The following is a 56,762-nucleotide window of genomic DNA, read 5'->3' as shown; positions in this document are numbered from 1 at the left end:
TTGCGGATGAGGCGGACGCCTGCACCACGTTCGACTTTGCCTTCGACGACACGGCAGCCTGCGACCTTGCCGACCTTGGTGATGTTGAACACCTCGAGGATCTCGGCGTTGCCGATGAAGGTTTCGCGCCGTTCCGGAGACAAGAGACCCGACATCGCTGCCTTCACGTCATCCACGAGGTCGTAGATGATGTTGTAGTAGCGGATTTCGATGCCTTCGCGCTCGGCGAACTGGCGTGCCTGCGTATTCGCACGAACGTTGAAGCCGATGATGGCCGCGTTCGAGGCTTCGGCGAGCGAGATATCCGACTCGGTGATGCCGCCGGCGCCCGAATGGACGATGCGGGCGCGAACCTCGTCGGTGCCGAGCTTCTCCAGTGCGCCGGCAATCGCTTCGATCGAGCCCTGCACGTCACCCTTGATGACCAGCGGGAACTCCTTGATGCCGACGCTCTGGCGCTGCATCATCATCTGTTCCAGCGAACCGCGCTGTCCCGACTGGCGGGCGGCCGCCTTGTCGCGGGCCAGACGCTGACGATATTCCGAGATTTCGCGGGCGCGGCTTTCGCTTTCGACGACGGCGAACTTGTCGCCGGCCTGCGGCGTGCCGGACAGACCGAGAACCTCGACCGGCGTTGCCGGACCAGCCTCCTTCACATGGTCACCCTTGTCGGTAACGAGAGCGCGCACGCGGCCCCAGACGTCGCCGGCGACGATGATCTGGCCCGGACGCAGTGTGCCCTTCTGGACGAGCACGGTCGCGACCGAACCACGGCCACGATCGAGTTGGGCTTCGATGACAGTGCCTTCCGCGGTCCGGTTCGCATTGGCCTTGAGATCGAGAATTTCCGCCTGCAGGAGGATCGCCTCGAGCAGCTTGTCGAGGTTCTTGCCGGTCTTGGCCGAAACCTCGACGTCAAGCACTTCGCCGCCCATGGATTCCACGAAGACTTCGTGCTGCAGCAGCTGGTTGCGGACCTTCTGCGGATCGGCCTCGTGCTTGTCGACCTTGTTGATCGCCACGATGATCGGAACACCGGCCGCCTTGGCGTGGTTGATCGATTCGATCGTCTGCGGCATCACGCTGTCGTCGGCTGCGACGACCAGGATCGCGATGTCGGTCGCCTGCGCACCGCGGGCACGCATTGCCGTGAAGGCGGCGTGGCCGGGCGTATCGATGAAGGTGATCTTCTGGCCGTTCTGCTCCACCTGGTAGGCACCGATATGCTGGGTGATGCCGCCGGCTTCGCCGGAGACCACGTTGGCATGGCGGATGGCGTCGAGCAGCGAGGTCTTGCCGTGGTCGACATGGCCCATGATGGTAACGACGGGCGGGCGCGAAACCAGTTCGCCATCGTCGTCGGACACGTTGAAGATGCCGAGTTCGACGTCGGATTCCGACACGCGCCTGACCGTATGGCCGAATTCGCCGGCGATGAGTTCGGCAAGGTCGGCGTCGATGACGTCGCCCGGCTTCATCATCTGGCCTTCCTTCATCAGGTACTTGATGACGTCGACGGCGCGTTCGGACATGCGCTGCGACAGTTCCTGAATGGTGATGGTCTCGGGCAGAACCACTTCGCGGGAGATCTTCTCGCGGGTTTCCTGCATCTGACCGCGGCGGAACTTCTCCTGCCGGCGACGCATCGCGGAGAGCGAACGACCGCGGGCATTGTCCTCGCCATCGACGTTGGCGGTGGTGATCGTCAACTTGCCGCGACGGCGCTCTTCATCCGTCTTCGGACGAGTCGTGACCGGCTTTGCCGGTTCCGGGCGCACGACGCGGCCACGGACCGGGCCGCTGCGCGCTGCGCCACGATCGTCTTCTTCCTTTTCGTCGCGACGGCCGCGAACGGCGCCGGGGACGGCAGCGCCGGGTGCCGGACGGGCAACAGGTGCTCCAGCCGCATCGGGCCGGCGTGCGGCCGGTGCCGACGATGCGGGCTGCTGCGGCCGTGGCGCGTCGGAGCGTGCTTCGGCCGGAGCCGGTTCTGCGGCTGCCGGTTCGGCAACAGTGGGTGCTTCAGCCTGCCGGATAGCCTCTTCAGCAGCCCGGCGGGCAGCTTCCTCCGCTTCGGCTGCCTTGCGGACAACCTCTTCGGCGGCACGGCGCTTTTCTTCCTCGGCGCGGCGGATCGCATCCTGGGCGTCACGCGCCTGGGAGTCGGCAAGCGCGCGGCGGCGGGCGTCCATCTCTTCCGGCGACAGATGGTTCAGCACCACCGGGCGCGGACGATCGTTCTGGCGCGGCGGCTGCGGACGCTGGTTCGTCTGGTTGTTGTTGCCCTGCTGAACCCGCGGAGCCGGCCGGCTGCTGCGGACGTGCCTGCACGGGTGCGGGCGCCGGTTCGGCTGCGCGGACGGGGGCCGCCGGAGCGACGGGTGTGATCGGCTTTTCATCTTCCGGGCGCATCGGGCGCCGCTTACGGGTCTCGACGACGACCGCCTTGGTGCGGCCTCGACCCATATCCTGGCGAACGGTACCCTGGCTCATCCCCGATGGTTTCAGGGTGAGTGTCTTTTTGCCCGCTACGCTGATTGTCTTGTCGTCGTTACTATCGGTCATTCGTTCCCGTTCCTTCGGACAGGGAGCGATGACTAGATCAGACCCTGTCGTTCAATACTGTCGATCAATGAGAATGGGACCGGCCGATGCCGGTGACCGTCTCATTGTTTTTGCCGGCCAGCGCCGCCCGCTGCCCGGGACTGACCGCCATTACGGTACTGTTCGAGCATCTTTGCGCGCTTCACTACACCTTCACCCGCCTGCCCTGCAAGCACTGCGGCATGGATAAAAGCATTCTGGCCCATCAGGCCTTCCATTTCGCTCTCCGAGAAGAGACGGAAGGAAGGTATCTCCTCCTCGGTCTCCATTCCGAGGTGCCAGGCCTTGCGGGCCTGGTCGATTTTCCGGACGCCGTCGTCCGCTGCACCAGTCGCGTGGAACACCGCAAGGGCTGCTCCACTTCTGACCGCGGCATCCACTTTCGAGGACCCGCTGACGAACTGGCCGGCTTTCCGCGCCATGTTCATCATCTGCATCAATTGCGCCGCCAGCAGCCGGTCGACATTCGCGCCGAGATCGTCCGCCGCCTTTACATCCGTCTTCAGCGCGCGGGCAAAGAGCTTCTTTGCCACCGCCCTGTCGACCAGCGACCGGTCGATCTTCACCCAGCATCCGCGTCCCGGAAGCTCGCGCTTCAGATCGGCGACAACTGTTCCATCGGGAGCGGCGACGAAGCGGATCAGCTCTTCCGGCGATCCGCTTTCGCGCGTCACGATGCACATGCGTCCGTTCACGTCATAACCTGCAAGATCGTCGTCCTCGAGAGGAGCGTCCGGTTCATGCGCGGTCATCATGCTTCTTGTTCGGCTTCGGTGACCTCTTCTTCGGTCCCCTTCGCCAGGTCCTCTTGCGTGATCCAGCCGGCCGAAAGGCGGGCCTGGACGATCATCTGTTCTGCTTCGACGCGCGAGACGTCAAACTTCGAGAACAGCCCTTCGAACTTCTTCGTTTCACCGTTCTTGCGTTCCGACCAGCCGACGAGATCGTCGGCAGCGCAGCCGGCAAAGTCCTCGATCGTCTTGATGCCATCTTCGCCGAGCGCCACCATCATCTGGGCGGTCATGCCGTTGATCTCACGCAGTTCGTCCTGAACACCGAGCGCCTTGCGCTTCTCGTCCATCTCGGCTTCGAGACGCTCGAGGAATTCGCGGGCACGCTGCTGGATTTCCTGCGCCGTCTCCTCGTCGAAACCGTCGATCGAAGAGATTTCGTCGAGATCGACATAAGCCAGCTCTTCAACCGCGGCAAAACCTTCCGAAGCCAAAACCTGGCCGACCATCTCGTCGACATCGAGCGAATCCATGAACAGGTTGGTGCGCTCGTTGAATTCCTTCTGGCGGCGCTCCGATTCCTCGGCCTCCGTCATGATATCGATATCCCAGCCGGTCAGCTGCGAGGCGAGGCGGACGTTCTGGCCGCGGCGGCCGATCGCAAGCGACAGCTGCTCGTCGGGAACGACGACTTCGATACGCTCGGCATCCTCGTCGAGAACGACCTTGGCGACTTCGGCCGGCTGCAGGGCGTTGACGACGAAGGTCGCCGGATCTTGGCTCCACGGGATGATGTCGATCTTCTCGCCCTGGAGCTCGCCGACCACGGCCTGAACGCGCGAGCCGCGCATACCGACGCAGGCGCCGACCGGATCGATCGAGCTGTCGTTCGAGATCACCGCGATCTTGGCGCGCGAACCCGGGTCGCGGGCGACCGACTTAACCTGGATGATGCCGTCGTAGATCTCCGGCACTTCCATGGTGAACAGCTTCACCATGAATTGCGGATGCGTGCGCGACAGGAAGATCTGCGGGCCGCGTTGCTCGCGACGGACATCATAGACGTATGCACGGACGCGATCGCCATAGCGGACGTTTTCGCGCGGGATCATTTCGTCGCGGCGGATGATGCCTTCGCCACGGCCGAGATCGACGATGACGTTGCCGTATTCGACGCGCTTGACGGTACCGTTGACGATTTCGCCGACGCGATCCTTGAATTCGTCGAACTGGCGGTCACGCTCGGCTTCGCGGACCTTCTGGACGATCACCTGCTTGGCCGACTGTGCGGCGATGCGGCCGAAATCCATCGGCGGCAGCGGGTCGGCGATGAAATCGCCGAGTGCGGCGTCCGGGTTGCGGTCGCGGGCCAGCTCCAGCGGGATCTGCGTCGAATAATCCTCGGCCTTGTCGACGACTTCGAGCAGGCGCTGCAGGCGGATTTCGCCGGTCTTCGGGTTGATGTCGGCCCGGATGTTCGACTCGGTGCCGTAACGGGAGCGTGCCGCCTTCTGGATGGCATCGGCCATTGCGGCCAGCACGATCTCGCGGTCGATGACTTTTTCGCGCGCCACTGCATCTGCGATCTGCAGAAGTTCGAGCCGGTTCGCACTGACTGCCATTGTCTTGTTTCTCCGTCTTTACTCCAGGGTTCCCGTCCCTGGAGCGGTCTGTTGATCGGTTATTCTTCGTCCGCTTCGTTCTGGTTGGCGGCCTGGGCTTTCGCCAGCTTGTCGGCCCGCAACGCATCGCGGATCAGGTCGTCGGTCAGAATGAGCTTCGCATCGCTAAGCGCCGTGAAGGGAATGGTGACCTTCTGCTCTTCCCCATAGGCAACCTGGTCACGCTCGAGCGTGAAACCATCTGCGCCTGCTTCGACGATCTTGCCGCGGAAGCGCTTGCGATTGTCGATCAAGATCGACGTCTCGCATTTCACAAGGTGGCCCTGCCAGCGGACGAAATCGGATTTCCGCACCATCGGACGGTCGATGCCGGGCGAAGACACCTCCAGATGATACTCTTTATCGATCGGATCTTCCACATCGAGAACGGGAGAAATCGCCATCGAGACTTCTTCGCAATCCTGAACCGACATCGTGCCGTCGTTGCGTTCGGCCATAACCTGCATCGTCGCGCCGTTCTGGTTCAGCATCCGGACGCGGATAAGCCTAAAGCCAATGCCGACGAGAACGGGTTCGATGATATCGGCAAGACGCTGGTCGAGCCCGGTTTCAGTAATCAGCCGCGGCTCAAGTTCGTTGTCTGCGTTTGTCATGTCCGACAAGCGGTGCGCTCCTCGCAATTTCATGCTGTTTAAGCGATCGCGGTAATAAAAAAGAGCGGGTCCTTGCGGCCCACTCTTCATCAAGCGATCAAGAATTTGAGAGGCATATAGTCGGGTTTTTCCGAAATTGCAAGGTCTGCGACAGATTCGGCCGATTCGCTTCCGGTGACGTGACCAGGCCTATGGCCAGCGCCGGTCTTGCGCATATATTGCCGTTGGCGCGCAATAACAAAAGCGGGAGAAATCGTGGCCTACACTTCGTCGACATTGGCGCCTTTGCGGCACGATACCTACCGCACCATCTGGTTCGCGAGCCTTTCCTCCAATTTCGGCGGCCTGATCCAGGCGGTCGGCGCCGCCTGGATGATGACGACGATCACCGCGTCGGAGGACATGGTTGCGCTGGTACAGACCTCGACGGCGCTGCCGATCATGTTGTTTTCGCTGATATCGGGTGCGCTGGCCGACAATTATGACCGCCGCCGGGTCATGCTGACGGCGCAGTGCATGATGCTCACCGTCTCGGCGCTGCTGACGGCCTCTGCCCTGCTCGGCTGGATCACGCCCTGGCTGCTGCTCTTCTTCACCTTCCTGATCGGCTGCGGCACCGCGCTCAACAATCCCTCCTGGCAGGCCTCGGTCGGCGACATGGTGCCGCGTGCCGACCTGCCGGGTGCGGTCACGTTGAACAGCATGGGTTTCAACATCACCCGCAGCGTCGGCCCGGCAATCGGCGGCGTCATCGTCGCCGCTGCCGGCGCGGCCGCGGCTTTCGCGGTTAACACGCTGAGTTACCTCGCCTTGATCTATGCCCTGTTGCGCTGGCGGCCAGCCGCGCCCGTCTCGACCCTGCCGCGGGAGGCGCTCGGCAGCGCCATCTTCGCCGGCCTGCGTTACGTCTCGATGTCGCCCAATCTCGAAAAGGTCCTCGTCAGGGGGCTGCTCTTCGGCATCGGCGCCAGCTCGATCCTGGCGCTGCTGCCGGTCGTCGCCCTCGATCTGGTTGCCGGCGGCCCGCTGACCTATGGTTTCATGCTCGGCGCCTTCGGCATCGGCGCGATCGGCGGTGCGGTGCTGAATGCCAGGCTCCGCCAGGTGCTTTCCAGCGAGATGATCGTCCGCCTGTCCTTTGCCGGCTTCGCGCTGAGCGCGGTCATCGCAGCCTTCAGCCCGAGTGCCGTCCTGACCTCCGCCGGGCTGCTCGTCTCCGGCGCCTGCTGGGTCTCCGCACTTTCGCTGTTCAACACCATCGTCCAGCTTTCGACGCCGCGCTGGGTGGTCGGCCGGGCACTGTCTCTTTACCAGACCGTCACCTTCGGCGGCATTGCCGGCGGCAGCTGGCTGTGGGGCGTCGCCGCCGATCGCTACGGCGTCGCCGATGCGCTGCTGATGTCATCCGTCGTCATGCTGCTCGGCATCGCCATCGGCCTGCGTTTTTCGATGCCGGCCTTCGCCTCGCTCAATCTCGACCCGCTGAACCGCTTCACCGAACCGGCCCTCAGTCTCGACATCACACCGCGCAGCGGGCCGATCGTCATCCAGGTCGATTACGAGATCGGAGATGACGACCTGGCCGAGTTCATGGAGCTGATGGGCGAACGCCGCCGTATCCGCATCCGCGACGGCGCCCGCAACTGGGCGCTGATGCGTGATCTCGAAAATCCCAGCCTGTGGACCGAAAGCTACCACACGCCGACCTGGGTCGAATATATCAGACACAACCAGCGGCGCACGCAGGCCGATGCCGAAAACACCGACAGGCTGCGTGCGCTTCACCGCGGCGAGGGTCCGCTGCATGTCCACCGCATGATCGAACGCCAGGCCATTCCACCGGGCGACGACGTCTTCCACAAGGCGCCGATCGACCTGCATCATTGAGACCAGCTATGCAGAGATCAAGCATGTGCAGATTCAGGCTCGCCCGCCAATCCGATCTTGCCGCCATCGTCCGGCTTCTGGCCGATGACGATCTCGGCGGCAGCAGGGAGATCGTTTCGGATCCTGTCGACGCGCGTTATCTCTCGGCCTTTGCGGCGATCGAGGCTGATGCCAATCAGCTTCTGGCCGTCGCAAGCGATGCGGCCGATCGTGTCGTCGGCTGCTTGCAACTGAGCTTTGTTCCCGGCCTTTCGAGGACGGGCATGTGGCGCGGCCAGAGCGAAAGCGTGCGTGTCGCAAGCGATCTTCGCGGCTCTGGCCTCGGCGCGCAATTCATCGAATGGGCGATCGCCCAATGCGCCGAGCGCGGCTGCGGCCTCGTGCAGCTGACATCGGACAAGACGCGGGGGGATGCGATCCGCTTTTACGAGAGGCTCGGTTTCGTCGCCAGCCATGAAGGCTTGAAACGCACTCTCTGAAGCCAGTTACTTCAGCTTGCCCTTCATCGTCGCCTCCGGAAAACATGTCGGCTTCATGCCGTTCTTTGCCTGCCACTGGCCGATCGAGCGCCGGGTCTTGTAGCCCGGCAGACCGTCGGAGCCGCCGACATCATAGCCCTGCCGTTCCAGCGTCTTCTGCATGGCGGCGACGTCCGAGCGCAGCATCTTGCCGACATCGCCCCATCTGCCCTGGAAGGCGCCGCCATTATAGGCGATCCGGTCGGCGAGATTGCCGATATAGAGCGCGTAGAGATCGGAATTATTGTATTCCTTGATGATGTAGAAATTCGGCGTGACGATGAATTCCGGCCCGTCGCGGCCGGCGGGCACCAGCATCATGCCCTCAGCCTTCATCTCGCCTGAGGGAAAGCCCTTGCCGGAGATGCGGTCGATGCCGAGCGAGGCCCAGTGCGACAGCGGCTTTGCCAGATCGGGTCCCTCCTGCGCGCAGGAAACCGCCTCCGGTATCGACACCTCGAAGCCCCAGTCGCGGTTGCGCTGCCAGCCTTTCTTGACCAGAAAATTGGCGATCGAGGCGAGCGTATCGGGCACCGACGTCCAGATATTGCGGTGGCCGTCGCCGTCGAAATCGACGGCATATTTCAGATAACTCGTCGGCATGAACTGCGGTTGCCCCAGCGCGCCGGCCCACGACCCCTTGAAATCGGCCGGTGTCACGTCGCCGCCGTCGAGAATATGGAGTGCGGCCACCAGTTCAGTGCGGAACATCTCCTTACGCGTCGACATGAAGGCCTTGGTCGCCAGCACCTCGATCGCCGAATTCGGGATCTTCGCCGCACCGAATCCGGTCTCCCGGCCCCAGATGGCCAGCACGATTGAGCCCGGCACGCCATAGGTCTTCTCGATCCGTTTCAGCGTCGAGCCGTATTGGGCGGCAAAGCCGCGCCCGGTTGCGGCAAGTCGCTTCAGATGGTCCTCGTTGAAATAGGGAGCGGGCGAGGAAAATTCGGCCTGCGTCTGCTTCTGCTCCTTCGGCGGCGGGAAACCCGGCGGAGCGAGATCGGGCAAGTTCCAGTTCAGCGTGATGCCGGAGAAAGCGGCTTGAAAGACCTTTTCCGAAATGCCGTTCGCCTTCGCTTCTGGCCAGAGGTCGCTCTGCACCCATTTTCCGAACTGCGCCTCGACATCGGCTTTCGAAGGGGCTGCGTGGGCGGAGAGGGGGAGGAGGGCGGTCGCTATCACGAGTGCGAGTATCCGCAGCCGTCGTGGAACACCCCCCTCTGTCCTGCCGGACATCTCCCCCACAAGGGGGGAGATCGGCTGAAAGCAGCCTCTCGTCCTAATGAAACGCTGCAGATCGCCGTCGCCTGGCAAGCGGTCAAAATTTCGCGAAGCCGGTCCAACTTGCTGATCTCCCCCCTTGTGGGGGAGATGTCCGGCAGGGCAGAGGGGGGTGTGGTGCAACATACGCAAGCCTCCCTATATCACCGTCCGCGCCCGAAGTGCCGCTGCGAGCGTGCCCTCGTCGAGATAGTCGAGCTCGCCGCCGACCGGTACGCCATGCGCCAGCCGGGTGATCTTTACGTCCAGCCCCTGCAGCTGGTCGGTGATGTAATGCGCGGTCGTCTGTCCCTCGACGGTGGCATTGACCGCGATAATCAGTTCCCGGATGCCGCCTTCGCCGATCCGGTCGATCAGGCCGCGAATGTTGAGATCGTCGGGCCCGATGCCGTCGAGCGGCGACAGCGTGCCGCCGAGCACGTGATAGGCGGCGTTCATCGCGCCTGCCCGCTCCAGCGCCCAGAGGTCCGATACGTCCTCGACGACGATGATGATCGATTGATCGCGCTGCGTGTCGGTGCAGACGGTGCAGGGATCGACGGTGTCGACATTGCCGCAGCGCGAGCAGATCTTCACCTTGTCATAGGCCTCGCCCATTGCATTCGACAGCGGGCCGAGCAGCTGATCCTTCTTCTTGATCAGATGCAGTGCCGCCCGGCGCGCCGAGCGCGGCCCAAGGCCCGGCACCTTTGCCAGAAGCTGGATGAGTTTTTCGATTTCGGGGCCGGTGACTCGTTTTGCCATGCGCCGTTCTTAACTGATATGGACCGAAAACGGAATCGCGGAAGGATCGCCCATCCGATGAAAATCCTGGCGCTGTGCACCGGCAATCCGGAAAGACTGCCGGGCAAGAGCGACAAGACCGGCATCTTCAAACACGCCGTCAACGGCGCGGTCATGATCGACGCCGAAGGTCTGGTCGGCGATGCGATCTGCAACCGCAAACATCATGGCGGCGTCGACCAGGCTGTCTATATCGAGGGATCGCTGACGCTCGACTGGTGGAGCAGCGAGTTTGGCAGGCCTTATGAACCCGGTACTTTCGGCGAGAACATGGTGATATCGGATCTCGACAATCGCGACGTCGCTGTCGGTGACCGCTTCGTCGCCGGCGATCTCATCCTCGAAGTCACGTCATGCCGCATTCCCTGCGCCACCTTCGCAGCCAGGATGGCCGATCCGAAATTCGTCAAACGCTATACTGCCGCCGCTCGTCCCGGCATCTACTGCCGCGTCATCCGAGGCGGCGTGGCCGAGGCTGGAATGCCTGTGGATCATCGACCCTTTGCGGGAGAGAAAGTCACGATGCCGGAGCTGATAAAAACGTTCGGCCGGCGACTGTCGGAGGCGGACCAATCGCGGTATCTCGCCTCACCGATCCACTACAAGCTGCGAGCTTTGCTGCAAGCCGGGCATTGACTGCCCTGAGTATACGCGGCGATTGCTCAGAATGGCAGCTTGAAGCCCGGTGGGATCGGCAGGCCTGCGGTCAGGGCCTTGGTCTTTTCGGCGGCCAGCGCCTCGGCTTTGTCCTTGGCGTCCTTGTGGGCGGCGACGATCAGGTCCTCGAGGATCTCGACATCGTCTTCCTTGAACAGCGACGGATCGATCTTCAGGCTCTTCAACTCGCCTTTGCCCGTAATGACGACGGCGACGAGGCCGCCGCCCGCCTTGCCTTCGGCCGTGAGCTCGGCGATCTCCGCCTGCATCTGCTCCATCTTGGCCTGCATTTCCTTGACTTTGCCCATCATGCCCATGATGTCGCGCATCGTCTCGCTCCTTGTTGAAACCTCAGAATTCTATGTCGTCGCCCGGCAGGATGTCGCCTTCCTCGGATTCGGCGGCGGCCGGCGGCGTCGCCTCGCCTTCCTCCTCCGGCTCGGGCGCCCGCACACGCACGTCGATGATCTTAGCACCGGGAAAATGTGCCAGGATTGCCGCCACGTCAGGGTCCTGGCGCGCGTCGATCACATTCTGTTCCCGGGTCCTGGCCTCCGCTTCGACAAGCGTCGGCTGGCCCTCGTCGCGGCTGAGACTGACGATCCAATGGATGCCCGTCCATTCCTTCAATTTGACGGCAAGCTCGTTGAGCAGCGTCGTCGGCGCACCGGGGGCCAGGCTGACGTCGAGCCGGCCGGGCTCGATCCGCACAGGGCGCACGAAGGCCCGCACCATCGCCTTCAGCTTCGGATCGCGTTTCTCGGTGGCGAGGTTGACGATATCATTGACCGAATTGACCGGGACGAGCGGCTTCGGTGTTACCGCCGGTTTCGGGTCGATCCGGCCGACAGGCATCGTCTCGGGCTGGCTGCTCGGCACGGCGCGCAGCATCGCCACCGGTGCGGAAGGCTGTGGCTGGCTCGGCGCGGTTTCGGCTGCGCGCGCTGCGACACTGCTCTGATAGGGAACCCGTGTTCCGTTGCCGCCGCCGTTTCCGGACGGCGGAGAGGAAGGCCGCGAGCCGGCATTGTCGCCGGAAAATTCGGCAAGCCGCCGTGCCGCATCTTCGGGCGCGGGCAGATGCGCAGCATGCGCAAGCCGGATCAGCACCATTTCGGCCGCCCCTGCCGTTCGCGACGAGCCTTCCGTTTCCGGAATGCCCTTAAGCAGCATCTGCCAGATGCGCGACAGCGTCGTCACTGCAACGCCCTTGGCAAATTCCGCCGCCTTGGTGCGCTCGACCTCGCTCAGCGAAGGATCGTTTGCCGCATCCGGCACATATTTCAGCCGCGTCACCAGATGGGTGAAATCGGCAAGATCGGTCAGCACCACCACCGGGTTGGCGCCGGCTTCGTACTGGTTCTGGAACTCGCCGAGGGCTGAGGCCACATCGCCCTTGACGATATGCTGGAAGAGATCGACGATCCGGGCGCGATCGGCAAGGCCGAGCATGCCGCGCACGGCTTCCGCCTGCACGGCGCCCGCGCCATGGGCGATCGCCTGGTCGAGCAGCGACAGGCCGTCGCGCGCCGAGCCTTCGGCAGCGCGCGCAATCATCGCCAGCGCGTCCGGCTCCGCTTCGATGCCTTCCTTGGCTGCGATCGTCGTGAACAGCCCGACCAGATCTGAGGCGCTGATGCGGCGCAGGTCGAAGCGCTGGCAGCGCGACAGCACGGTGATCGGCACCTTGCGGATTTCGGTCGTGGCGAAGATGAATTTCACATGCTCCGGCGGCTCTTCCAACGTCTTCAACAGGCCGTTGAAGGCCTGCGTCGACAGCATGTGCACTTCGTCGATGATATAGACTTTGTAGCGCGCCGAAACCGGCCGGTAGCGCACCTGCTCGATGATCTCGCGGATATCGTCGATACCGGTATGTGAGGCGGCATCCATCTCGATCACGTCGACATGCCGGCCTTCCATGATCGCCTGGCAGTGCTCGCCGGGCGTGCGAAGGTCGATCGTCGGCTTGTCGATTTCTGATGTTTTGTAGTTCAACGCCCGCGCCAGGATACGCGCCGTCGTCGTCTTGCCGACGCCGCGCACGCCGGTCAGCATGTAGGCTTGCGCGATGCGGCCGGTCTCGAAGGCGTTGGTGAGGGTGCGGACCATCGGCTCCTGGCCGACCATCAGGTCCGTGAAATCCTTGGGGCGGTATTTGCGAGCCAGCACTCGGTATCCGGTGCCTGTCGAGGCGGCATCTTTTGATTGTCGCTCGGTGTCGCTCATCGCCCTGCTTGTCGCCCGGATCGTCGGGCACTTCGTGGAGAGAAGGTGGGAGGCTGGCACGATGACCCGTGCCGGGCTCGTTAGGGCTGCTTCCTTCCGGACCTGACCCGGTTGGCGAGTGGCTCGTCCACCACCAACCTCCCGGATGCACATATCGGCAATATCGTCATCAAAAGCAAGCCAACATGCAAAAAAACTGCTAGTCGTTGGAAAACATGAGGAGAATGCCTTTTGAAAGGTTTCGCGCTCGACCCTCGGCTGGAAAACGACAGCGTCAGCATCATGGTCACCGGTCTCTGCGATCTGAGATTGTCGAGGGATGCCCGCTGGCCGTGGCTCATACTCGTGCCGCGCCGGGCCGATATCACCGAAATCTTCGAGCTGACGCCGCTCGACCAGGTGCTGCTGGCCTTTGAGACGGAGCTGGTCGCCAAGGCGCTGAAGGAGATCACCGGCGCGACAAAAATCAATGTCGGGGCTCTTGGCAATATCGTCCGCCAGCTTCATGTTCATGTCATTGCCCGCTTCGAAGGCGATGCGAATTGGCCGGGTCCCGTCTGGGGCTTCGGGCGCGCGGAGCCCTACGAGGACGGAAAGAGAGACGAATTTACAGCGAAGCTGCGGGAAGCCCTTTCATCATGAGTCATTCGCTTTTCGATTCGGATGTGCCGCATCCGGAACCCAGCAATCTCACGGCCTTTGCCGCCAACGACCTCAATCGCGATTCCGAGCATCGCGATGAACGATCCGTCGAAAAGGCGCTGGCCAAGGAAGGTACCCATATCTTCGCCTTCGCGGGGGATAAGCTGGTGCTGAAGCACGACGGCCAAGTGCTCGATCCGCTCTTTGCCCGCTATGAACTGCAGGAATTGCAGCCGGATTGGGACGAGACCATACTTCTTGGCTACCGCAAGACCGGCGAGCCGCGCCTTGCCGTTCCCGTCGGCATCGACGCCGACGATCTCACCAGCCATTACAAGCCTGAAGACGGCCGCACCCTGTTTCGCGAAATGCTGATCGACGAGGTGTTGCTCGGTGAATTCGCCCAGGCCGCAAGCCTCATCCGCTGGAACGGCGATAACCGCTTCTGCGGCCGCTGCGGCTCGGCGATGGAGATCCACATCGGCGGCTATAAGCGCGTCTGCACCGCCTGCGAACATGTGATCTTCCCCCGCACCGACCCCGTCGTCATCATGCTGACGGTTGACGAGCAGCGCGACCTCTGCCTGCTCGGCCGCAGTCCGCATTTCGCGCCCGGCATGTATTCCTGTCTGGCCGGCTTCGTCGAGCCCGGCGAGACCATCGAGAACGCCGTGCGCCGCGAAACGCTGGAGGAATCGGGCATCCGCACCGGCCGCATCCGCTATCATGCCTCGCAGCCCTGGCCGATGCCGCATTCCTTGATGATCGGCTGTTACGCCGAGGCGAAATCGACCGAGATCAGCCGCGACGAGACGGAGCTCGAGGATTGCCGCTGGTTCACCCGCGAGGAAACGATCGAGATGCTGGAGCGCCCGAGCGCGACAGGCAAGGCCTCGCCGCCGAAAGGGGCGATCGCCCACCGCCTGATGCGCGACTGGGTGGAGTGGAAGCGGTAGCGTCATGCCGGTCGCCCGCTCCGAACGGCTGCTGACGCTGCTCCAGACGCTCCGGCGTTACCGGCGGCCGGTGACTGGAACCGTACTCGCCCAGGAGACCGGCGTCAGCCTGCGTACGCTCTATCGCGATATTGCCAGCCTGCAGGCCCAGGGCGCGATGATCGAAGGCGAAGCCGGCATCGGCTACGTGCTGAAGCCCGGCTTCATGCTGCCGCCGATGATGTTTTCCGAAGAAGAGCTCGAGGCATTGGTGCTTGGCTCGCGTTGGGTGGCCCGCGCCGCCGAGCCGCGCCTTGCCGGCGCCGGCGCCGACGCACTGGCCAAGATTGCCGCCGTGCTGCCGGCCGATATGCGCGAGATGATCGATTCGGCCGCTCTATTCGTCGGCCCCAAACGCCGGGACGAGGACAGCGCAGATGTCTCGGCCATCCGCAGGGCAATCCGCCTGGAGCGTATCCTCGAGCTGCATTATGGTGACGAGCAGGGTCGTATCTCGCGCCGCCGCGTCTGGCCTTTCGCGCTCGGTTATTTCGAACATGTGCGGGTCGTCATGGCCTGGTGCGAACTGCGCCAGGATTTTCGCCATTTCCGTACCGACCGCATCATCGACATGGCGTTGCATGAGGGGCGTTATCCGCGCCGCCGCACGGTGCTCCTCAAGGAGTGGCGCGAGACGCAGGACGTGCCGATCGAGAGCTGAACACTGCTGCCATAAACTGTCAGCAGCAAGTGTTATTGTCAGTACCAATCCAACAGGAAAGGAGTACTGATCATGGTAACGCCTCCAGCCATTCATTTCGCGAACGACCGTTTTACGGGCGAGTCCTTTGCCGATGTCATTTCGGCCGAGACTTTTGCCGATGTCCGCCAGTCGGCACGCTCCGGCCTGCTGCTCCTGATCATGGGTGTTTTCCGCTTTCCCAGGGGAAACCGCACGAGCCTCGACCTTGAAGCAACCCCGGACTACCTGAAGCGCGATCTCGGCTTCATGGATGGACGCGACCCGCATTGCGAGGACCGTTTCCCGCTTTAGGCCGCCACTATCCTTATCAACATTCCGCCCGACGAGAACGGGGCGCTGCGATCGCTGCGCCCTTTGCACCTTGCTGCCATTAACTGTCAGCAGCTGATCTCGTCCGGACCTATTTTACAACAACGGGAGAACCGAAATGACCAGCCCCAATCTCATCATTCTTTACGTCAAGGACCCGGGTGAAAGCGCCAGTTTCTACCGGAACCTGCTCAATCGCGAGCCGGCCGTGGAGGCGCCGAATTTCGTCGCTTTTCCGCTTGAAGGCGGCTTCACCCTCGGTCTCTGGCGGCGCAGCAAGGTCGAGCCGCAGCCCTCCGCCATCGGCAATCGCGGCGAAATGGCCTTCATGGTCGAAGGAGAAAATGCCGTCGCCAAACATTATGAAGACTGGCGCCAGCGTGGTCTGCCAATCGCCCAGGAACTGACCGACCTGGATTTTGGCCCGACCTTCGTCGTGCTCGACCCGGACGGGCATCGGCTGCGTGTCTGTGAGCCGGATAAATAATTCAGGCGTGCGGGGCTTGCCTTGGAGCATGATGCCGAAAAGTGTCAGCGGTTTTCGGACAACATCATGCTCTAACTATTTAATTTAGAACAGGATGACTTCGTCCTGTTCTAAAGCAGGCCTCGCATCGCATGTCCCTTGTAGACGCCGAGGATGCGGACTTTCTCGGAGAAGAACCGCAGTTCCTCCAACGCCCGGCGCACGTTCGGGTCGTTCGGATGGCCTTCGATATCGGCGTAAAACTGCGTCGCCACGAATTTTCCGCCGAGCTGGTAGCTCTCCAGCTTCGTCATGTTGATGTTGTTGGTGGCAAAGCCACCGAGCGCCTTGTAAAGCGCGGCCGGGATGTTACGGACGTTGAAGACGAAGGTGGTGACGACCTTTTCTTCCGCCGAATTCCGTTGCGCCCATTCCTCGTCGCGGGACAGGACGACGAAACGGGTCACATTGTTTTCCGAATCCTCGACATTTTCGGCGATGATCTCGAGCCCGTAGAGATCGGCGGCAAGGCGCGGCGCCAAGGCGGCCATCGAGCGGTCGCCGGTTTCCTTCACCAGCTTTGCTGCCCCTGCCGTATCGCCGGCGATCACCGGCTTCCAGCCATTGGCGCGAACGATCTTGCGGCATTGGCCGAGCGCGTGGATATGGCTGTGCACCGTACGGATCTCGTCCTTGGTGACACCGGGCAGCACCATCAGCTGGAAGCGGATCGGCATGAAATATTCGCCGATGATATGCAGCCGCGACTCCGGCAGCAGATGGTGGATATCGGCGACGCGCCCGGCAATCGTGTTCTCGATCGGGATCATCGCGATATCGGCGTCGCCGTTGTCGACCGCCGTGAACGCATCCTCGAAGGTCTGGCAGGGCAGCGGCTCCATGGTCGGAAACATGTCGCGGCTCGCCATGTCGGAATTGGCGCCGAATTCGCCCTGGAAGGCGATCCTGTTGGTCTTGATGTTCATGATGGTTCCGTCAGTTCGACTTTGCGGAGAGGATGCGCCGCGCTTTTTCGAGGTCGGCGGGAGTATCGACACCGAGCGGAACCGTGTCAACGATCTCGGCGTCGATGCGCATGCCGGCTTCCAGCGCCCGCAATTGCTCCAGCGATTCGCGCTTTTCGAGCGTCGAGGGGCCGAGCGAGACGAACCGTTCGAGGGCCGCCCGCCGATAGGCATAAAGGCCGATATGGTGGTAGAGCGGTCCCTTGCCGTAAGGGGCGGTTGCGCGCGTGAAGTAGAGCGCATGCAGTCGGGTGTCGGAAATCGGCGAACCGACGATCTTGACGATATGCGGCGCCGTCCTGTCCTCCTCATTGTCGATTTCGGTCGTCAGCGTCCCGATATCGACCGCCTCGTTCTCGAGAGGGCGCAACGCCGCGCGCACCGTTTCCGGATCGATCGTCGGCAGATCGCCCTGGACGTTGACGATGAACTTCGCCTTTCCGTCCGGATCGACTTTCGTCAGCGCCTCAAAGATCCGATCGGAACCCGATTGGTGATCCGTGCGGGTCATGACGACTTCGAAGCCGGCGGCGGCTACCGCATCGAATACTCGGGCGTCGTCGACGGCGACGACGACGCGGCCGATGGCTGCCTCCCTGGCGCGCAGCGCCACCTGGACGATCATCGGCAGGCCGCAAATATCGGCCAGTGGCTTGCCCGGAAGCCGTGTGGAGGCCATGCGCGCCGGGATCAATACGAGCACGCCGTCTAAATTTGAATCACTCATTGTTCGGGCCTTCTATTCCGGGCTGGAAAGTGTCAAAAAGTCTCACGCACAAGACCATTTAGACAGTTGCAACGAACAACCAAAAGACATAGGTTCCGCGCGATTTCAAGATGGTCCGGTTTATGGTCTGCCGGCTGCAAGGGGAGCATTGCAGATGAATTCATACGTCAATACGGCCGTGGGGGCGCTGCTCGGAACGATATTCGTTCTGATGTCTGTCTCCATCGCGTCCGAAGGGATCTTCCATTCCGAAGCACCGGAAAAGGAAGGTTTCGCGATCGTTGCCGAAGAGGCGCCCGCCGCTGGTGGCGAGGCTGCGCCTGCCGTTGCCGTTCCGATCGCGCAATTGCTCGCTTCTGCAGATGCCAAGGCCGGTGAAGCGGTCTTCAAGAAGTGTCAGGCCTGTCATGACGGCACCAAAGGGGGACCGAACAAGGTCGGTCCCAACCTCTTTGGTGTCGTAGATCGCCCGATCGCCTCGCATGAAGGCTTCGCCTATTCCGCTGCCATGAAGGATTTCTCCAAGGGCAGCAGCGAGAAGTGGACCTTCGAAAATCTTAACAAGTTCCTGACGGCACCGAAGAAGGACGTTCCCGGCACCGCAATGGGCTTCGCCGGTCTGCCGAAAGATCAGGACCGCGCCAACGTCATCCTCTACCTCCACACGTTGGCCGATTCACCGGTGCCGCTGCCGGACCCAAAGACGGCGACGCAATAGGGCGGCAACATCTTTCATGACAATCGAGCCCGGCCGCAAGCCGGGCTTTTTCTTGGTGCAAGGACCGGTTCAGGCACCGAGGAAATAGGCCCAGAGCGAGACCGTGATGGCGCCGAGCGCCGTCGTCACCGTGATCGTCGAGGCGGCGAGGCTGTGACCGACGCCGAAGCGATTTGCGATCAGCCAGGCATTGACGCCTGTCGGGACGGAGGAGGTCAGGACGATCGCTGCCCTCCATTCGGGGCTGAGACCGAGGAGGTGGCTCGCCGCCCAGACGCAGCCTGGCAGCATCAGCAGCTTCAGGGTCGAGGTGACGCTGGCGATGCCGAGATTGCCGGAGACGCCGTATTTCTCCAGCGCCACGCCGAGCGATATCAGTGCCGCCGGACCGGCAATGCCGGCGATCTGCCCGACGACCGTTGCCACCGTCGTCGGCATGGTGAGGCCGGAAAGGTGCATGGCCATGCCGGCCGCAAGCCCGATCACCAGCGGGTTGCGCACGAGATTGACCGCGATATGGCGAAGCACGAGTACCATGCTGCGATCGCTTTTGCCGGCGATCTTGCGCTCGGCATGCTCCATCAGGACCGTGCCGGCGACCATCATCACGGGCAGATGCACGGCAAGCAGGATCGACAGCGCCACCAGCCCTTCGTCGCCGACGGTCCGCTCGACGAGCGGCAGACCGATGAAGATATTGTTGGCGAAGGCCGAGGAAACGCCGGCCAGCACGCCGATCTGTTCGTCACGGCCGAAGAGGCGTGTGGCGGCGATATGGCCGGCCGTCCAGGTGATGGCAACGCCGGAAAAATAGACGATCCATAGGCGAAAAGGCGAGGCGCCATGAAAATCCGCCTCGGCGATGGTGCGAAAGAGCAGAAGCGGCACGGCGATCTTGAAGACGAATTCGCTGAGCGCTTCGCCAACATTCGAGGCCATCAATCCGCTGCGGACGATCACCCAGCCGATGAGAATCAGGATGAAGATGGGAAGGACGTCGAGAATGATGGCTGACATAGGGGAGGCTGCTCTGCGCGGGGGAGTATTCGACGTCTACAGCGCCGCGTGTCTTTTGAGACGCACAAAGGACGCTGTAGCACTTTGAATTGCTGAATAATTTTATCCTTAAATCGATTCCGATTTAAGGAATTATGCAGTAGCAGCAAACCGCTTGGGTTGAAAAGGCAGTCGCCGTCCAATCAGGCGCATCTGCAAAACAAAAAAAGCGGGCACAGCCCGCTTTTCCGCTCCGGTCTTGCCGGAAACCCGGATCACGAAGCTGCCAGTTCATCCGTGGTCAGCATCGCGCCGGTAAGATCGAGGGGATCATCCCTCGTGCGCCCGGCTGCAACTGAAAGCTGCTCATGCCGGTCTTCTTGCGAGTATTTCTAGATTTGGAAAATGACAGGGACGTGACGAATAGGCGGCACTTTTGCGAAGAAATAGATGCGCCATCCACCATTTATCCTTCCAAACCGCGGAAATTTCGCTAAGACCAAACCCCGGCTATCACAAACTCCGGGACCCCCCATTTCATGACAAGATCCGATGTTCTGACAGTCGGCAACGCAATCGTGGACATCATTGCCCGTTGCGACGACCAGTTCCTCATTGACAACCAGATCACCAAGGCGGCGATGAACCTCATCGATGCCGAACGCGCCGAACTCTTGTATTCGCGCATGGGACCGGCGCTCGAAGCCTCCGGCGGCAGCGCCGGCAACACGGCGGCAGGCGTGGCTAACCTCGGCGGCAAGGCTGCGTATTTCGGCAATGTTGCCCAAGATCAGCTCGGTGATATCTTCGCGCACGACATCCGCGCCCAAGGCGTTCACTACGAGACCCGGCCCAAGGGCACCTTCCCGCCGACGGCACGTTCGATGATCTTCGTCACCGAGGATGGCGAGCGCTCGATGAACACCTATCTCGGCGCTTGCGTCGAACTCGGCCCGGAAGACGTCGAGGTCGACGTCGTGGCCGACGCCAAGGTCACCTATTTCGAAGGTTATCTCTGGGATCCGCCGCGCGCCAAGGAAGCCATCCTCGATTGTGCCCGCATCGCCCATGAAAACGGCCGCGAAGTGTCGATGACGCTGTCCGACAGCTTCTGCGTCGACCGCTATCGCGGCGAATTCCTCGATCTGATGCGCTCCGGCAAGGTCGATATCGTCTTCGCCAATCGCCAGGAAGCGCTGTCGCTCTACGAGACCGACGATTTCGAGGAGGCGCTGAACAGGATCGCCGCCGATTGCAAGATCGCTGCCGTGACGATGAGCGAGAATGGTGCCGTCATCCTGAAGGGCCGTGAGCGTTTTTACGTCGGCGCGATCCGGATCAAGGAAGTTGTGGATACGACGGGTGCCGGCGATCTCTTCGCCTCCGGCTTCCTCTACGGCTACACGCAGGGACGGTCTCTCGAGGATTGCGGCAAGCTCGGCTGCCTGGCCGCCGGCATCGTCATCCAGCAGATCGGCCCCCGCCCGATGACCTCGCTTTCCGAGGCTGCAAAACGGGCAGGGCTTATTTGAAGGCTTCGCCGGGATAGGCGCCCCAGATCTCCGACTGCGCCACCCAGCCCGAGGCGCCGTCGGTTTCGGCGCGGCACCAGTCGCCGTTGCATTCGCCGATCGTCACCATCACGCCGGGTTCCAGCTTGGCAACGATCGATGCAGAGGGGAGCGCCTCACGGCGCAGATTGACATAGACGCCTTTGCCCTTGGTCTTCATCCAGGGGGCGGCAATCGCCGCGCGCTGGCCTGATAGCAGCGACTGGTTGACCCAGCCTTCGGTGCCGTCGGCATCGCGGATGCGGCGCCAGTTGTCGTATTCCTGGATGATCTCCACCGGCAGGCCGGATTTCAAGTACATCCAAGAAACGGCGTAATCCGTTCCCGGACCGATGCGCAGGTTGACGCGCTTGGATTTCAGCGTGACGAAACGCGGCAATGGCAGTCCGCTTGGCCCCTTGGCCGCTTGCGCATGGGCGAATTCGACGCTTCCCATGGATGCGGCCAGAGCGATGGCAAGGGCGAGGCAGGACTTCAGGACTTTGCTGCGCATGGAAGTTTCCGGTTGCTCGAATTCGCGGGCAGGGCAGGCCTGCTCGCGGTCCGGGCTTTGACATTCCCCGGCTGCACCGCGAGTTTTGTTTGTCTTCGCGTGCGGGTCTGGTAGAAAATGCCCGGAATGGGAAAATTATCACCCCTCTTGGTTAAAGACCTCTGAACAAGGCACCACAGGCAGCCATGACAGCGAAGAAAAAACCGAAGGTCTACATCACCCGCAAGCTGCCGGATGCCGTCGAAACCCGCATGCGCGAACTCTTCGACGCAGAGCTGAACATCGACGACGCGCCGCGTTCGGTTCCCGAGTTGATCGCCGCGGTCAAGACCGCCGACGTGCTGGTGCCGACCGTCACCGATCGTATCGACGCGGCGCTGATCGAACAGGCCGGACCGCAGATGAAGCTGATTGCGAGCTTCTCCAACGGCACCGACCACATCGACGTCGAGGCGGCGGCGCGCAAGGGCATCACCGTCACCAACACGCCGAACGTCCTGACCGAGGACACCGCCGATATGACCATGGCGCTGATTCTCGCGGTTCCGAGAAGGCTCGGCGAAGGTGCGCGCGTGCTGACCGACAAGCCGGGCGAATGGGCAGGCTGGTCTCCCACCTGGATGCTCGGCCGGCGCATTCACGGCAAGCGCATCGGCATCGTCGGCATGGGCCGCATCGGCACGGCGGTGGCCCGCCGCGCCAAGGCTTTCGGCCTATCGATCCACTATCACAACCGCAAGCGCGTCAATCCGGCCGTCGAGGACGAACTGGAGGCGACCTATTGGGAAAGCCTCGACCAGATGCTCGCCCGCGTCGATATCGTTTCGATCAATTGCCCGTCGACGCCGGCGACCTTCCACCTGGTCTCGGCCCGCCGTCTGGCGCTGCTGCAGCCGACAGCCTATCTCGTCAACACAGCGCGCGGCGACGTGGTCGACGAAGCGGCGCTGATCAAGTGCCTGAGGGAGGGCCGGATTGCCGGCGCCGGCCTCGACGTCTTCGAGAACGAGCCTGCCGTCAACCCGAGGCTCATCAAGCTCGCCAATGAGGGCAAGGTCGTGCTGCTGCCGCATATGAGTTCGGCGACGATCGAAGGCCGCATCGACATGGGCGACAAGGTCATCATCAACATCCGCACCTTCATCGACGGTCATAGGCCGCCGAATCGCGTGCTGCCGGGGCGTTGAAGAACGCTGTAAATCAGGCGACGCAGATCGGAGGCGCAAGGACCTTGCGCATCTCGACGAAAGTCGTCCTGGCAAAGCCGGGATGCGCCTTTTCGGCGGTTCTGGAAAATCCCCAGGCGGCAAAGACGGCGTGATTGTCGGTGAGTTCGATGCGCGTTTCCAGCCGCAAAGCAGGAAGACCGAGCGCTGCGGCCGTTTCCTCGGCAATCGCCAGCAGCCGCCTGCCGAGGCCCTTGCCCTGCGCCTCAGGCAGAACGGCGAGCTTGCCGACATAGAGGCAATCGGCCTCCGGCCGCAGGAAGAGGCAGCCGGCCAGCTTTTCGCCGTCGATGGCGACATGGCCGATCTCGGCCCTGGACTTTTCGGCCAGCGACTCCGCCGTCAGCTTGAGCGCTGAAGATGGCGGATCGATCCTGCCGTTCATCGAGGCGAAGGAGGCGACGATGAGCGCCAGCAATTCATCCCAGCGCGTGAAAGTCTGATCAAGCGGAACAACCCTCATCCCGCCTGCCTCTGTGTGGTACGGCGTCGTTTGTAGCGGACGGTGTCGAAGCGGGCCGAGAGCGCGTCGTAAAGCAGCAACCGTCCGACCAGCGGTTCGCCGGTGCCGGTGACGAGCTTGATCGCCTCCATCGCCATCATTGTGCCGATGACGCCTGTGAGTGCACCGATGATGCCGGCTTCGGCGCAGGCGGGAATCAGCCCCGCCGGCGGCGGTTCCGGAAACAGGTCGCGATATCTGGGGTTGGCGGTTCCGTCCTCAGCTGTCTCATAGGGCTTGAGAACCGTCAGCGAACCATCGAAACGCCCGACGGCGCCGCTGACGAGCGGAATGCGCGCTTCATCAGCTGCATCGGCGGCGGCATAACGCGTGTCGAAATTGTCGGAGCCGTCGATCAGCAGATCGAACCCGGAGAGCTGACGGCGGGCGGCCTCCGGCGAAAAGCGTTCCTCGAAGCGGATCAGTCGGACATGCGGATTGAGCCTGGCGATGGCGAAGGCGGCGCTCTCAGTCTTCAATTCGCCGATCGTGCCGGAATCATGGATCACCTGGCGCTGCAGGTTGGAGAGGGAAACCCGGTCGTCGTCAACGATACCGAGCGTGCCGACGCCGGCAGCGGCCAGATATTGCAGGACCGGTGCACCGAGGCCGCCGGCACCGATCACCAGCACACGGGCGGCTTTCAGTTTCTGCTGGCCGGTGCCGCCGATCTCGGGAAGCAGGATGTGGCGGTGATAGCGCGCGATTTCGTCCGGGCTGAGCGGTTCCATGGCGCCGATGTTATCATGACGCCCGACGCCGGGAAAAGCCGCTTCCGTCATTCGAACACCCTTCCGTCGGAAACCGTGAAGAACTGCGCCCTGTCGCCGAGTGCTGAAAACATCGCCCGATCCGTTCCGGTCATGAAGGCCTGGCCGCCGAGCCCGTCGATAAGGTCGAATAGCGCGGCGCGGCGGCCCTCGTCGAGATGCGCTGCGATCTCGTCGAGCAGCAGGATCGGCGCATGACCGGTGAGATTGCCGACGAGCCGCGCATGCGCAAGCACCAGGCCGACAAGCAGCGCTTTCTGCTCGCCGGTGGAGCAACGCTCGGCCTCCATCACCTTTTCGCGGTGATGCACGATGAGATCGGCCCGGTGCGGCCCCTCAAGCGTGCGCCCGGCGCCGGCATCGCGGTAGCGGCTCTCTGCCAGCATCGCCGCATAATCGTCCTCGAGGTCGACCGAGGGGCGCGAGAACTGACCGTCCATGAAGCCCGAGAGCTGCAGCGATGCCGAAGGGAAGGGCGAGTTCTCCCGTGTTTCCCCGATCAGCCGAGTCAGCAAGCCAAGCATCTCCTGCCGGGCGAGTGCCATGGCGATGCCGAGGCTTGCCATCTGCTCCTCGATACCGGCAAGCCAGGAGGGATCGAAGCGGCCTTCGTCTAGCAATTTGTTGCGGCTGCGCATGGCGCGCTCGAAATCGCTGGCGCGGCGGCCATGGGCGGGATCGAGCGACAGCACCAGCCGGTCGAGAAAGCGGCGCCGGTCGGAGGAGGCGCCGGTAAACAGGCCGTCCATCGCCGGTGTCAGCCAGAGAAGGCGCAGATGGTCGGTCAGTTCGTCGACGGTCTTTGCCGTCGTGCCATTGATGCGCAGCCTGCGGGCGGTGGTCTCCTCGCCCGTTTCGATGCCGGTGCCGATCTCGACCTCGCCCTCCATGCCATCGAGCGCGGCGAAGATCGAAAAGCCGCCGGCCGCGCCGACGCGGGTAATGTCGCTATAGGCCGCGCGACGCAAACCGCGGCCAGGCGAAAGCAGCGAGACGGCTTCCATGAGATTGGTCTTGCCGGCGCCGTTGTCTCCCGTCAGCACGACGTGCCGACCGTCAAGGGTAAGGGCCGCTGCCGCATAGTTGCGGAAGTCTGTCAGCTTCAGACGAGAAAGAGAAACCTTGTGCGGCATCGAATGTCCGGAATCGTGAAGCGTGACAGCTAAGCCTTAGCGGCGTTGATGGCAAGGCTGGCAGCTTCTTGGCCGCGGATCGCGAACCTCCGATGCCGCCGCAAATCAGGGACGCGGCGTTGAGCGATAAGGGATAAGCTCGAAGCGGCGACATACCGCGCGGGAGATATTTCAAGACACCTGACCGCGGTGCTGGTATCCGACATTCTGCCGATGCAGGGGGCAGGCGTTAGCTTTCTACAAAAATACAACCGCCGAGACGCTCTGACATCGCCAGGCCGATATCGTCGACGGTCAACCGCCAGTGCCTCCGAGATCCAGATATTCCGGCTTTGCCGCGATCCTTTGAGGCCACTGACGCAACGTGATGCCCAGAAAAAGTCGGTTGAATTTTGCAACTGCTGGGTTGAGTTATTCCGTGAAGGCGATATGGTTAACGAACCGTTTACGTATGAGAGAGTGATGAAGTGCCAGATCCGGTTGATATTATCGTCGGTCGCAACGTCAGACAGTTTCGCGCCATTCGCCGTGTTTCCCAACTTGAGCTTGGCGAAGCACTCGGACTGACTTTCCAGCAGATCCAGAAATACGAAAAGGGGACGAACCGCGTTTCCGCCAGCAAGTTGCATCAGATCGCGGTGTTTCTCGATGTCGATATCTCTGCCCTTTTCGAGGGAGCCGGCATGTCGCCATTCGGCAGCCGTATCGAACTCAGCCCCGACGCCTATGCGCTTGCGCTGAGCTACGACAAGCTGAACTCACCGGCAGGCAAGGAAGCGGTCAAGACCATCCTCAACCTCATGACCGGCGAAGCGGCCGAAACCGCCGCCTGATTTCACTGAGCCATCAGGTTTACCACGAAAAAAGCACGACCCGTTTCGGGTCTGGATAATGTCCAGATGACTACAGCTGTGCAGCGTTTTGGGGACGGCGTGCATCAACACAAGGACCGGGGCAGGTCACCTGAATGAGGTTCGGTGCCGCGCGCTTCAGTGAATCTCGCGTTCGTGCAGCGCCATCAGCAGATCGTCCTGCGTCTGGTGGCCGGCATGGTAAAGGTCGATCGCGATGCTGGCGATCGAAAGACCCTGCTGGCTGCGAAGCTTGATGTTGCGCTCGGCGCACCAAGTATAAATGGCGCCGGCGAGAACGTCGACGTCGTCGGTCTGAGAGGAAAAGGCTGGCGCCATGGTCGATACCCTTGCTTTGGTTGTCCCTCGCTAGAGCGCCGCGTTAAGGACGCTCTATAACTTTGATTTGGTGCATGCCCCCGAAATTGATTTCAATTCTTGGGGTCATGCACTGACGGCAGAGACTGAATTCATTTGGAAAACTTGCAAGCGGCATCATCCGGCTGCGTTAACGCAAGTCGTCTTCCCGCTCGCCGCCGTTTCGATCCGGGACAGATTGGCCGGCGTGGACGGCGGATGTCGCAAATTGAGACATGCAGCGGAAACTGAGCGGCGGTTTTCGTGATAACGACATGCGTAAAAACAAAGACTTAAAGCTCAACGAGCGAACCTGAAAGATCGCGCCGCGCTCTAGAGCGGGATTGTTTTAGTCGGAATCGGAACAGGGATTCCCTTTCTGGTGCAAATCAGATTCACCATTCTGGCCGGTGCAGGAGGCCGGTCTGGATGGCGAAACCTTTTTCGGATGATCTTCGGGAACGCGTTGTTGGCGCAGTAACGCGCGAGGGCCTGTCGTGTCGAGCGGCGGCAAAGCGCTTCGGCATTGGCATCAGCACCGCGATCGACTGGGTCCGGCGCTTGCGTGAGACGGGCAGCGCGGCTCCCGGCCAGATGGGCGGGCACAAGCCACGGGCGATCTCAGGTAAACATCGGGTCTGGTTGATCGATCGCTGCCACATGCAGGCGTTCACCTTGCGCGGGTTGGTGGCGGAACTCGGAGAGCGCGGCCTGAAAGTGGATTACAGCGCCGTCCGGACCTTCGTGCATGAGGAAGGGCTGAGTTATAAAAAAAGACGTTGGTCGCCAGCGAGCGCGAGCGGCCCGATGTTGCCGCCCGGCGGGCGCGCTGGCTGAAGCATCGCCATCGCATCGATCCATCTCGCCTTGTCTTTATCGACGAAACCTGGACGAAGACGAATATGACGCCGCTCAGGGGCTGGGCGCCGCGCGGCGAACGGCTGTTGGGCCATGCGCCCTTCGGCCACTGGAATACCATGACTTTTGTCGCAGCCCTCAGGGCCGACCGCGTCAGCGCACCGTGGATCATCGACGGCCCGATCAATGGCGAACGCTTTCGCATCTATGTCGAGAGGGTGCTGGTACCGGAGCTCAAACCCGGCGACATCGTCGTCATGGATAATCTCGGCTCGCACAAGGCCGGCGCTATCCGTGCCGCCATCCGCAAGGCCGGCGCCAGATTGTTCTTCCTGCCGCAGTATTCCCCCGATCTCAATCCGATCGAAAAACTCTTCGCCAAGATCAAGCACGAGCTGCGCAAGGCGCAGGCTCGAACCCGACAGGCCATCGACGACGCGCTGGCAGCCACCCTTCAAACCGTCTCGCCGAAAGAGTGCCAAAACTACTTCAAGGAAGCCGGATATGAACGGACATAAAACAATCCCGCTCTAGAGCAATTTCAGGAAAAGTGCGAAGCGGTTTTCCGTGCGGAATTGCGTAAAAGCAAAAGGCTATAGGATTCTTGGAACAAAAAAACCGGAGACGTTTCCGTCCCCGGCTTTCGAAATGGGCGTTTCGATCGAGACTCAGCCTTCGAAGAATTCCTTCATGCGGGCAAAGAAGCCCGTCGATTCCGGATTGTTCTCCTTGGACGAAAGCTGCTCGAATTCCTGAAGCAGTTCGCGTTGGCGCTTGGTGAGCTTTTGCGGCGTCTCGATCTGGATCTGTATGTAGAGGTCGCCCGTCTGCACCGAACGCAGCACCGGCATGCCCTTGCCCTTGAGCCGGAACTGTTTGCCGACCTGCGTGCCCTCGGGCACGGTGACGCGCGACTTGGTGCCGTCGAGCGTCGCCACGTCGAAGGTTCCGCCGAGCGCGGCCGTCGTCATCGAGATCGGAACGGCGCAATAGAGATCGGCTCCGTCGCGCTGGTAGAATTCATGCGGTTTGACGGACAGGAAGATATAGAGGTCACCCGCCGGCCCGCCCCGGGCGCCGGCTTCGCCTTCGCCCTGCAGGCGGATGCGCGTACCGTCCTCGATGCCGGCGGGAATATTGACCGACAGCGAACGCTCTTCCGTCACCCGGCCCTGGCCGTGGCACTTAGGGCAGGGATCGGGAATGATCTGGCCGCGGCCGTGGCAGGTCGGGCAGGTCCGCTCGATGGAGAAGAAGCCTTGTGCGGCGCGCACGCGCCCCGTTCCCTGGCAAGTGCCGCAGTTCTTCGGCTGCGTGCCGGGCTTGGCGCCCGAACCCGAACAGACGTCGCAAGTGATCGAGGTGGGAACGCGGATCTGCGCCGTCTTGCCGGAGAAAGATTCTTCCAGCGTTATTTCCATGTTGTAGCGAAGATCGGCGCCACGCTCGCGGCCGCCCGACGAGCGCTGGCGCGCACGCCCGCCACCCATCATTTCGCCGAAGATATCCTCGAAGATATCGGAGAAACCGCCACCGGCAAATCCGCCGCCACCGCCGCCCATGCCGCCATGCTCGAAGGCCGCATGGCCATAACGATCATAGGCCGCCCGCTTCTGCGGGTCCTTGAGCATCTCGTAGGCTTCGTTGATTTCCTTGAACTTCCGTTCGGCGTCCTTGTCATCCGGGTTCTTGTCCGGATGGTATTTCATCGCCAGTTTGCGGAAGGCGCTTTTCAGCTCTTTCTCGTCCGCCGACTTGGCTACACCCAGAGTTTCGTAAAAGTCCGCTTTTGCCATTAAGGATTAAACCCCGGAAATGGATTTCCGGCTGCCATGGTGAGCAGCCGGATCAGGTGTTGAAGCATAACCACGCCGTCGCGGACTACGCGGACTTCTTGCGGTCGTCGTCCTTGATTTCCTCGTAGTCGGCATCGACGACATTGTCGCCACCTTCCGCGGAGGCATCGCCAGCAGCGCCGCTTTCGGCCTGCTGTGCTTCATAGATCGCCTGGCCGAGCTTCATCGACACTTCCATCAGCGTCTGGGTCTTGGCCTTGATGTCGTCGGCATCGGGCTCCGATGCTTCCGACGCCGTCTTCAGCGCGGCGATCGCATCCGAGATCGCGGTGCGGTCGGCCTCGGAAACCTTGTCACCGTAATCCTTCAGCGACTTTTCCGAGGAATGGATCAGGCTTTCAGCCTGGTTCCGGGCTTCCACCGCCTCGCGGCGCTTCTTGTCTTCGGTGGCATGGGCTTCGGCATCCTTTACCATCTTCTCGATGTCGGCGTCGGAAAGACCGCCGGAAGCCTGGATGCGGATCTGCTGTTCCTTGCCGGTGCCCTTGTCCTTGGCCGAAACCTGGACGATGCCGTTGGCGTCGATGTCGAAGGTGACTTCGATCTGCGGCATGCCGCGCGGCGACGGCGGCAGACCGACGAGGTCGAACTGGCCGAGCAGCTTGTTGTCGGCAGCCATTTCACGCTCGCCCTGCGAGACGCGGATGGTCACGGCCTGCTGGTTGTCTTCGGCCGTCGAGAAGGTCTGGCTCTTCTTCGTCGGGATCGTCGTGTTGCGTTCGATCAGGCGGGTGAAGACACCACCGAGCGTCTCAATGCCGAGCGACAGCGGCGTTACGTCGAGGAGCAGGACGTCCTTGACGTCGCCCTGCAGAACGCCGGCCTGGATGGCGGCGCCAAGCGCCACGACTTCATCCGGGTTGACGCCCTTGTGCGGCTCCTTGCCGAACAGCTGCTTGACGACTTCCTGCACCTTCGGCATGCGGCTCATGCCGCCGACGAGAACCACTTCGTCGATTTCGGAAGCGGTAACACCGGCATCCTTGAGCGCTGCCTTGCACGGCGCGATCGTGCGCTGGACGAGATCGTCGACCAGGCTTTCGAGTTTGGCGCGGGTCAGCTTCAGCGTCAGATGTTTCGGGCCGGAGGCGTCGGCCGTAATGAACGGCAGGTTGATTTCGGTCTGCTGCGAAGACGAAAGCTCGATCTTTGCCTTTTCCGCAGCTTCCTTGAGGCGCTGCAGGGCGAGCTTGTCGTTCTTCAGGTCGATGCCGTTGTCCCTCTTGAATTCGCCAACGAGATATTCGACGAGACGCATGTCGAAGTCTTCACCGCCGAGGAAGGTATCGCCGTTGGTGGACTTCACTTCGAAGACGCCGTCGCCGATCTCGAGGATCGAAATATCGAAGGTGCCGCCGCCAAGGTCGTAGACGGCAATCGTCTTGCCTTCTTTCTTGTCGAGGCCGTAGGCAAGCGCGGCTGCGGTCGGCTCGTTGATGATGCGCAGAACTTCAAGACCGGCGATGCGGCCGGCATCCTTGGTTGCCTGGCGCTGCGCGTCGTTGAAATAGGCGGGAACGGTGATGACGGCCTTCTCGACCTTTTCGCCAAGATAGGATTCGGCGGTTTCCTTCATCTTCTGAAGGATCATCGCGGAAATCTGTGCGGGCGAGTAGCCCTTGCCATTGGCTTCGACCCAGGCGTCGCCATTGTCGCCCTTGACGATGGTGAAGGGAACGAGGTGCTTGTCCTTTTCGACGGTCGGATCTTCGTAGCGGCGGCCGATCAGGCGCTTGACCGCAAAGAGCGTGTTCGTCGGGTTGGTGACTGCCTGGCGCTTGGCCGGTTGGCCGACGAGGCGTTCGCCATCATCGGAAAATGCCACCATGGAAGGGGTCGTACGCGCACCTTCCGCATTCTCGATGACCTTCGCGTCCTTGCCGTCCATGACTGCGACGCAGGAATTCGTCGTTCCAAGGTCGATACCAATTACTTTTGCCATGTCATTCTCTCCTTGAAGCAAGCTGTCGGAACCCCGAGAAGGCATTTCCCTGACAGCCCCTTACGGGATGGGTCTACTTGAGATTACGCAATCGTGATTGCGGTGATGCGGCGTATATAAGGAGCGGTTTTCTGGACTGCAAGGCGAGAAATGCCCCGGAATCCAGCAAAACGAATGTGTTGCCCTCAATTTTTACAGTCGCCGGGACGGAGGTCACCCCTTGCCCGGAAAGCGGCCGATTTTTGCGGCATGTCGCGCAAAACTGCAGAGCGGTTTTGCGACAACCGCAGGCGTAAAACAAAGACCTGAAGCGCGTGGAGCGATCTGAAAGATCGCGACGCGCTTAAGATCATCGGGCTTGTGCGGGGTATGCAGCAAAGATCTCACTGGCCCATGATCAGATCGAGCAGCGTCGTGCGCCGCGGCTGGACGGAAGAGGTGGTCTGCGCGCCCCCGACATCGCCGGGCGGCACCATGCCCTCATAGCCAGAACCGCCACCTTCGGCAATGTCTGCGGGCGGAACCGGGCTATTGCCGGAGGTCGCCGCCTGCTGCCGGGCAGGCGCTTGCGGATAGCGGTTTGCATTGTCGTTGCCGCCGAAGACGCCGGAAATGATACCGCCGATCGTCGATGGCGGCGCCTCCGCCGTCATCGGTTGCCCGCTGCCCAGCTGCCCGTTGCCCGTTGCCTCGGCCATCGGCTGACCGTCGTTCGGATCGGCGATCAACTGGCCGTTGCCGAAAAGCGGCGCCGGCGAAAGACCCTTGTGGGCTGCGATCATGAATTCCTTCCAGGCCTTGGCGGGCAAGCCGCCACCGGTCACCTTCTTCATCGGCTTGCCGTCGTCATTGCCGAACCAGACCCCGGTGGTGAGGTTGCTGGTGAAACCGACGAAGAGCGCGTCGCGCGAATTCTGGGTGGTGCCGGTCTTTCCCGCCGCCTGCCAGCCGGGGATCTTGGCGCTCTTGCCGGTGCCGCTCTCGATGACGCCCATCATCATCGTATCCATCTCGGCGGCGATCTGCTCGGACAGCACGCGCGGCGGGCTGTCATAGGTATTTTCGTAGAGAACCTTGCCCTCGGCAGTCGTCACCCGGCGGATGACGTGCGGCGTCGCCTTGTAGCCGCCATTCATGAAGGCGGCATAGGAGGCGGTGAGTTCCATCAGCGACACTTCCGAGGTGCCGAGCGCGATCGAGGCATTCGGCTGCAGCTCGCTTTCAATGCCGAGCCGGTGGGCAAGCTTGATCACCTGGTCCGGCCCGTCATACATCACCAGCTGCGCGGCCACCGTGTTCAGCGATTTGGCAAGCGCGGTCGCCAGCGTCACCTCGCCATTGTATTTCTTCTCGTAATTTTCGGGCGTCCAGTCGCCGATCCGGATCGGCGCGTCGTTGAACACCGAATAGGGCGTCAGCCCCTTTTCGAGTGCGGCAGCATAGACGAAGGGCTTGAACGACGAACCCGGCTGGCGTTTGGCCTTGACGGCGCGGTTGAACTGGCTTGTCGCATAGTCCCGGCCGCCGACCAGCGCCCGGATCGCGCCGGTGCCGTCGATTGAGACCAGGGCCGCCTGCGAGGCGTCGAGCTTGCCGCCCTCCTTGTCGAGCACGTCGACCAGCGATTGCTCGGCCTTCTTTTCCAGCGACTTGTCGATTGTCGTATCGACGATGACGTCTTCCTTGACGTCGCCGATCAGACCCGGCAGCTCGTCCATCACCATGTCGGCGACATAGTGCCCGGCACCGGACCAGTAGCTCTTGGCTGAGGCCGGGGTCTGCGACATCGCGGTCTTAACCTCGGAATCGGTGATGAAACCCTGTTCGCGCATTGCTGCGAGCACCAGTTGGGCGCGGGCATTCGCCGCATCGGCGTCGCGGGCCGGCGAAAGCCGCGACGGCGCTTTCAGCAGGCCGGCCAGCACCGCGGCCTCGCCGAGGTTCACGTCACGTGCCGATTTGTTGAAGTAGCGGCGTGAGGCCGCCTCGACGCCATAGGCGTTCGATCCGAAGAACACCCGATTGAGATACATCGCAAGGATCTGGTCCTTGGTGTATTTCTGCTCCAGCCAGAGCGAGAGCAGCACCTCCTGTACTTTGCGTTCAAGCGTTCTCTCAGGGGAGAGGAAGAGGTTCTTGGCAAGCTGCTGCGTCAGCGTCGAGCCGCCCTGCACCATGTGACCAGCCGTCAGATTGGTCACGACAGCCCGGCCGAGGCCGAGCGGATCGACGCCGAAATGCGAATAGAAACGCCGATCTTCGATGGCGATGACGGCTTCCGGAATATAGGGCGACATGTTTTCGAGCGACAGCGCCTCGCCGCCGGTGGCGCCGCGATTGGCGATGACGCTGCCGTCGACGGCGGTGATCTTCACGTTCGGCGGCCGCTCCGGGATCGCCCATGTGCTGGCGCTCGGCATGCGCGAGCCATAGTAGACCACAAGCCCGGCAACGCCGATGCCGGCCCAGATGAAAAGCACGACGCACCAGTAGGTCACGCGGCGCAGGAATCCGAAAAAGTCGCCGCCTTCGCGCTCCCGCGGCTCGCGCCGCCGCCGAGGGGCGGCACGTTGCGGCGGGGGTTTCGAGCCGCCGCGGCGCTGGGATCGGCCTCCGGCAATGCGATCGTCGGCATCAAGCGAGAACTCGTCATCGTCGCGTGCCGCTCGGCCGCTGAAGGACGGTTCTATTCTGTCGCCTGATCTGCCTCTGCCTGCCATCGCGGACCGGTCACACCCCATGTTCGATCGCGAAGCCAGCTTCGCATAACGGTGCTCTTCTCCAGCGCCGCGCGTCTTTTCAGACGCGCAAAGGACGCTGAAGCACTTTGAGTGCCGCCGTGATCATCCGACTGAACTGTAAATGCGGCGATTTAACGGGGTATTAATAATGGAAAGTAAGGCAGACCGCGCCGGGAGACAGCATCGCCCTTCAGTACTGTCGGGCCTCGTAATCGTCGAGCGTTTCCGGGTCCTGCTTATACTCCCACTCGCCCAGATGAAAGCGGCGCCAAATCTGGCCGGAAGGGTTGAGGTTCGCCCCATCGGTGAGGCGCACAGGCAGAAGTGGGTTATGTTTATGCCAAACGGTAACATCGGTAGTGGCCGCCCGAGGGGCGAAAAGCCCGAAGAAAGCCAGGTAGTCTTGCGTCATCAGGGTCCAGCCTCGAACGGATTAAAATCAATCCGCAACTTCACAAAACTGCAATAAAGAATCCCGCAAAACAAGAGCCTCGCGATGGCTTCACATCAAATTGTGGGTGACCGCATTCGAGGATCGATGCTTCCCCCGCGGCGCTTGTCTTGCACTCGCCGGCGAAGTGGCGCGCGTCGTGAAAACAAAGGCCCGAAGTCTGTGGCGTGAGTTACGTTCGATACGACGTAGTTCACCGCGGCGCGCGTCTTTTCGAGAGGCGCAAGTGACGCTGTAAAGCTTTGAATTGCTGGATAATTTTGTCCTTAAACTCGATTCCGATTTAAGGAATTATGCAGGAGGCGGAACCAATAGGCTTCACGTTTGTTTATGGAGAAGCGGGACAACCCCTCAAGTCCCGCGAATGATCGGCCGTCTCCCCTCAACACGTGCCGATCGACATCCGGCCCGGTGCACCCTCATGGGAGCGCCGGGCTTTTTCTTGGGTGTTTTGCCCTTGGCTTGGCAAACCTCAAAGGAGGACGGCGCTGCCGTCCCCTCTCTGTTTCACTCGTCGCAGGAGGGATCGCCGGGGCGGCAATCAAAGTCCCTGCGGTCCGGCCTGCGGTCATCGCCTCTCCGGTCGTCCCTCTGCCGTTCATCTCTTTGCCGATCGTCCCCTTGCCGATCGCCCCTTTGATTGTCGTCGCGCCAGTCACGATCGCGGTCGCGCCCATATCGGTCGCCATCCCGCTCGCGCCAGTTACGGTCGCGATCCCGGTTATCCCGATCGCGGTCGCGATCCCGAGTGTCGCGGTCGCGGTAGTAATAATCCGGGCCGCGGCTCCAGCGGTCACGGTCGCGATAGAAATCGCGGTTGCGGTAATAACGGTCCCAATAATTGTCGACGCTGAAGCGAATCATCGGAATGCCGAGCGGACGGTAATATTGCGGGCCGACATAGACGCGGCGCTGCTGGTAGAGGGCCTGCACGTACTGGCCGGAAACCCAGCCGCGGCCGCCGTAGAATTCCACGTCGCACCAGTTGACGTCGGAAAGGCATCCGCGGATCTCGACGGAAGAACCGGCGGGTATGACGGCGACGGCAGGATAACGGGTGCTCGGACCGGCACGCATGTTGACGTTCGCCGTCGAGTAGCCCTCGGCAGCCTGCGCGATGGCAGGCGCCAGCATAAGCAGGCCGACCGCTGCGATTTTAACAAAGAGATTTTTCACGCTTCTCAGTCCTTGTTGGCACGTTTTTCAGGCAGCGCTTGGCCGCGTTTCCTTGGCATATGCCATTGAAACAAAAGATAGAGCGATCGCCCCCGGGTGTTGGGGTGTTGCTATTTGCCTTATCTTTCAATGGCTTATATATTGCCGGCGATGAACGCAGCTTGAACGGCGAAATATCTGCCAGCGCCCTTGGAGCCGCAAGCGGTGCTTCCGGCAAGGTGGTGCTGTTAACGGTTGGTTAACCTTTCGGCGGCAGTCTCGTTGCAATACCCGCTTGCTCCTTGACCACGGATGAACTGGCACTGAGATGAGCGGATGACGAAAGGCCGGGTCGAACCGGCCTTTTTGTTATTTGCGATTCTGCTTGGCACGCCGTTCAGGTGGCCAGCGCCTGAAGAATCCGCACCCAGGAGCGGATACCCTTGTGGTAGGAGACGAGCTCGTATTTCTCGTTCGGCGAGTGGATGCGGTCATCGCTGAGGCCGAAGCCGACGAGCAGCGATTCCATGCCGAGCATCTTCTGGAAATCCCCGACGATCGGGATCGACCCGCCCATGCCGATGACGATGGCGGGTTTCGGCCACTCGTCGGAAAGCGCGTTCTTCGCCTTGGTGAGAACAGGCGAATCATAGGAGAGGTGGATCGCCGGCGAGCCGCCATGCGGATGGAATTCGACCGAGCAATCGGCGGGAATTTTCGAGCTGATATAGCTGCGGAAAGCCTCGCGGATGGCGGCCGGATCCTGCGTGCCGACAAGCCGGAAAGAGACCTTGGCCGAAGCCTTGGCGGCGATCACCGTCTTGAAGCCTTCGCCGGTATAGCCGCCCCAGATGCCGTTGATTTCGGCGGTCGGCCGAGCCCAGGTGAGTTCCAGCACCGACCGGCCCTTTTCGCCGGATGGGATGGAAAGGCCGACTTCGCCGAGGAAGCTCTCCGCCGTCTTGCCGAGCGTCTCCCATGACGCCTTGATGTTGTCGGGCGTTTCCTCGACGCCGTCATAGAAGCCGTCAAGCGTAATGCGGCCCGTCTCGTCATGCAGACCGGCAAGAGCCTCGACGAGAATATGGATCGGATTGGCCGCCGCGCCGCCGAAGAGACCGGAATGCAGGTCGCGGTCGGCGGCTGTCACGATTACTTCCTCGCCGACGAGACCGCGCAGCGCTGCGGCGATCGCCGGCGTGTTGCGGTCCCACATGCCGGTATCGCAGACCAGCGCATAATCGGCCTTGAGCTCGGCGGCATTGGCTTCGAGGAAGGGCTTCAGGGATGGCGAGCCGGATTCTTCCTCGCCCTCGAACAGAATGGTGACGCGGCAAGGAAGTGCGCCATTGATCTCCTTAAAGGCGCGGCAAGCCTCGACGAAGGTCATCAGCTGACCCTTGTCGTCGGAGGTGCCGCGGCCGGTCAAGATCTTGCGGCCTTCGCCGACATCCTTGATCGACGGCTCGAAGGGGTCGTTTTCCCAGAGCTCGATCGGGTCGACCGGCTGAACGTCGTAATGGCCGTAGAAGAGAACATGCGGCGCATCGGCGGAAGCGCCGGCATGGTGCGCGACCACCATCGGATGGCCGGGTGTATCGCGGACCGAGCCCGTAAAGCCGAGCGTCCCGAGATAGCCGACGAGCCATTCTGCAGCCTTTCGGCATTCGGCCTTATAGGCCGGATCGGTGGAAATCGACTGGATGCGCAGAAGCTCGAACAGCTTGTCGAGGCTCGATGGAAGGTTCTGGTCCGCGCGCGCAAGCACCTGGCTTACATCGGTCATTTTCGACTCCTTTTTGAAATTCGGCCGGACGATAGACCAAACCAGAAATACAGGCGAGGCGGAAAAACAAAAAATCGGCGGCGCGAAATGCAGGCGAGGCATAGATTAATATCAAGGAGATTTGCTGGATAATATAAAAGAGAAGTCTAATTCAATTTACAGTTATTTAGTACAACCTAACTAGCCTGACCGAATTCAGCTGTGCGAGGTTCGGATGTTTTCGGTCATTACCTGTATTCGGGACAACCACGATTGGCGGCTGGTGCTTGCTGCCGCCGCCGTCTGCCTGGTCGGCGCGATGGCGGCCATGCTGCTGCTTTCCCGCGCCCAGGAATGCGATGCCGGGCGGCGCAAGCTCTGGATCGGCGCCTCGGCTTTCGCTTTCGGCACCGGCGTATGGGCAACGCACTTCATCGCGATGCTGGCCTATGACGGCGGCATGCCGATCGGCTACCAACTGGGCCTGACGACGCTTTCTTTCCTCCTGTCGGTTGTCGGTTCGTGGGCAGCGATCATCGTCGCTTCGGAAAGCCGCGGCAGGTTTTCCACCATCCGCGGCGGCGTCCTGATGGCGTTCGGCATCGCCTCCATGCACCTGACCGGCATGCAGGCGATCGAAACGCAGGCGGTCATCCTTTATGATCCCTTGATGACGCTGAGTGCGGTTCTCGCAGGAGCGCTGTTATCGAGCGCCGCCTTCCACGCCTTTTTCCAATTGAAGGGACTGAGGCGGCTCCTCGCCTCGTCAATCACTTTCGTCCTCGCGATCTGCGCTCTCCATTTCATCTCGATGGCCAGCATCACGCTCGTGCCGGATCCCGGCAAAGAGGTTCCGGCAACGGTGCTCGACGCCAACCTCCTTGCTGCGATCGTCGTGGTGGCGGCGACGACGCTCATTCTGATTGCCCTCGCGGTGGTCTTTATCGAAAGCCACCTGACGGATCTGAGGGGGCTCGCGAATGCCTCGCAGGAAGGGCTGCTGATCCTGCGGGAAGGCCGGATCATCGATGCCAATGAACGCTTCCAGGAGCTTTCCGGCTGGAAGCTCGCCGGTCTTGCCGGCAAGGCGCCCTCGGCTGTTTTGACCGCTATTCAGGGGACTGGGCAGAACAGACCCAGCGAGACGCTGCTCAACACCAGGAACGGCAGGGAGATCGCCGTCGACGTGACCGCGAGCAGGATCGTCTATCGCGGGCACAATTGCGAGGTGCTGGCGGTGCGTGATCTCACCGAGCGTAGGCAGGCCGAGGAGATGATCGAGCATCTCGCCCACCACGACGTGCTCACCGATCTGCCGAACAGGTCGCTGTTCGATACCCGCATCCGGCAGGCACTGCAGATGGCCGAACGAAAGAACAGCGAAGTTGCCCTCTTCTATCTCGACCTCGATCGCTTCAAGGCCGTCAACGATATCTTTGGTCATGCCGAAGGCGACCGCATTCTCCGCAAGGTCGCCTCGATCCTGCGCCGCGTGGCCGGTGAGAGCGACACGGTCGCCCGCTTCGGCGGCGATGAATTCGCCATCATCCAGCCGGCAGGGCAGCAGCCGGCGGCGGCGCAAAAGCTGGCGGCTGATATCCTCGACGAATTCGCCGCCGAGATGGACACGGCGCGCGACCCGACCGCCGTCGGCGTCAGCGTCGGCATCGCACTCTATCCCGCGGATGGCGCTACTGCCGAAGAACTCTGCAACAATGCCGATACTGCACTCTATCGCGTCAAGCATGACGGTCGCGGCAAGGTCTGTTTCTTCGACGCGGAAATGGATAGGGCGGCACGGAACCGCCGCCAGATCGAAAACGAACTGCGTCATGCGATCATCCGCAACCAGATCCATGTCAGCTATCAGCCGATCCACGATGCGCTGAGCGGCGAGATCGGCGGCTACGAGGCCCTGATGCGCTGGAACCGGCCAGGTCACGGCTTGACAGAGCCCGATATCTTCATCCCGATCGCTGAGGAAAGCGGCTCGATCGTCCAACTCGGCGAATGGGTGTTGCAGCAGGCCTGCAGGGAGGCTGTGCGCTGGCCGCTGCCGCTGATGATCGCCGTCAATCTCTCGCCGGTGCAATTCATGTTGCCGAACCTCTGCGAGCGGATCGTGGCGATCCTCGCCGAAACCGGGCTTGCGCCCAGCCGGCTGGAGCTTGAGATCACCGAGGCGGCCCTTATTCGCGATCGCGACCGCGTGATGACGACGCTGCTGCGGCTGCACAAGCTCGGCGTGCACATCGTCATGGATGATTTCGGCACCGGTTTTTCCTCGCTTTCGAACCTGCGTTCATTCCCTTTCGACAAGATCAAGGTCGACCGCAGTTTCACCGGCGTGCTGGAACATGATGCGGCGGCGCGCTCGATCGTGCGCGCCATCATCGGCCTTGGTCATAGCCTCGGCATGCCTGTCGTGACGGAGGGCGTGGAAACCGAGATGCAGCGCCGGATCGTCGTCGAGGAAGGCTGCGCGCAAGTGCAGGGCCTTTTACTCGGCAAGCCGGATATCGAGCCGAGCATCAAGCTTGCCGCTCACGAAAACGTCCTGATCGCGCAGATCGAAACCGGCCTGTCCTTGTTGCGGCGCGGACATGGTGCCGGTGAGTGATCTTACAGCGCCGCGCGTCTTTTCAGACGCGCAAAGGACGCTGTAGCGCTTTTGGACTGCAGTGGTCAGAGCGCCTTGGCGTTTTCCAGAAGCCGGCGGATATATTCAAGCGTCAGCTCACGCTCGAAAACCCGGAAACCTTTAAACAGCGACAGGTCGGCCTCACGCGCGGTCTCGATCGCTTCGGCCTCCATGGCGCGGGCGCGCGGCGTCAGGAAGAGCAGTTGCGCCCGCTTGTCGGACGGATGCGGCCGGCGTTCGATCAACCCGTCGCGGACCATGCGCGAAAGCGTATTGGCCATGGTCGCCTGCTCGATATCGACCCGCTCGAGAAGCTGTTTCTGGGTCAGTCCGTCCTCGGCCCAGAGTTCCAGCAGAATGGGGAACTGGCCCGGAGAAAAACCGAGCCCGACCGCGCGCTGGTGGAGCGAGCGGGCAAAACCCTTCGCCAGCTGACTGGCAAGGTAGGCTCCCGAATCCATGCGGTTAAATCCCATCATTGCAAGTTAGGCTCAAAACCATGCCGGAGACAATGCAGCAATTCGCATATGATGCTCCATAACATGCAAGCTGCGATGATAATTTCGAGTGTCTCGAAAAAACAAAAGTCGCCATGGCCTGGAGGTTGGCCATGGCGACTTTAAAGTGGGGACAAAGGCCCGGAGAGGGGGATAAGGCCTTTGTCCAAGCCTGACGCGGCGGGGGACAAGCCGGTAATCAGACCCGCGGCGCAATCAAGTGCCGGTGACATGGATTTGTGCCTTAGAATGTGGTTTTTCAAGGGAGGGCCATGGTTACAAATCGGTAACAGTTTGGTGAGCCGGAATCCCTGCTGCAGGATTTCGGGAATCGGAATCGATCGAAGGATAAAATTATGCAGCAACGCCCAGTGCTCAGCGTCCTTTGCGCGTCCGACAATGCGCGCGGCGACATAGCGGTCCGAACGCCATAATCCTTTTCGCGCGTCGAACTTTATGCCGAACTCTATATGGACCTCGTCCCATGCCCGCGCTATCCATGCACGCATGAAAAAAGGCGATCACCTCTTCCTAGTCGATGGTTCCGGATTCATCTTCCGGGCGTTTCATGCACTGCCGCCGCTGACGCGCAAGACCGATGGCCTGCCGATCGGCGCCGTGTCCGGTTTCTGCAACATGCTGTGGAAGCTGCTGAAGGACGCGCGCAATACCGATGTCGGTGTGACGCCGACACATCTTGCCGTCATCTTCGATTATTCCGCCAAGACGTTTCGCAAGGATCTCTACAACGCCTACAAGGCGAACCGCTCCGCGCCGCCGGAAGAGCTCATCCCGCAATTCGGCCTTATAAGAGAGGCGACCCGCGCCTTTAATCTGCCCTGCATCGAGACCGAAGGCTTCGAGGCCGACGACATCATCGCCACCTATGCCCGCCAAGCCGAAGCGACCGGCGGCGATGTCACCATCGTCTCCTCCGACAAGGATCTGATGCAGCTCGTCAGCCCCAATGTCCACATGTATGACAGCATGAAGGACAAGCAGATCGGCATTCCCGATGTCATCGAGAAATGGGGCGTGCCGCCGGAAAAGATGATCGACCTGCAGGCGATGACCGGCGATTCCGTCGATAATGTTCCCGGCATTCCCGGCATCGGCCCGAAAACCGCCGCCCAGCTCCTCGAAGAATACGGCGATCTCGACACCCTGCTCGAACGCGCCACCGAGATCAAGCAGGTCAAGCGCCGTGAGACGATCCTCGCCAATCTCGACATGGCCAGGCTCTCGCGCGATCTCGTGCGGCTGCGCACCGATGTGCCGCTCGATCTCGATCTCGACGCGCTGGTGCTGGAACCGCAGAACGGCCCGAAGCTGATCGGCTTCCTGAAGACGATGGAATTCACCACGTTGACGCGCCGTGTCGCCGAAGCCTGCGATTGCGATGCGAGCGCCATCGAACCGGCGATCGTTCGCATCGAATGGGGTGAGACGGCCCGCGGCCCCGATCTCGATGCGGCAGAGCCCGAGCTCGTTGCTGGCGGCATCCCCGACGTCTCGGGCAGATCCGTGCCGGTGCCGCCGCGGGTGAAGGCGAAAGCCGCCGTCGAAGGCGCCTTTTCGCCCGCCGATCTTGCCAAGGCGCGGGCCGAGGCCTTCGCGACGCTGCCCTTCGATCATTCGGCCTATGTGACGATCCGCGACCTGGCGACGCTCGACCGCTGGATCGCCGATGCGCGCGCCACTGGCCTCGTTGCTTTCGATACCGAGACCACGTCGCTGGATGCGATGCAGGCCGAGCTTGTCGGCTTTTCGATGGCGATCGCCGACAATACGGCCGATCCCACCGGCACGAAGATCCGTGCCGCCTATGTGCCGCTCGTCCACAAGAACGGCGTCGGCGATCTGCTCGGCGGCGGCCTTGCCGAAAACCAGATCCCGATGGGCGATGCCCTGCCGCGGCTGAAGGCATTGCTGGAAGACGAATCGGTTCTCAAGGTCGCCCAGAACCTGAAATACGACTACCTGCTGATGAAGCGCTACGGCATCGAGACCAGGAGTTTCGACGACACGATGCTGATCTCCTACGTGCTCGACGCCGGCACCGGTGCGCATGGCATGGACCCGCTCTCGGAAAAATTCCTCGGCCATACCCCGATCCCCTATAAGGACGTGGCGGGCAGCGGCAGGGCGAATGTCACCTTCGATCTGGTCGACATCGACCGCGCCACCCACTATGCCGCCGAAGATGCCGACGTCACGCTGCGCCTCTGGCTGGTGCTGAAGCCGCGGCTGGCGGCGGCAGGGCTGACCAGTGTCTATGAACGGCTGGAGCGGCCGCTGTTACCGGTACTGGCGCGCATGGAAGCGCGCGGCATCACCGTGGACCGGCAGATCCTGTCGCGGCTCTCCGGCGAGCTGGCCCAAAGTGCAGCAAGGCTGGAGGACGAGATCTACGTGCTGGCCGGCGAACGTTTCAACATTGGCTCGCCGAAGCAGCTGGGCGATATCCTGTTCGGCAAGATGGGCCTTGGCGGCGGCAACAAGACGAAGACAGGCCAATGGTCCACCTCCGCCCAGGTGCTCGAGGATCTGGCCGCCGCCGGTTTCGAATTGCCGCGCAAGATCGTCGACTGGCGCCAGGTCACCAAGCTGAAATCCACCTATACCGACGCGCTTCCGGGTTACGTTCACCCCGAGACAAAGCGGGTCCACACCTCCTATTCGCTGGCATCGACGACCACGGGGCGCCTGTCCTCGTCCGAGCCGAACCTGCAGAACATTCCGGTGCGCACCGCCGAAGGCCGCAAGATCTGCACCGCCTTCATCTCGACGCCTGGCCACAAGCTGATCTCCGCCGACTACAGCCAGATCGAACTGCGCGTGCTTGCCCATGTGGCCGAGATCCCGCAACTCACCAAGGCCTTCGAAGATGGCGTCGATATCCACGCTATGACGGCCTCGGAAATGTTCGGCGTGCCGGTGGAAGGCATGCCGGGCGAGGTGCGCCGCCGCGCCAAGGCCATCAATTTCGGCATCATCTACGGCATCTCGGCCTTCGGCCTTGCCAATCAGCTTTCGATCGAGCGTTCGGAAGCCGGCGACTACATCAAGAAGTATTTCGAGCGTTTCCCCGGCATCCGCGACTATATGGAAAGCCGAAAGGCCATGGCGCGCGACAAGGGTTATGTCGAAACGATCTTCGGCCGCCGCATCAACTATCCCGAAATCCGCTCGTCCAATCCATCCGTGCGCGCCTTCAACGAGCGTGCGGCGATCAATGCGCCGATCCAGGGTTCGGCTGCCGACGTCATCCGCCGGGCGATGATCAAGATAGAGCCAGCGCTTGTTGAAGTTGGCCTCGCCGATCGCGTCAGAATGCTGCTGCAGGTGCATGACGAACTCATCTTCGAGGTCGAGGATGGGGATGTCGAAAAGGCGATGCCGGTCATCGTCTCGGTCATGGAAAACGCCACCATGCCGGCGCTGGAAATGCGTGTGCCGCTGAGGGTCGATGCACGCGCCGCCACCAATTGGGACGAGGCGCATTAAAGCATGTCGCGCAAAACTGTGCGGCGGTTTTGCGGCAACGACATGCGTGGAAATGAAGCCTAAAGCCCCAGGAGCGATCTGAAAGATTGCGACGCGCTTCAGAGCGCCTCGGCAAAATCGGCAAAGATTTTTCTCACTGCCAGAACTCATTGAAAGTGCAGAGATTTATCTCCGGGAGTCGTATCGGTACGATACGGCAGGAAGGAACTTATTAACCTTCCTTTTCTATCCCGGTAGGGTCGTAATTTGCAAAGCATGAGTGAGTAGTGGACGCATGCGTTTTCCCAGAACCAATTTGACGGATGCCGGAGATTTTTCCAGCGAGATTGAAACGGACCTTCCGGAGGAAAACCCAGGGGAGAAGCCGGCGGCGCCCATCTGGCAGAGCAACTTTTCCCTCGCGCCGAATGTCCGTTTCACCCGCACACCGGAAACGCTGATCAGCAAGCGGCGCGCCCCGAATGAGCCCGTTCGCGATGATTCGCAGATTGGACAGCAGGCGATACGGATAGAGCCGGTTGCCGTCGACGTACCGTTCGATATTTATCTGCCGGAGCCGGACGAAATTTCCGCAGCACCGCAAAGGATCGAATTGCAGCAGTCACCTTTGCCTGACGAGCCCGGCGCGCCCGCCTTCCGCGCCAGCGCCGAGCTTTCGTCCATTTCCGATTTCGCCTTCTGGGAAGTCATGGCCTTCGAAGAGGCGCCGGTGCGCGCGGCTTCCTTGATCTCGTTCCCGAAGACCGAGACCTCGCCCGAGTCGATCACGTCGCTGTTCCGGATCATGGAATGGCGCCCCGGCCGGCCGGCCCCTGCTCCCGTCGTCTCCCGCCCAGCCCTTCCGCCCGCCGCGGTCTCCGCAAAGGTGGCCGTGCGCCTTCCGGCCGCCCCACCCCTGGAAAGGCCGAGGCGTATTGCTGTCGAGGCGCCGGTCGTACTGGCACCTCAGGCGGTAGCAACCTCTCGGGTCGCGCCAGCCCCTCAAATTGCATCAGCACCCCCGGCCGCGCCGGCGCCGCAACGCACGCCGCCTGTCGCCGCGGTTCTGCCGTCGCCGCGCCTAGTTGCGAGGCCCGAAAGGATCGACGCATCCGGCTATGAATTCCCGCCGCGCGCCCTTCTGCAGGAACCGCCGGAACGCCTCGGCGAGATCATGTCGCAGGAGACGCTGGAGCAGAATGCCGGGCTTCTGGAAAGCGTGCTGGAAGATTTCGGCATCAAGGGCGAGATCATCCATGTCCGTCCCGGTCCTGTCGTCACCCTCTATGAATTCGAGCCGGCGCCGGGCGTGAAATCCTCGCGCGTCATCGGTCTTGCCGACGATATCGCCCGCTCGATGTCGGCGCTCTCGGCCCGTGTCGCCGTCGTCCCCGGCCGTAACGTCATCGGCATCGAATTGCCGAATGTGACACGTGAGACCGTCTATTTCCGCGAGATGATCGAAAGCCAGGATTTCGAGAAGAGCGGCTACAAGCTGGCGCTCGGCCTCGGCAAGACCATCGGCGGCGAGCCTGTCATCGCCGAGCTCGCGAAGATGCCACATCTGCTTGTCGCCGGCACCACCGGTTCCGGCAAGTCGGTCGCCATCAATACGATGATCCTGTCTCTGCTCTACCGCATGACGCCGGAACAGTGCCGCCTGATCATGGTCGACCCGAAGATGCTCGAACTCTCCGTCTATGACGGCATCCCGCATCTGCTGACGCCCGTCGTCACCGATCCGAAGAAGGCGGTTATGGCGCTGAAATGGGCCGTGCGCGAAATGGAAGAGCGCTATCGCAAGATGTCGCGCCTCGGTGTCCGCAACATCGACGGTTACAACGACCGCGTCGCCCAGGCCCGTGAAAAGGGCGAGACCATCCATGTCATGGTCCAGGTCGGCTTCGACAAGGGCACCGGCACTCCGATCGAGGAAAGCCAGGCGCTGGACCTGACGCCGATGCCCTATATCGTCGTCATCGTCGATGAGATGGCCGACCTGATGATGGTCGCCGGCAAGGACATCGAAGGCGCGATCCAACGCCTCGCCCAGATGGCGCGCGCTGCCGGCATCCATCTGATCATGGCGACACAGCGTCCGTCAGTCGACGTCATCACCGGCACGATCAAGGCGAACTTCCCGACCCGCATTTCCTTCCAGGTGACCTCGAAGATCGACAGCCGCACCATTCTCGGTGAACAGGGTGCTGAACAGCTGCTCGGTCAGGGAGACATGCTGCACATGCAGGGCGGCGGGCGGATTTCCCGCGTTCACGGCCCCTTCGTCTCGGATGTCGAGGTCGAAAAGGTCGTTGCCCATCTAAAGACTCAGGGTCGCCCCGAATATCTCGATACCGTCACCGCCGACGAGGAGGACGAGACGGAGGAGGAAGAAGCTGGCGCCGTCTTCGACAAGAGCGCCATGGCCTCGGAGGATGGCAACGAACTCTACGAGCAGGCGGTCAAGGTCGTCATGCGCGACAAGAAATGCTCGACCTCCTACATCCAGCGCCGCCTTGGCATCGGCTATAACCGCGCTGCTTCGTTGGTGGAACGCATGGAAAAAGAAGGTCTGGTCGGTCCGGCCAATCACGTCGGCAAGCGCGAGATCGTCTCGGGACGGGGCGACAGCGATTAATCGATAGTGGCATGGAGTGCAGGGCGCGCACTCCATTTCATGTCCTCAAGGCAGCCAGCCGAACCGTCTCGCTGACAAACTCGGTCTTTCCGCCGGTGTAAAAATCCCAATCGCCGCCTGCCTCCGCAGCCAGCCGGCGTTTCAGCTCGGCATAGGCTTTGGCCCTCTCGGGATGATCCCGGAGATAATCGCGAAACAGAATGCGCTCCCGATGTGAGCGATTATCGGGTCCGCAAAGATAGAGCTTGAAACCATGACCTTCATGATCACGGGTGAAGGCCCATCGTTGCTCTCCTGTGTCACCGTGGAAGACGAAATCGGCAGCGCGCACCACCTCGATCGCCGCCGGCAGGAAGGCGTCGGATATCATCACGGCAGCAAGGTCGATCTTCGCCTTGGCCGCCAGGCCAGGCACGGAGGTGCTGCCGATATGGTCGATGGAAAGCAGGCGGTCGCCGAGCAAGGCGGAGACCTCGGTGCTGATCTCGGCAAAGAGCCGCGGCCAGGAAGGATCGTAGTCGACCACCTTGATGGCGCGCATGCCCTTCCTCTCGATCTGTTCAGTGCGTCTTGGTCAGCAACCCGTCCAGGATCTCGATCATCTTCTGCTCGGCCTCTTCGAGCGAGCCGCTATTGTCGAGCTCCGTCACGTCGTATTCGCCGCGCACCGTCAGCGGTCCGCGGGCAAGCCGGGCCATGATATCCTCATGCGTCTCGCGGCCGCGCGCCTCCAGCCGGCCGGCGAGCACTTCGGGGCGGGCGGTGACGTTGATGACTTTCAGACGCGGGAAGGCGGCCTGGAAGCGATGAAGCGCCGAGCGCGAGCCGTTTGCGACGACGACGTGGCCTTTCGACAGCGCTACCGAAACTTCGGCCGGAATGCCGTATTTCAGCCCGTGCGCTTCCCACCAGACGGCGAAGGAGCCTGATTGCTCCATGGCGGCAAAACCTTGGAGGGAGACGGAAAGATGATCTTCGCCGCCGGCGTCACGTTGACGGGTGATGACGCGGCGGACGAAATGCACATCGTCGCGGCCCTTGAAACGCCGAGCCGCGAGGTTCATCAGCGTGTCCTTGCCGGCACCGCTCGGGCCGACGACGACGACCATGATGCCGCGCTCGGCTCCGGCTCCCGCGTGGGGTTCGTGTGACATCATGCGACACGGCGTCCTTGGCGCCAGACCGAGCGTGTCACCGGCACACCATGCGAACGATGAACGCGGACGAGATCGGCGCGCAGCCCCGTCGCGATCCGTCCGCGATCATCGAGGCTGACGGTGCGGGCGGGCGTCGACGTCACCATGGCGATCGCCTTCGGCAGGCTGATGCTCTTCACCTCATCGGCGAGGATGAACGGCGCATGCAGCAGGCTGAGCGGCACGTAGTCGGAGGAAAGCACGTCGAGCACGCCCATCTCGGCAAGGTCGCGGGCGGCGATGTTGCCGGAATGGGATTTGCCGCGCACGATGTTCGGCGCGCCCATCAGTACGCTCATGCCATGTCCGTGCGACGCCCGGGCGGCATCGAAGCTGGTCGGGAATTCGGCCAGGCGCACGCCGTTGTCGATCGCCTCGTCGACATGCGAGAGCGTCGCATCGTCATGGCTTGCCACGGTAATGCCGCGCTCGGCGCAGACCTTGGCGATGGCGTTGCGGTGCGGCGTCGAATTGCGCGCCGATTCTGCCTGGCGCTTGGCGACGAAATGGGCGAAGGCCTCGTCGCTCAGGCCCCGCTTCTTCTGGTAGTAGAAGATATATTGATCCATCGTCTGAAACTGACGCTGGCCGGGCGCATGATCCATCAGCGAGACGAGCCGCACATGCCGGTCGTTTTCGAAATCGGCGAAATGTTCGAGGACATTGTCGGCCGAGACCTCGCAGCGCAAATGGATGAGGTGCTCGGCACGCAGCCTGCCTTCCGTCTCCGCCGACTGGATGGCGTCGGCCATCTCGCGCATCTCGCCATGTTCGAAGCCACCGTCCTCGTCCGCACCCATGCGCAGGCAGTCGAACACCGTGGTAATGCCTGAGGTGACGATCTGGGCGTCATGCGCCTGGATGGCCGCTATCTTGTTCCAGCGAATGCCGGGGCGCGGCTGATAGTGGCCTTCGAGATGATCGGTGTGCAGCTCGACGAGACCGGGAATGACGTAGTCGCCTTCGAAATCTTCGCCGGCTACCGAGTTGCCCCCGGAGATGTCGGCGATCTTCCCGTCGCGGATGAGGATCGAGCCCGAGAGGATGTCGTCCTCGAGAACGATGCGGGCGTTGGAAAACACGGTCTCTTTGCTCATGGCGTCAGGTCTTTCAGCTTTTGGCGCCGGCAAGCGGCAGCCAGGAATGAATTTTGAACGGGGCACCGCGCGTCTCTTCGATGAAGACGGCAAGGCCGGAAATCGAAAGCGGCCGGCCGGTGAAACCGGCAAAACGCTCGGTCAGAATCGCTTTCATCACCTCGGCGCGTGTCTCGGGCACCTGGCCGGTCAGCGTCATGTGAAAGCCGAAATCCTCCATGACGTAAGGATAACCCCAGCGCTGCAGATGGGCACGCTGGCTGTCGCTGAGCTTCTCCGGACTGCGCCGCGCCATATCGGCCTCGGAAAGCGCTGCGCGAAACGGTTCGAACGACCTTACCACCTTCGCGGCGAAATCCTGAAGAGGTTGATGAACAGAACCGGGAACGAGAGCAAAAAAACGGCCGAGCTGGCCGAGCACGAGTTCAGGAATCTCGAAGGCTTGCGTGCGCTTAGCAAAATCCTCGGCGACGGTCATGAGATCCTTCTCGGTGACCGAAGAGGCGAGCGAAAAGGGCGCCTTGATCGTGGCGTGAAAGCCGTAGCGGCGCGGGTCGGCGGTCAGCTCGAATTGCTCTGCCGCACTCAGTTGCTCATATTCCGGTGCCGGATAAGTCTCGCCGGTGAAAGCATTGCGACCGAGCCAGAGCGAGGCCGCGCCGGTCAGGGGATCATCCTTCGGCGGCGAGAAATAGAGAGCGTAGCGCAAGGCTTTTATCCTGGAGATCGTCCAAACGGGGAGGGCACTGTGCAGTGATTTGACGGCGAACCGCAAGCAGGCTCCCGGCTAAAAGATTTCCGTGACAGAATGATGATAGCGGCAGCGCCGCCACTGCTTTGACGGACGGATCAGTGGGCTTTCGTGCCCATCAGCCGGTGGCGCAACGCATTTGAGGCGGTGTCGAAAATGAAGACGACGATCAGGATCAGAATGACCATGTAGGCGACGTTTTCCCAATTGGCGTTGGTGCGCATCGCCTCCCACAGCTTGAGGCCGATTCCCCCGGCGCCGACGGCGCCGATGATGGTCGCGCCGCGCACGTTCGATTCCCATTGGTAGAGCGTCTGGCTGACGAAGACGGGAACGATCTGCGGCATAATGCCGTAACGATGAACGAGCACGGTCTGCGCGCCTGTTGATTTGACGCCTTCCCGCGGCTTGTTGTCGATATTCTCGAGGCCTTCGGAATAGAGCTTGCCGAGCGTGCCGGTCTCGGTGAGGAAGATCGCGCCGCTGCCGGCAAGCGGTCCGGGCCCGAAGGCGCGCGTCAGGAACAGCGCCCAGATCAGCATGTCGACCGAGCGCAGGAAATCGAAGAAGCGCTTCAGGACCTGGTTCAGCAGGCGGTTCGGCGTAATGTTGCGGGCTGCCAGGAAGGCCAGCGGAAAGGCGGTAAGCGCGCCGAGCAGCGTGCCGAGGAAAGCCATGACGATCGTCTGGAAAAGCTTGGTCCAGACGTCACCGTGCTGCCATTCGCTGTTGTTCCAGATGTCGTCGAAGGCGAGCGACAGATTGGATTGGTCGGGTTTGATGCGGGGGCCGGAGACGATGAGGCTGACGACCTCGCCGACCGGCTTGTCGAAGAAGGATGATTGCGTGTCGAAGATGAAATTTGCCCAGCCGATGAAACGTTTGCGGATCTTCACCCGGTCGACGGAGATGCTGACATTGCCGGCAAAGCCGAGATCGGCCAGCACGTTGTCGTCATAGACCGTTATCCAGCCGGGCACCGGCCCGACGACCTCGGGCGCACCGCTCGAAACGTCCACCGGGACGCTGACGCCATGCGCGGTGACGATTGTCTCGCTCTTCGAGACGGTGACGGTGCGGCTGGTGCCGCTGATCGAAACGGTGATGCTGCCGTCGGGGTTGTTGACCAGCCAGTCCGGATGCGGATTGTCGCCGAGCGGCGAGAAACGCGGATAACGAATGTCGATCGAGCCGTCGTCCCCAATGCGGAATTCCGGCTGGACGTCGTAGCTCACCCATTGGCTGAGATAGATGCCGACGCGCTCCCAATGGGCCTCGGCGAAGAGCTTGGGCAGGTCGAAGAACCAGACGGCATAGAGGCTGTAGAGCAGCGTTGCGATGAGGATCATCAGCCCGCCGAAACGCTGGCGGAGCGATCGGTGGAAATATTCGGGGTAGCGGGTTTCTATCTCGTGCATGCGGTTTGCGTCGATCACCGTCATGGCGGCCTCAATGTTGCAGGAGGAAGGCGTGTTCACCGACAAGACGGCGGCGCAGCCATGCGGAGAACTGGTCGACGGCGACGATCGTCACGAACAGCAGCAGAACGAGCGCCATGGTCTTGGCGCCGAAACCGCGCGAGATCGAAAGCTTCAGCTCCTCGCCGATGCCACCGCCGCCGACGGCGCCGATGATGGTCGAGGCACGCACATTGACCTCGAGGCGCAGCAGCGCATAGGAGGTGAAATTCGGCAGCACTTGCGGCAGGGCGGCAAAGCGCACGCGTTCCCACCAGTTGGCGCCGACGGCCTTCATGCCCTCGTGAGGCTTCATGTCGATATTTTCGGCCACTTCGTAGAAGAGTTTGCCGAGCGCGCCGATCGTGTGCAGGGTGATGGCGATGATGGCGGCGACCGGCCCGATCGACAGGATCGCCGAAAACAGCCCGGCAATGACGATTTCAGGGAAGGCGCGCAGGAACTCCATCAGCCGCTTGGTGAAGATGCGCAACGGCCATGAATTCGTCAGGTTGCGCGCGGCAAAGAAGCTCAAGGGAACGGCAATGACGAAGGCGATGATCGTCGAGATCAGCGCCACGTTGATGGTGACGATCATCAGCTCGAAATATTCGGGAATGTAGAAGGCGCCCCAGACATAGACGCGGCCTTTGTCGAAATTGAATTCCTCGCCGCCCTTGTCGTTGACGCTCGCTATGTCGAACAGCGCGCGCCAGACATCGTGCCAATCCTTGGGGATGAGCCAGCTCAGGAAGTCGAAGAGATGCGGCAGGCGGTCGAAGAAATGGCCGGCATTGCTCTCGTCGGCGAAGCGGACGGAGCTAACGAAAGCCGCAATCAGGATAACCAGGCCGAGAACGGTGTAGAAGCGGCGCTTGGCGACCATCCGCTCCCAGGCGGTGCCGATCTCCTTCGTGCTCTGCATGTGCGGCTGTGTATCGGCAATAGTCATCAACGCCTCGCCTACTTCATAATTCTCTCCTCAAATCGGAATCGATTTGAGGATAGAATTATGCAGCAATTCAAAGTGCTACAGCGTCCTTTGCGCGTCTAAGACGCGCGGCGCTGTAGTCAAAGATAAAGGGCGGCCGTTTCCGGCCGCCCCGCATTCAAGAGGCCGATCAGCCGCCGATGGCAGCTTTGCGGACTTCAACGACAGTGTTGTAGAAGTCGTGCTTGACGGGCGAGTAGCCCTTGTAATCGCCGCCTTCGATAGCCGCGAAGCACTTGTGATCCTTTTCCGGCAGAGCCGTGAAGAAGGCTGCAAGCTTCGTCTGCCATTCTTCGCCGAGAGCGTTGCGAACGACGAGCGGGCCGTTCGGAATCAGCGGCGAACGCCATACTTCGACCAGCTTGTTCGGATCGACGGCGCCCTTGTCGACTTCCTTGCGGAAGGTGCCGGAGGTGTAGCCGTCCTTGAAATCGCCGATGCCCGAGCTATCGTCGACGGCGACGTCGACCTTACCGTCATAGGCGGCGAGAAGATTGTTCTCGTGGCCGCCGTTGAACTGGGTCGAAGCGAAGAACTTATCGTTCGGCATGCCCGTGTCCTTCGGGATCTGCGTCAGCGGAACGAGGTAGCCGGAGGTGGAATCCGGGTCGGCGTAGCCGAGCTTCTTGCCCTTGGCGTCCTGGATGGTCTTGATGCCCGATGATTTCAGAGCGAGGCCGATCGAGTGGTAACCCGTCGAGCCGTCCTTCTGCTGCGTCGTCAGGATCGGCGTGACAGCCTTTGGATCCTTGATGTAGACGGCTGCGTAGCCGGAGGCGCCGAGTTCGGCGAAGTCGAGCGTGCCGCCGAGCAGACCCTGGATCACGCCGTCATAGTCGGCGGCCGGGAAGAGCGAAACCTTCTCGAAGCCGAATTCCTGCTTCAGGTGGTCGGCAAGGCAGGCATAGTTGCGCAGGCGGTCGGTTTCGTTTTCGCCGCCGAGGATGCCGATGCGGAATTCCTTGAGGTCTGCAGCATGGGCAGCGCCGGCGAGCGCGAAGAGCGCCGTTGCCGCAAAGAGTGCTTTCTTCAACATGTTCTCTCCTATTGACCGGTGTCTCCGGCCTTCCCGTTACGAAGAAGTGTGCCCTTGACGCGGGCGCTCGATCGCGGCTGCCTCTCAAAGGCCGGCCAGCGCCAGCGGTTGGGTGCCGGCGGATTGATTGTCTGCCCGCTCGGGGGCTGTATTGATCGATGTCGAGGTCACCGTTTCGTCGATGCCGGCGCCGTCCCTGTCCGTCCCGTAGATTTCCTTCACCGCTGCGGCGGTCAGCTCCGAGGGCTTGCCCTCGAAGACGACGCGGCCGCCGGCCATGCCGACGATGCGCTCACAATAGTTGCGGGCGGTGTCGAGCGTATGAAGGTTGGTGATGACGGTGATGCCCTCGCGCTCGTTGATATCGCGCAGCGCATCCATGACGATCTTGGCGTTCAACGGATCGAGCGAGGCGATCGGTTCGTCGGCAAGCACCATTTTCGGGTTCTGCATCAGCGCGCGGGCGATCGCCACGCGCTGCTGCTGGCCGCCGGAAAGCGTGCCGGCTGCCTGCAGCGCCGTCTGCTCGATGCCGAGGCGCTCGAGTGCTGCGATGGCATGCACGCGTTCCTCGCGGGTGAAGATGTTGAGCAGGCTCATAAGCGTCGAGCGGTGATTGAGGCGGCCGAGCATGACATTGGTGAGAACGTCGAGGCGTGGCACCAGGTTGAACTGCTGGAAGATCATCGCGCAGTCGCGCTGCCAGTTGCGCAGCGCCTGGCCGCGAAGCCCGGAGACCTCGACGCCGGCGAAATGAACGGAGCCGGAGCTCGGCTCCTGCAGGCGGTTGATCATGCGCAGCAGCGTCGACTTGCCGGCGCCGGAGCGGCCGATGATGCCGACCATCTGGCCTTGGGGAATGGCGAGCGTGACGGAATCGACAGCGAGCTTTTTTCCGAAACGACGTGTGACATTCTTCAGCTCGAACATCATGCTCTTCCCTTGCGATCCAGGCCTTGATCAGCATCGCATTAGTCCCGCTTGATGAACCTCACATGTCATATTTGTGTAAGTCCTGTCACAATTCTTCGCCCCTATATCGGGGGTTTTAACCGCCGTAGCGGCACAGGAAATCTTCCGCGTCTAGGTTGCGGAAATCCTGGAGCGCCTGGCGCAGCCGGTCATGCTCCCAGTCCCACCAGGAAAGCCTGTCCATCCGTTCGCCGACCTCTCTTGGAAAGCGCTCGCGGATGAGCTTGGCCGGCACGCCGCCGACGATCGTATAGGGTGCGACGTCCTTCGACACGACGGCGCCGGCTCCGATCACCGCGCCGTTGCCGACGTTGACGCCGGGCAGAATGGTCGCGCCGTGGCCGATCCAGACATCGTTGCCGATGGTCACCCGGTTTGCGCGACGCCAGGCGAAGAAGTCCGTCTCCATGTCGCCGTCCGGCCAGTAGTCGGCGGCGCGATAGGTGAAATGATGCAGTGTCGCGCGCCAGGTCGGATGGTTGGTGGCATTGATGCGCACGGCGGCGGCGATATTGACGAACTTGCCGATCGTCGCACACCAGACGGAGCCATCCTGCATGATGTAGGAATAGTCGCCGAACGTGGCCTCGCTGATGCGGCAGCGTTCCGAGACCTCGGTATAGCGCCCGAAGGTGGAATCGCTGACGGATGCCGTCTCATGAAAATAGGGCTCGATATCAAGCTTGCGGCTCATGCAGCGATCTTTCCGGGTGAGAACTGCTGGACGTCGAGAATGCGGTCGGCGACGGCTTCGCGCACTTCCTCGTCGTGGAAGATGCCGAGAAGGGCCACACCCGCCGTTTTCTTTTCCGCGATCATGCCGACGACGACGGCACGGTTCCTGGCATCGAGCGAGGCTGTGGGTTCGTCGAGAAGCAGGATCGTATGCTCGGTGATGAAGCCGCGCGCGATGTTGACGCGTTGCTGCTCGCCGCCGGAGAAGGTGGCGGGCGGAAGCTGCCAGAGCGTTTCCGGCAGATTGAGCCTGGCCAGCAGGGCGCCCGCCTTTTCCCGCGCCGTGGCGGCGTCCTCGCCGCGTGCCACCAGCGGTTCGGCAACCACGTCGATCGCCGCGACGCGCGGCACGGTGCGCAGGAACTGGCTGACATAGCCGAGCGTATTGCGGCGGACGTTGAGCACGGTGCGCGGATCGGTGGAGGCGAGATCGACGATGCGTCCGTCGTGGCGGATGAGGATCTGGCCGGTGTCGACGGCATAATTGCCGTAGATCATCTTGAGCAGCGAGCTCTTGCCGATGCCCGATGGGCCGCCGAGCACGACACATTCGCCCGATGCGACCGAGAAGGCGACATCGGAGACGACGGGCAGCTTGATGCCGTCGCGCAGATGCATGGTGAAGCTCTTCGAGACTTCGGAAACGACGAGGGGCGTTGCCATAATTTCTTCTTCCTTGGTTTCGGGCCTCAGACCTGCAGGATCGAGGAGACGAGCAGCTGCGTGTAGGGTTCGCGCGGGTCGTCGAGCACGCGGTCGGTCAGCCCGTGTTCGATGACGTAGCCGTCCTTCATCACCATCATCCGGTGCGAGAGCAGGCGTGCGACGGCGAGATCGTGGGTGACGATGATGGCCGAGAGGCCGAGGTCGTTGACGAGGCCGCGCACGAGATCGAGCAGGCGCGCCTGCACCGAGACGTCGAGTCCGCCTGTGGGTTCATCCATGAAGACGAGCCGTGGGCCGGTGACGAGGTTGCGGGCGATCTGCAATCGCTGCCGCATGCCGCCGGAAAAGGCCCGCGGCTGGTCGTCGATGCGGTCGGCGTCGATCTCGACGCGTTCGAGCCAGTCGATTGCCGAGGCGCGGATCTTGCCGTAATGCCGGTCGCCGATCGCCATCAGCCGTTCACCGACATTGGCGCCGGCAGAAACGGTCATGCGAAGGCCGTCGGCCGGGTTCTGGTGCACGAAGCCCCAGTCGGTGCGCATCAGGAAGCGCCGCTCGGCCTCGTTCATACGATAGAGGTCGCGGTAGCTGCCGTCGCGCATGTGATATTCGACGCTGCCGGTGCTCGGCATCAGCCGGGTGGAGAGGCAGTTGAGCAGCGTCGTCTTGCCGGAGCCGGATTCACCGACGATGGCGAGCACTTCGCCGGGCCAGAGCTCGAAGGAGACGTCGCGGCAGCCGATGCGGTTGCCGTAGAATTTCGAAACGTCGTGGACTTTGAGAAGCGGAGTATCGCTCATTCTGCAGCCTCCCGGGCCAGCATCTCGCCGGCATGTCCGTGCGCGCGGCGGTCTTCGCAATGATCGGTGTCGGAGCAGACGAACATCCGCCCGCCCTTGTCGTCGAGAACCACCTCGTCGAGATAGACATCTTCCGCACCGCAAAGGGCGCAGGGCCTGTCGAAGCGCTGGATATCGAAGGGGTAATCCTCGAAATCCAGGCTGACGACGTCGGTATAAGGCGGAACCGCATAGATGCGTTTCTCGCGTCCGGCGCCGAAGAGCTGCAGCGCGTCCGACATATGCATCTTCGGATTGTCGAATTTCGGCGTCGGCGACGGGTCCATGACATAGCGGCCGTGGACCTTCACCGGATAGGCGTAGGTCCTGGAGATGCGGCCGTTATGGGCGATGTCCTCGTAGAGCTTCACATGCATGAGGCCGTATTCTTCGAGCGCATGCATCTTGCGCGTTTCGGTCTCGCGCGGCTCGAGGAAGCGCAGCGGCTCGGGGATCGGCACCTGGTAGACGAGCACCTGCCCGACCCCAAGTTTTTCCTCGGGAATGCGGTGGCGCGTCTGGATGATCGTTGCATCCTTT

The 56,762-nt window shown here is 61.9% G+C and carries 50 protein-coding genes, 1 other RNA gene and 1 pseudogene (2 of these 52 only partly in view); 16 read left to right on the top strand and 36 right to left on the bottom strand.

Going from position 1 to position 56,762, the window contains the following annotated elements; all coding sequences use genetic code 11:
• The 4 genes and pseudogenes from infB to rimP form a co-directional block, all read right to left on the bottom strand.
• A pseudogene (infB, locus tag ACS4RR_RS01980) lies at positions 1–2,565 on the bottom strand (translation initiation factor IF-2); it reaches 172 nt to the left of the window's first position.
• Positions 2,566–2,666: 101 nt separating this feature from the next.
• A complete protein-coding gene (locus tag ACS4RR_RS01975; RefSeq protein ID WP_170257477.1) occupies positions 2,667–3,359 on the bottom strand; it encodes an RNA-binding protein in 693 nt (230 codons plus the stop codon).
• Positions 3,356–4,957, bottom strand: a complete 1,602-nt coding sequence (nusA, locus tag ACS4RR_RS01970) for a transcription termination factor NusA (protein ID WP_170262728.1) — start codon at positions 4,955–4,957, stop codon at positions 3,356–3,358. Before nusA ends, ACS4RR_RS01975 begins: the two co-directional genes overlap by 4 nt.
• A 59-nt stretch (positions 4,958–5,016) precedes the next feature.
• Positions 5,017–5,619 carry a ribosome maturation factor RimP gene (gene rimP / locus ACS4RR_RS01965; protein ID WP_170277193.1) on the bottom strand — a complete coding sequence of 201 codons (603 nt, stop codon included), beginning with the start codon at positions 5,617–5,619 and terminating at the stop codon, positions 5,017–5,019.
• A gap of 198 nt (positions 5,620–5,817) precedes the next feature.
• Here rimP and ACS4RR_RS01960 point away from each other — a divergent pair, with 198 nt between their 5' ends.
• Together ACS4RR_RS01960 and ACS4RR_RS01955 are read left to right on the top strand one after the other, a co-directional pair.
• Positions 5,818–7,497 carry an MFS transporter gene (locus ACS4RR_RS01960; protein ID WP_456189637.1) on the top strand — a complete coding sequence of 560 codons (1,680 nt, stop codon included), beginning with the start codon at positions 5,818–5,820 and terminating at the stop codon, positions 7,495–7,497.
• 23 nt (positions 7,498–7,520) lie between these two features.
• Positions 7,521–7,976 carry a GNAT family N-acetyltransferase gene (locus ACS4RR_RS01955; protein ID WP_260109773.1) on the top strand — a complete coding sequence of 152 codons (456 nt, stop codon included), beginning with the start codon at positions 7,521–7,523 and terminating at the stop codon, positions 7,974–7,976.
• A gap of 6 nt (positions 7,977–7,982) precedes the next feature.
• Here the strand turns inward: ACS4RR_RS01955 and ACS4RR_RS01950 are convergent, their stop codons facing one another.
• Entirely contained in the window at positions 7,983–9,254 is a 1,272-nt protein-coding gene (locus ACS4RR_RS01950) for a lytic murein transglycosylase (protein WP_260109774.1), read from the bottom strand.
• Between the two features lie 183 nt (positions 9,255–9,437).
• Positions 9,438–10,043, bottom strand: a complete 606-nt coding sequence (recR, locus tag ACS4RR_RS01945; RefSeq protein ID WP_003571213.1) for a recombination mediator RecR — start codon at positions 10,041–10,043, stop codon at positions 9,438–9,440.
• A gap of 57 nt (positions 10,044–10,100) precedes the next feature.
• Between recR and ACS4RR_RS01940 the strand changes: the two genes are divergently transcribed.
• Positions 10,101–10,718: an MOSC domain-containing protein gene (locus ACS4RR_RS01940; RefSeq protein WP_222292010.1), complete on the top strand. Its 618-nt coding sequence runs from the start codon at positions 10,101–10,103 to the stop codon at positions 10,716–10,718.
• 26 nt (positions 10,719–10,744) lie between these two features.
• Here the strand turns inward: ACS4RR_RS01940 and ACS4RR_RS01935 are convergent, their stop codons facing one another.
• From ACS4RR_RS01935 to ffs, 3 genes are all read right to left on the bottom strand, one after another.
• Positions 10,745–11,068, bottom strand: a complete 324-nt coding sequence (locus ACS4RR_RS01935; RefSeq protein WP_003544342.1) for a YbaB/EbfC family nucleoid-associated protein — start codon at positions 11,066–11,068, stop codon at positions 10,745–10,747.
• Between the two features lie 22 nt (positions 11,069–11,090).
• Positions 11,091–12,968 carry a DNA polymerase III subunit gamma/tau gene (locus ACS4RR_RS01930; protein WP_456189636.1) on the bottom strand — a complete coding sequence of 626 codons (1,878 nt, stop codon included), beginning with the start codon at positions 12,966–12,968 and terminating at the stop codon, positions 11,091–11,093.
• Between the two features lie 45 nt (positions 12,969–13,013).
• Positions 13,014–13,110, bottom strand: an RNA gene (ffs, locus tag ACS4RR_RS01925) — signal recognition particle sRNA small type.
• A gap of 89 nt (positions 13,111–13,199) precedes the next feature.
• On the opposite strand from ffs, the gene ACS4RR_RS01920 reads away from it, so the two are divergent.
• The 5 genes from ACS4RR_RS01920 (at position 13,200) to ACS4RR_RS01900 (ending at position 16,104) form a co-directional block, all read left to right on the top strand.
• A complete protein-coding gene (locus tag ACS4RR_RS01920) occupies positions 13,200–13,610 on the top strand; it encodes an HIT domain-containing protein (protein ID WP_024323174.1) in 411 nt (136 codons plus the stop codon).
• Entirely contained in the window at positions 13,607–14,566 is a 960-nt protein-coding gene (nudC, locus tag ACS4RR_RS01915) for an NAD(+) diphosphatase (protein ID WP_456189635.1), read from the top strand. Before ACS4RR_RS01920 ends, nudC begins: the two co-directional genes overlap by 4 nt.
• 4 nt (positions 14,567–14,570) lie before the next feature.
• Positions 14,571–15,266, top strand: coding sequence for a helix-turn-helix transcriptional regulator (locus ACS4RR_RS01910; protein WP_017966467.1), 696 nt, complete (start codon positions 14,571–14,573; stop codon positions 15,264–15,266).
• A gap of 72 nt (positions 15,267–15,338) precedes the next feature.
• Positions 15,339–15,599: a hypothetical protein gene (locus ACS4RR_RS01905; protein WP_170277198.1), complete on the top strand. Its 261-nt coding sequence runs from the start codon at positions 15,339–15,341 to the stop codon at positions 15,597–15,599.
• A 136-nt stretch (positions 15,600–15,735) separates the two neighbouring features.
• On the top strand, positions 15,736–16,104 hold the full coding sequence (locus ACS4RR_RS01900; protein ID WP_017966469.1) for a VOC family protein: 369 nt from the start codon (positions 15,736–15,738) through the stop codon (positions 16,102–16,104).
• Positions 16,105–16,214: 110 nt separating this feature from the next.
• Here ACS4RR_RS01900 and ACS4RR_RS01895 read toward each other — a convergent pair whose 3' ends face one another.
• Together ACS4RR_RS01895 and ACS4RR_RS01890 are read right to left on the bottom strand one after the other, a co-directional pair.
• Entirely contained in the window at positions 16,215–17,069 is an 855-nt protein-coding gene (locus ACS4RR_RS01895; protein WP_017966470.1) for a prephenate dehydratase, read from the bottom strand.
• A 10-nt stretch (positions 17,070–17,079) separates the two neighbouring features.
• Positions 17,080–17,835, bottom strand: a complete 756-nt coding sequence (locus tag ACS4RR_RS01890) for a 3-deoxy-manno-octulosonate cytidylyltransferase (protein ID WP_222280127.1) — start codon at positions 17,833–17,835, stop codon at positions 17,080–17,082.
• A 154-nt stretch (positions 17,836–17,989) separates the two neighbouring features.
• Between ACS4RR_RS01890 and ACS4RR_RS01885 the strand changes: the two genes are divergently transcribed.
• Complete coding sequence (locus tag ACS4RR_RS01885; protein ID WP_222280126.1) at positions 17,990–18,553, top strand: c-type cytochrome; 564 nt, start codon at positions 17,990–17,992, stop codon at positions 18,551–18,553.
• Positions 18,554–18,622: 69 nt separating this feature from the next.
• Here the strand turns inward: ACS4RR_RS01885 and ACS4RR_RS01880 are convergent, their stop codons facing one another.
• A complete protein-coding gene (locus tag ACS4RR_RS01880; RefSeq protein ID WP_456189634.1) occupies positions 18,623–19,570 on the bottom strand; it encodes an AEC family transporter in 948 nt (315 codons plus the stop codon).
• Positions 19,571–20,088: 518 nt separating this feature from the next.
• Here ACS4RR_RS01880 and ACS4RR_RS01875 point away from each other — a divergent pair.
• A complete protein-coding gene (locus ACS4RR_RS01875) occupies positions 20,089–21,081 on the top strand; it encodes an adenosine kinase (protein WP_456189633.1) in 993 nt (330 codons plus the stop codon).
• Here the strand turns inward: ACS4RR_RS01875 and ACS4RR_RS01870 are convergent.
• Positions 21,074–21,613 carry an SH3 domain-containing protein gene (locus ACS4RR_RS01870; RefSeq protein ID WP_017966475.1) on the bottom strand — a complete coding sequence of 180 codons (540 nt, stop codon included), beginning with the start codon at positions 21,611–21,613 and terminating at the stop codon, positions 21,074–21,076. The two genes, ACS4RR_RS01875 and ACS4RR_RS01870, sit on opposite strands and share 8 nt — an antisense overlap.
• Positions 21,614–21,798: 185 nt before the next feature.
• Here ACS4RR_RS01870 and ACS4RR_RS01865 point away from each other — a divergent pair, with 185 nt between their 5' ends.
• Entirely contained in the window at positions 21,799–22,800 is a 1,002-nt protein-coding gene (locus ACS4RR_RS01865) for a 2-hydroxyacid dehydrogenase (RefSeq protein WP_017966476.1), read from the top strand.
• A 13-nt stretch (positions 22,801–22,813) separates the two neighbouring features.
• On the opposite strand, the gene ACS4RR_RS01860 is transcribed toward ACS4RR_RS01865, so the two are convergent.
• From ACS4RR_RS01860 to recF, 3 genes are read right to left on the bottom strand one after another with little or no spacing between them, the layout of a single operon-like run.
• A complete protein-coding gene (locus ACS4RR_RS01860) occupies positions 22,814–23,302 on the bottom strand; it encodes a GNAT family N-acetyltransferase (RefSeq protein WP_017966477.1) in 489 nt (162 codons plus the stop codon).
• Positions 23,299–24,123: a molybdopterin-synthase adenylyltransferase MoeB gene (locus ACS4RR_RS01855; RefSeq protein WP_260109777.1), complete on the bottom strand. Its 825-nt coding sequence runs from the start codon at positions 24,121–24,123 to the stop codon at positions 23,299–23,301. The genes ACS4RR_RS01860 and ACS4RR_RS01855 overlap by 4 nt, the downstream gene beginning before the upstream one ends.
• On the bottom strand, positions 24,120–25,244 hold the full coding sequence (gene recF, locus ACS4RR_RS01850) for a DNA replication/repair protein RecF (RefSeq protein WP_260109778.1): 1,125 nt from the start codon (positions 25,242–25,244) through the stop codon (positions 24,120–24,122). Before recF ends, ACS4RR_RS01855 begins: the two co-directional genes overlap by 4 nt.
• Positions 25,245–25,711: 467 nt before the next feature.
• Between recF and ACS4RR_RS01845 the strand changes: the two genes are divergently transcribed.
• Positions 25,712–26,077: a helix-turn-helix domain-containing protein gene (locus tag ACS4RR_RS01845; RefSeq protein WP_456189632.1), complete on the top strand. Its 366-nt coding sequence runs from the start codon at positions 25,712–25,714 to the stop codon at positions 26,075–26,077.
• Between the two features lie 156 nt (positions 26,078–26,233).
• On the opposite strand, the gene ACS4RR_RS01840 is transcribed toward ACS4RR_RS01845, so the two are convergent.
• Positions 26,234–26,434: a hypothetical protein gene (locus ACS4RR_RS01840; RefSeq protein ID WP_260109780.1), complete on the bottom strand. Its 201-nt coding sequence runs from the start codon at positions 26,432–26,434 to the stop codon at positions 26,234–26,236.
• A gap of 447 nt (positions 26,435–26,881) precedes the next feature.
• Between ACS4RR_RS01840 and ACS4RR_RS01835 the strand changes: the two genes are divergently transcribed.
• A protein-coding gene (locus tag ACS4RR_RS01835) for an IS630 family transposase (protein ID WP_222282285.1) occupies positions 26,882–27,828 on the top strand; the annotation gives its coding sequence in 2 pieces (ribosomal slippage) (positions 26,882–27,220 and positions 27,223–27,828; 945 coding nt in all).
• A gap of 150 nt (positions 27,829–27,978) precedes the next feature.
• Here ACS4RR_RS01835 and dnaJ read toward each other — a convergent pair.
• From dnaJ to ACS4RR_RS01805, 6 genes are all read right to left on the bottom strand, one after another.
• A complete protein-coding gene (dnaJ, locus tag ACS4RR_RS01830) occupies positions 27,979–29,106 on the bottom strand; it encodes a molecular chaperone DnaJ (RefSeq protein WP_011649969.1) in 1,128 nt (375 codons plus the stop codon).
• A gap of 85 nt (positions 29,107–29,191) precedes the next feature.
• Entirely contained in the window at positions 29,192–31,108 is a 1,917-nt protein-coding gene (dnaK, locus tag ACS4RR_RS01825) for a molecular chaperone DnaK (RefSeq protein WP_064249059.1), read from the bottom strand.
• A gap of 383 nt (positions 31,109–31,491) precedes the next feature.
• Positions 31,492–33,828: a transglycosylase domain-containing protein gene (locus ACS4RR_RS01820; protein WP_260109781.1), complete on the bottom strand. Its 2,337-nt coding sequence runs from the start codon at positions 33,826–33,828 to the stop codon at positions 31,492–31,494.
• A 211-nt stretch (positions 33,829–34,039) separates the two neighbouring features.
• Positions 34,040–34,261 carry a hypothetical protein gene (locus ACS4RR_RS01815; RefSeq protein ID WP_260109782.1) on the bottom strand — a complete coding sequence of 74 codons (222 nt, stop codon included), beginning with the start codon at positions 34,259–34,261 and terminating at the stop codon, positions 34,040–34,042.
• Between the two features lie 546 nt (positions 34,262–34,807).
• Positions 34,808–35,476: an SH3 domain-containing protein gene (locus ACS4RR_RS01810; protein ID WP_260109783.1), complete on the bottom strand. Its 669-nt coding sequence runs from the start codon at positions 35,474–35,476 to the stop codon at positions 34,808–34,810.
• A gap of 376 nt (positions 35,477–35,852) precedes the next feature.
• On the bottom strand, positions 35,853–37,241 hold the full coding sequence (locus ACS4RR_RS01805; RefSeq protein WP_456189631.1) for a dipeptidase: 1,389 nt from the start codon (positions 37,239–37,241) through the stop codon (positions 35,853–35,855).
• A 214-nt stretch (positions 37,242–37,455) separates the two neighbouring features.
• On the opposite strand from ACS4RR_RS01805, the gene ACS4RR_RS01800 reads away from it, so the two are divergent.
• Complete coding sequence (locus tag ACS4RR_RS01800; protein ID WP_260109785.1) at positions 37,456–39,840, top strand: bifunctional diguanylate cyclase/phosphodiesterase; 2,385 nt, start codon at positions 37,456–37,458, stop codon at positions 39,838–39,840.
• Between the two features lie 65 nt (positions 39,841–39,905).
• Here the strand turns inward: ACS4RR_RS01800 and ACS4RR_RS01795 are convergent, their stop codons facing one another.
• A complete protein-coding gene (locus ACS4RR_RS01795) occupies positions 39,906–40,322 on the bottom strand; it encodes a MarR family winged helix-turn-helix transcriptional regulator (RefSeq protein ID WP_017966488.1) in 417 nt (138 codons plus the stop codon).
• Between the two features lie 543 nt (positions 40,323–40,865).
• Here ACS4RR_RS01795 and polA point away from each other — a divergent pair.
• Both polA and ACS4RR_RS01785 read left to right on the top strand, forming a co-directional pair.
• On the top strand, positions 40,866–43,865 hold the full coding sequence (polA, locus tag ACS4RR_RS01790; RefSeq protein WP_456189630.1) for a DNA polymerase I: 3,000 nt from the start codon (positions 40,866–40,868) through the stop codon (positions 43,863–43,865).
• Between the two features lie 274 nt (positions 43,866–44,139).
• Complete coding sequence (locus tag ACS4RR_RS01785; protein ID WP_456189629.1) at positions 44,140–46,482, top strand: DNA translocase FtsK; 2,343 nt, start codon at positions 44,140–44,142, stop codon at positions 46,480–46,482.
• A gap of 37 nt (positions 46,483–46,519) precedes the next feature.
• Here ACS4RR_RS01785 and ACS4RR_RS01780 read toward each other — a convergent pair whose 3' ends face one another.
• The 12 genes from ACS4RR_RS01780 to ACS4RR_RS01725 all read right to left on the bottom strand — a co-directional run.
• A complete protein-coding gene (locus ACS4RR_RS01780; protein ID WP_456189628.1) occupies positions 46,520–47,023 on the bottom strand; it encodes a GrpB family protein in 504 nt (167 codons plus the stop codon).
• A gap of 19 nt (positions 47,024–47,042) precedes the next feature.
• Positions 47,043–47,639, bottom strand: a complete 597-nt coding sequence (gene phnN / locus ACS4RR_RS01775) for a phosphonate metabolism protein/1,5-bisphosphokinase (PRPP-forming) PhnN (RefSeq protein WP_456189627.1) — start codon at positions 47,637–47,639, stop codon at positions 47,043–47,045.
• Positions 47,636–48,775 carry an alpha-D-ribose 1-methylphosphonate 5-triphosphate diphosphatase gene (locus tag ACS4RR_RS01770; RefSeq protein ID WP_260297499.1) on the bottom strand — a complete coding sequence of 380 codons (1,140 nt, stop codon included), beginning with the start codon at positions 48,773–48,775 and terminating at the stop codon, positions 47,636–47,638. The genes phnN and ACS4RR_RS01770 overlap by 4 nt, the downstream gene beginning before the upstream one ends.
• Before the next feature lie 13 nt (positions 48,776–48,788).
• A complete protein-coding gene (locus ACS4RR_RS01765) occupies positions 48,789–49,484 on the bottom strand; it encodes a DUF1045 domain-containing protein (RefSeq protein WP_260297500.1) in 696 nt (231 codons plus the stop codon).
• Positions 49,485–49,624: 140 nt separating this feature from the next.
• Positions 49,625–50,968 carry a phosphonate ABC transporter, permease protein PhnE gene (phnE, locus tag ACS4RR_RS01760; RefSeq protein ID WP_456189626.1) on the bottom strand — a complete coding sequence of 448 codons (1,344 nt, stop codon included), beginning with the start codon at positions 50,966–50,968 and terminating at the stop codon, positions 49,625–49,627.
• Positions 50,969–50,975: 7 nt separating this feature from the next.
• Positions 50,976–51,935: a phosphonate ABC transporter, permease protein PhnE gene (phnE, locus tag ACS4RR_RS01755; protein WP_456189625.1), complete on the bottom strand. Its 960-nt coding sequence runs from the start codon at positions 51,933–51,935 to the stop codon at positions 50,976–50,978.
• A 169-nt stretch (positions 51,936–52,104) separates the two neighbouring features.
• Positions 52,105–53,010, bottom strand: coding sequence for a phosphonate ABC transporter substrate-binding protein (phnD, locus tag ACS4RR_RS01750; protein WP_017966497.1), 906 nt, complete (start codon positions 53,008–53,010; stop codon positions 52,105–52,107).
• 84 nt (positions 53,011–53,094) lie between these two features.
• Positions 53,095–53,940 carry a phosphonate ABC transporter ATP-binding protein gene (gene phnC / locus ACS4RR_RS01745; protein WP_456190175.1) on the bottom strand — a complete coding sequence of 282 codons (846 nt, stop codon included), beginning with the start codon at positions 53,938–53,940 and terminating at the stop codon, positions 53,095–53,097.
• A 118-nt stretch (positions 53,941–54,058) separates the two neighbouring features.
• Positions 54,059–54,676: a DapH/DapD/GlmU-related protein gene (locus ACS4RR_RS01740; RefSeq protein WP_162115562.1), complete on the bottom strand. Its 618-nt coding sequence runs from the start codon at positions 54,674–54,676 to the stop codon at positions 54,059–54,061.
• On the bottom strand, positions 54,673–55,380 hold the full coding sequence (gene phnL / locus ACS4RR_RS01735) for a phosphonate C-P lyase system protein PhnL (protein ID WP_170262462.1): 708 nt from the start codon (positions 55,378–55,380) through the stop codon (positions 54,673–54,675). Before phnL ends, ACS4RR_RS01740 begins: the two co-directional genes overlap by 4 nt.
• A 26-nt stretch (positions 55,381–55,406) precedes the next feature.
• Complete coding sequence (gene phnK, locus ACS4RR_RS01730) at positions 55,407–56,183, bottom strand: phosphonate C-P lyase system protein PhnK (protein WP_456189624.1); 777 nt, start codon at positions 56,181–56,183, stop codon at positions 55,407–55,409.
• Positions 56,180–56,762: the 3' portion of an alpha-D-ribose 1-methylphosphonate 5-phosphate C-P-lyase PhnJ gene (locus ACS4RR_RS01725; protein WP_064653503.1), read on the bottom strand. Its footprint extends 293 nt past the window's final position; 583 of the gene's 876 nt are visible here — the last part of the coding sequence; its start codon lies beyond the right edge, outside the window — the gene reads right to left on this strand; its stop codon occupies positions 56,180–56,182. Before ACS4RR_RS01725 ends, phnK begins: the two co-directional genes overlap by 4 nt.

The organism is Rhizobium zaerense (assembly GCF_051810725.1).
GTDB classification, from domain to species: Bacteria; Pseudomonadota; Alphaproteobacteria; order Rhizobiales; family Rhizobiaceae; genus Rhizobium; species Rhizobium leguminosarum_I.
The sequence above is the reverse complement of the archived record's forward strand: the minus strand, read 5'-3'. Positions and strand labels throughout refer to the sequence as shown.

Coding starts and splice junctions, on each gene's coding strand:
- ACS4RR_RS01910 (WP_017966467.1), top strand. CDS start 14,571: ATGCCGGTCGCCCGCTCCGAACGGCTGCTGACGCTGCTCCAGACGCTC.
- ACS4RR_RS01900 (WP_017966469.1), top strand. CDS start 15,736: ATGACCAGCCCCAATCTCATCATTCTTTACGTCAAGGACCCGGGTGAA.
- recF (WP_260109778.1), bottom strand. CDS start 25,244: ATGCCGCACAAGGTTTCTCTTTCTCGTCTGAAGCTGACAGACTTCCGC.
- ACS4RR_RS01935 (WP_003544342.1), bottom strand. CDS start 11,068: ATGCGCGACATCATGGGCATGATGGGCAAAGTCAAGGAAATGCAGGCC.
- ACS4RR_RS01815 (WP_260109782.1), bottom strand. CDS start 34,261: ATGACGCAAGACTACCTGGCTTTCTTCGGGCTTTTCGCCCCTCGGGCG.
- dnaJ (WP_011649969.1), bottom strand. CDS start 29,106: ATGGCAAAAGCGGACTTTTACGAAACTCTGGGTGTAGCCAAGTCGGCG.
- phnC (WP_456190175.1), bottom strand. CDS start 53,940: ATGTTCGAGCTGAAGAATGTCACACGTCGTTTCGGAAAAAAGCTCGCT.
- ACS4RR_RS01875 (WP_456189633.1), top strand. CDS start 20,089: ATGACAAGATCCGATGTTCTGACAGTCGGCAACGCAATCGTGGACATC.
- ACS4RR_RS01820 (WP_260109781.1), bottom strand. CDS start 33,828: ATGGCAGGCAGAGGCAGATCAGGCGACAGAATAGAACCGTCCTTCAGC.
- recR (WP_003571213.1), bottom strand. CDS start 10,043: ATGGCAAAACGAGTCACCGGCCCCGAAATCGAAAAACTCATCCAGCTT.
- phnE (WP_456189626.1), bottom strand. CDS start 50,968: ATGACGGTGATCGACGCAAACCGCATGCACGAGATAGAAACCCGCTAC.
- ACS4RR_RS01950 (WP_260109774.1), bottom strand. CDS start 9,254: ATGTCCGGCAGGACAGAGGGGGGTGTTCCACGACGGCTGCGGATACTC.
- dnaK (WP_064249059.1), bottom strand. CDS start 31,108: ATGGCAAAAGTAATTGGTATCGACCTTGGAACGACGAATTCCTGCGTC.
- ACS4RR_RS01975 (WP_170257477.1), bottom strand. CDS start 3,359: ATGATGACCGCGCATGAACCGGACGCTCCTCTCGAGGACGACGATCTT.
- ACS4RR_RS01770 (WP_260297499.1), bottom strand. CDS start 48,775: ATGAGCAAAGAGACCGTGTTTTCCAACGCCCGCATCGTTCTCGAGGAC.
- phnK (WP_456189624.1), bottom strand. CDS start 56,183: ATGAGCGATACTCCGCTTCTCAAAGTCCACGACGTTTCGAAATTCTAC.
- ACS4RR_RS01800 (WP_260109785.1), top strand. CDS start 37,456: ATGTTTTCGGTCATTACCTGTATTCGGGACAACCACGATTGGCGGCTG.
- ACS4RR_RS01840 (WP_260109780.1), bottom strand. CDS start 26,434: ATGGCGCCAGCCTTTTCCTCTCAGACCGACGACGTCGACGTTCTCGCC.
- ACS4RR_RS01955 (WP_260109773.1), top strand. CDS start 7,521: ATGTGCAGATTCAGGCTCGCCCGCCAATCCGATCTTGCCGCCATCGTC.
- phnD (WP_017966497.1), bottom strand. CDS start 53,010: ATGTTGAAGAAAGCACTCTTTGCGGCAACGGCGCTCTTCGCGCTCGCC.
- ACS4RR_RS01805 (WP_456189631.1), bottom strand. CDS start 37,241: ATGACCGATGTAAGCCAGGTGCTTGCGCGCGCGGACCAGAACCTTCCA.
- ACS4RR_RS01795 (WP_017966488.1), bottom strand. CDS start 40,322: ATGGATTCGGGAGCCTACCTTGCCAGTCAGCTGGCGAAGGGTTTTGCC.
- ACS4RR_RS01740 (WP_162115562.1), bottom strand. CDS start 54,676: ATGAGCCGCAAGCTTGATATCGAGCCCTATTTTCATGAGACGGCATCC.
- ACS4RR_RS01930 (WP_456189636.1), bottom strand. CDS start 12,968: ATGAGCGACACCGAGCGACAATCAAAAGATGCCGCCTCGACAGGCACC.
- ACS4RR_RS01880 (WP_456189634.1), bottom strand. CDS start 19,570: ATGTCAGCCATCATTCTCGACGTCCTTCCCATCTTCATCCTGATTCTC.
- ACS4RR_RS01870 (WP_017966475.1), bottom strand. CDS start 21,613: ATGCGCAGCAAAGTCCTGAAGTCCTGCCTCGCCCTTGCCATCGCTCTG.
- ACS4RR_RS01860 (WP_017966477.1), bottom strand. CDS start 23,302: ATGAGGGTTGTTCCGCTTGATCAGACTTTCACGCGCTGGGATGAATTG.
- nudC (WP_456189635.1), top strand. CDS start 13,607: ATGAGTCATTCGCTTTTCGATTCGGATGTGCCGCATCCGGAACCCAGC.
- ACS4RR_RS01905 (WP_170277198.1), top strand. CDS start 15,339: ATGGTAACGCCTCCAGCCATTCATTTCGCGAACGACCGTTTTACGGGC.
- ACS4RR_RS01890 (WP_222280127.1), bottom strand. CDS start 17,835: ATGAGTGATTCAAATTTAGACGGCGTGCTCGTATTGATCCCGGCGCGC.
- phnE (WP_456189625.1), bottom strand. CDS start 51,935: ATGACTATTGCCGATACACAGCCGCACATGCAGAGCACGAAGGAGATC.
- ACS4RR_RS01785 (WP_456189629.1), top strand. CDS start 44,140: ATGCGTTTTCCCAGAACCAATTTGACGGATGCCGGAGATTTTTCCAGC.
- polA (WP_456189630.1), top strand. CDS start 40,866: ATGAAAAAAGGCGATCACCTCTTCCTAGTCGATGGTTCCGGATTCATC.
- ACS4RR_RS01780 (WP_456189628.1), bottom strand. CDS start 47,023: ATGCGCGCCATCAAGGTGGTCGACTACGATCCTTCCTGGCCGCGGCTC.
- ACS4RR_RS01895 (WP_017966470.1), bottom strand. CDS start 17,069: ATGAACATCAAGACCAACAGGATCGCCTTCCAGGGCGAATTCGGCGCC.
- ACS4RR_RS01885 (WP_222280126.1), top strand. CDS start 17,990: ATGAATTCATACGTCAATACGGCCGTGGGGGCGCTGCTCGGAACGATA.
- ACS4RR_RS01940 (WP_222292010.1), top strand. CDS start 10,101: ATGAAAATCCTGGCGCTGTGCACCGGCAATCCGGAAAGACTGCCGGGC.
- ACS4RR_RS01865 (WP_017966476.1), top strand. CDS start 21,799: ATGACAGCGAAGAAAAAACCGAAGGTCTACATCACCCGCAAGCTGCCG.
- phnN (WP_456189627.1), bottom strand. CDS start 47,639: ATGATGTCACACGAACCCCACGCGGGAGCCGGAGCCGAGCGCGGCATC.
- nusA (WP_170262728.1), bottom strand. CDS start 4,957: ATGGCAGTCAGTGCGAACCGGCTCGAACTTCTGCAGATCGCAGATGCA.
- phnL (WP_170262462.1), bottom strand. CDS start 55,380: ATGGCAACGCCCCTCGTCGTTTCCGAAGTCTCGAAGAGCTTCACCATG.
- ACS4RR_RS01855 (WP_260109777.1), bottom strand. CDS start 24,123: ATGACGGAAGCGGCTTTTCCCGGCGTCGGGCGTCATGATAACATCGGC.